This window comes from Vibrio limimangrovi (genome assembly GCF_054064025.1).
In genome coordinates, this window is the sequence record NZ_JBSUGF010000008.1 from 115,344 (window position 1) to 172,891 (window position 57,548).

Consider the following 57,548-nt stretch of genomic DNA (forward strand, 5'->3'; position numbering starts at 1 on the left):
GCGACTACGTACCCACACTTGCTTAAAGCTTACATGGATTCAGCGGGTGTACCATTCTCAACTTGTATGCTGACAGGTTCGGTAGAAGTTGCCCCTCGAGCTGGCCTGGCCGATGCGATTGCAGACTTAGTTTCAACTGGTGCGACGCTCGAAGCGAACGGACTGAAAGAAGCTGAAGTCATTTTCCAGTCAAAAGCGACACTGATTCAACGCACTGGTGAGTTTGACGCTGACAAAACTGCACTGATTGAAAGACTACTTACTCGCATGCAAGGTGTGCAGCAAGCAAAAGAGTCTAAATACATCATGTTACACGCACCTGCAGAAAAGCTTGAGCAAATTAAGTCGTTACTGCCAGGTGCAGAAGATCCAACCGTATTACCATTATCAGCAGACAAATCAAAAATGGCGGTTCACTTGGTCAGTTCTGAAAATCTGTTCTGGGAAACAATGGAACAGCTGAAAGAGCTGGGTGCAAGCTCTATTCTAGTACTACCAATTGAAAAAATGATGGAGTAAGAACGATGAGAACAGTCGTCTGGCAATCACTCAGTGAAAATCAACAAGATTCGATTTTAGAGCGCCCAGCTATCACGGAAGGTGCGAATATTACTGCTGCCGTTGCTGAAGTTATCGCGAAAGTACGTAGCGAAGGTGATGCCGCACTTATCGAGCTGACAGAGAAATTTGACCGAGTCACACCGGATTCAATTCGCGTTTCGGCAAAAGAAATTGATGCAGCTTCAGCACGTCTTTCAGAAAACATGAAAAACGCGCTTGAGCAAGCTTATGCAAACATCGCTAAGTTTCACAAAGCACAGAAGCCGCAGCCGATTAAAGTCGAGACACAGCCAGGTGTAATGTGTGAGCAAGTCACACGCCCAATCCAAAAGGTGGGTTTATACATTCCGGGTGGTAGCGCTCCATTACCATCGACTGTTCTGATGCTTGGCGTCCCTGCAAAAATCGCGGGTTGCCGCAAAGTGGTATTGTGTTCTCCGCCGCCGATTGCTGATGAAATCCTCTACGTAGCGAAACTTTGTGGTATTGATGAAGTTTATAACGTTGGTGGTGGTCAAGCTGTTGCTGCGATGGCGTACGGAACGGAGACGGTTTCTAAAGTTGATAAGATTTTTGGCCCAGGTAATGCGTACGTTACTGAAGCAAAACGTCAGGTAAGTAATGACTTCCGTGGTGCAGCAATTGACATGCCAGCTGGTCCGTCTGAAGTACTGGTGCTTGCCGATGAAACCGCTGATCCTGACTTTATTGCCGCTGATCTACTTAGCCAGGCGGAACACGGTCCTGATTCGCAAGTGGTTCTGGTCACTCCTTCACCAATCGTTGCAGATAAAGTGACGGATGCGGTACAACGTCAGTTGAAGGAACTTTCTCGTGCGGGCATTGCTGAAAAGGCACTGGCATCAAGTTTGATTATTATCGCTGAATCGTTAACACAGGCGGTTTCAATCTCTAACTTTTACGGTCCTGAACACTTAATTGTACAAACAAAGAATCCGCGCGAGCTGCTGCCACTGCTTGACAACGCAGGTTCTATTTTCTTGGGTGACTGGTCTCCTGAATCTGCTGGTGACTATGCTTCAGGTACCAACCACGTGCTTCCGACTTACGGATACACTCGTACGTATTCAAGCCTTGGCTTGGCGGACTTCTCTAAACGAATGACCGTTCAGGAGTTGTCTGCAGAAGGTCTTAAGAATCTGGCTCCAACAGTTGTAACTATGGCGGAAGCAGAAGGCTTAGACGCACACAAGCGTGCCGTTACGATTCGTGTAGAAAAATTGGCAGCGAAGTAAGAAGGAAATATTGAGATGGAAAAGCTAGCGCGTAAACAAGTCCAGGAATTAACTCCTTATTTATCTGCTCGCCGTATCGGTGGTACGGGTGACGTATGGCTAAATGCCAATGAGTCACCGTTTAACAATGAATACAAAACGGATTTTGCTCGTCTTAACCGTTACAGTGAATGTCAGCCAAAAGCGTTAATTGCAGCCTATGCCGCTTACGCAGGTGTCAAACCTGAACAAACGCTTACTTCGCGCGGTGCCGATGAAGGGATTGAGCTACTCGTGCGTGCGTTCTGCGAACCGGGTAAAGATGCCATTCTTTACTGTCCGCCAACCTACGGTATGTACGCGATCAGTGCAGAAACGTTTGGTGTTGAGCGCAAGACAGTTCCTCTGACTTCAGACTGGCAACTTGATCTGGCTGGAATTGAAGCCAACCTCGACAACGTGAAACTTGTGTTTGTGTGTTCACCAAACAACCCGACGGGTAATTTGGTCAAGCGCGAAGACATCCTTTCACTGCTTGAAATGACCAAAGATCGCGCGATTGTCGTGATGGACGAAGCCTACATTGATTTTTGTCCAGAAGCGTCAACGGTTGATTTGTTAGAGCAATATCCTAACTTAGCGATTCTTCGCACGTTATCTAAAGCATTTGCGCTGGCTGGTCTGCGTTGTGGATTTACGCTTGCGAATGAAGAGCTGATTAATGTACTTCTTAAGGTTATCGCACCATACCCAGTGCCGGTGCCAGTTGCAGAGATTGCAATTCAAGCATTATCAGAAGCAGGCTTAGCTCGTGCTAAGTATCAGGTGCTTGACCTCAATGCGAACCGTGCCTACTTACAAGTTGGATTATCAATGATTCCGGGTGTTGAGGTGAACGAAGGGTGGGGGAACTACCTGCTTGTTAAGTTCCCAGATGGTGACGCCTTGTTTAAAGGCGCATGGGATACAGGCATTATTTTACGTAACTCACCAATTGAAAACTGTGTACGAATCAGTGTCGGTAATCGCGAAGAATGCGAAAAGACACTTGGTTTCATTCGAAACTACTATTCGTAAAGCTGTAAAGCCATAAAGTTACCTTGCTCTCACGATAGAGTGGGAGCCAAACAAGATTAGCAATAAGGATGTTCTAGTGAGCAAACAACAAAAAATCCTTTTTATTGACCGTGACGGCACACTGATTGTTGAGCCGCCGATTGATTTTCAAGTAGACCGTTTAGATAAGCTGAAACTAGAGCCATACGTGATCCCAAGTCTGCTGGCTCTTCAGGATGCAGGCTACCGTTTAGTGATGGTCACCAACCAAGATGGTCTGGGTACGGATAGCTACCCACAAGAAGACTTTGATGCGCCACACAATATGATGATGGAGATTTTCGAATCTCAAGGCGTGAAGTTTGATGATGTTCTTATCTGTCCTCACTTTGACGACGAAAACTGTTCTTGCCGTAAGCCGAAATTGGGTATGGTGAAAGAGTACCTTCAGGGCGGCAAAGTGGACTTCCAAAACTCGGTTGTGATTGGTGACCGTCCAACGGATCTTCAACTTGCTGAAAATATGGCGATTCGAGGTATTCAGTACAATCCAGAGACGATGGGCTGGAAGCAAATCCTAAAAGACCTTACTGTGAAGGCACGTGTTGCACAAGTCACTCGTACTACCAAAGAAACCGACATCAAAGTAGCGGTTAATCTTGATGAGCAAGGCGGTAACGATATTTCAACGGGTCTGGGCTTCTTTGACCACATGTTGGATCAGATCGCAACCCACGGTGGTTTCCAGCTTGTGTGTAAAGTAGAAGGGGATCTTCACATCGATGATCACCACACCATTGAAGATACAGCACTGGCACTTGGTCAGGCATTGAAAGAAGCTCTGGGTGACAAGCGTGGTATTGGTCGCTTTGGTTTCAGTTTGCCAATGGATGAGTGTCTTGCACAATGTGCGCTGGATTTATCTGGTCGTCCATACCTCAAGTTCGACGCAGAATTTGGCCGTGATCAAGTAGGCGATCTCTCTACTGAAATGGTGGTGCACTTCTTCCGTTCTTTAACCGATACCTTGGCTTGTACACTACACCTTTCTTCAGCAGGTGATAACGATCACCACATCATTGAAAGCCTGTTTAAAGCGTTTGGCCGTACTTTACGTCAGGCCATCAAAGTTGAAGGTAATGAGTTACCAAGTAGTAAAGGCGTTCTTTAAGGTCATTCCTTAAAGCAGATAGGAGAAGAGTACAGTGACAGAACAGAAAGTTGTGATTATTGATACTGGCTGTGCCAACGTTTCTTCGGTGAAATTTGCCATCGAGCGTCTTGGCTACAAGGTTACCGTTTCAAAAGACCCACAAGTCGTATTGTCAGCGGATAAACTCTTCTTGCCGGGTGTGGGAACGGCAAGTGAAGCAATGAAAAACCTTGAAGAGCGTGATCTGATTGGTTTGGTTAAACAAGTAGAGAAACCGCTGCTTGGCATCTGTCTTGGCATGCAACTTCTGGGTAAAGTTTCTCAGGAAAAGGGCCAGAAAGCAGACGAGTTAGTCGAGTGTTTAGGCCTTTGTGACGGTGAAGTGAAATTGCTTCAAACCGGCGATTTGCCACTGCCTCATATGGGGTGGAATACCGTTTCAGCGAAAGCGGGTCATCCTCTGTTCAAAGGCATCGAAGAGGGCGAGTACTTCTACTTTGTACACAGCTTTGCAATGCCAGTGGGTGATTACACGATTGCAGAGTGCGATTACGGTAATCCGTTTACAGCGGCTGTACAGAGCGGTAACTACTACGGAGTGCAGTTCCACCCTGAGCGTTCTTCAAAAGCGGGCGCGAAGCTTATTCAAAACTTCTTAGAATTATAAAAGGGATTTAGTGTGATTATTCCAGCTCTTGATTTAATTGAAGGACAGGTGGTTCGTCTATACCAAGGCGATTACGGCCAGGTAACCGAATACAAAGTCGACCCGGCAGAGCAGTTCAACCTGTACCATCAGGCAGGTGCAAATTGGTTGCACTTAGTGGATTTAACTGGCGCGAAAGACACGTCAGCACGTCAGCTAGACCTGATTGCAAAACTATTAGCAAGCACGCCAGCGAATATTCAGATTGGTGGCGGCGTTCGCAGTGAGCAGGACGTTATAGATTTACTTGAAGCTGGCGCTCAGCGTGTCGTAGTCGGTTCTACAGCAGTTAAACAGCCAGAGCTAGTAAAAGGCTGGATGGAAAAATACGGCGCAGAGAAAATTGTTCTGGCGCTGGATATCAACATTGATCAGGATGGTACACGTAAAGTGGCTATTTCTGGCTGGCAGGAAGATTCAGGCGTCACGATTGAAGCTCTGATCGACGATTATCTTACGGTTGGCCTTAAGCACGTGCTTTGCACGGACATTTCCCGTGACGGAACACTAGAAGGCTCCAATGTTGAGTTGTACGTGGATCTTTGCAAACAGTACCCTCAGGTACAATTTCAATCTTCAGGTGGTATCGGCTCACTGGCCGACATTGAAGCACTAAAAGGTAGCGGTGTTGCTGGTGTGATCGTTGGCCGTGCGTTGCTAGATGGTAAATTTACAGCAGAGGAGGCGTTTGCATGTTGGCAAAGCGAATAATTCCATGTCTTGATGTCCGAGATGGTCAGGTGGTTAAAGGCGTTCAGTTTCGTAACCACGAAATCATTGGTGACATTGTTCCTCTGGCAAAGCGTTACGCGGAAGAAGGCGCAGATGAACTGGTGTTTTACGATATCACTGCATCCAGCGATGGTCGTGTGGTTGATAAAAGCTGGGTGAAGCGCGTAGCTGAAGTCATCGACATTCCTTTCTGTGTCGCTGGTGGCATTAAGTCGGCAGAAGATGCCGCACGCATTTTAGAGTTTGGTGCCGATAAAGTTTCCATTAACTCTCCGGCGCTGGCGAATCCACAACTCATTACTGACCTGGCAGATAAATTTGGTGTTCAATGTATCGTAGTGGGTATTGACTCATACTATGACAAGGACACAGGTAAATATCAGGTTTATCAGTTCACGGGTGATGAGGCTCGTACTAAAGCGACTCAATGGGAAACTCGTGATTGGGTGCAAGAAGTGCAAAAGCGTGGTGCTGGTGAAATCGTATTGAACATGATGAACCAGGATGGCGTCCGTAACGGTTATGACATCGACCAGCTCAACATGGTACGTGAAGTGTGTAAGGTACCTCTGATTGCTTCCGGTGGCGCTGGTGCGATGGAGCACTTCGCAGAGGCTTACCAAAAAGCGAATGTTGACGGCGCATTAGCCGCGTCAGTATTCCACAAGCAAGTCATCAATATTGGCGAGTTGAAACAGTATTTAAAACAGCAAGGTATAGAGGTACGAGTATGAGTTTTGCAGCCGCCGAAGTAAGTTCGCTACAAGAGCGAATCAACTGGGAGAAGGTGGACGGTCTGGTACCTGCTATCGTTCAGGATTTCCAGTCTAGCCAAGTCTTGATGATGGGGTACATGAACCAGGACGCACTGGTTAAAACAGGTGAAACCGGTCAAGTCACGTTTTTCTCTCGCACTAAAGAGCGTTTGTGGACCAAAGGGGAAACCTCTGGCAACGTTCTTCAGTTAGTGAATATCTCACTGGATTGTGACAACGATACTTTGTTGGTAAAGGTAAATCCGATTGGGCCAACGTGCCACACAGGCACCACAACATGCTGGGATGGCGATCCGCAAGAAGAGTCACAAATGGTGTGGCTTCATCAACTTGAGCAGCTACTGGCTGCCCGCAAGAACGCCGACCCAGAGTCCTCTTATACCGCTAGTCTTTATGCCCGTGGCACCAAGCGTATTTCGCAGAAAGTGGGCGAAGAGGGCGTTGAAGTCGCGCTTGCGGCAACGTCGGGTGACAAGGCGGAACTAGTGTGTGAATCGGCGGATTTGATTTATCACTTAATGGTCTTGCTGCAAGACCAAGGTCTGTCGATGAACGACGTGGTAAACAAGCTTAAAGAGCGTCATAAGTAAGAAATAGGGCCTAGGTTTATCAGACCCTAGGTCCTAGGTCCTAGGTCCTAGGTTCTAGGGGAGAATGCGGCCAGTTCAGTGATAAACGTAAGTTCTGGTGTTTGTTGTCTTGGAATACGGATTACAGAGTACTGAAAAGTAAACCTTTGTATTCGTAATACCAACAAGCTCCCTCTAGGACCTAGGATTCTAGAACCTAGGACCTGGTTGCAGTTAGAAGTGCAAGCTCAGGTGCTTGTTGTTTTGGAATACGGAACGCTTCGCTTACAGATTACGGAAGGTGTTGCGAAGTTCTGTATTCAGTAATCAGTATTCCAAAAAAGCAAATAAAGGAATCTACGTTTATCGCTTTATTCCCAGCAGACTCTTCTAGGCCCTAAAATCCTAGGACCTAGGATCTTGCTTCTACCCACAACACTTCTTAAACTTCTTACCGCTGCCACAAATACATGGGTCGTTACGGCCGACTTTCAGACTGCTTACTGGTTGGCTCAGACGTGGATCTTGAGCTGGTTCTTCTTCTGGGAATGTACCGTCAATGTAGAACCAAAGACCATTTTCTTTTACAAAGCGTGAACGCTCACTCAGGCAGTATTGTTTGCCGTCCTCCTTGAAATAGGCATTGAACTCAACGAACCCTTCATTTTCGCTGCTTCCCGCTTCCGATTTCATTACTTCTAGTTTGCACCAGTCACTATCAATAGATTGCGCAATACTTTCACGTTGCTCTTCTGCATGACAACTCGGGTGATAAGTTGCAATAACGTAGTCCACTAAACCCAGAACATGGGCACTGTAGCGTGAGCGCATTAATTGCTCGGGTGTTTTGACATCAGAGTGATTGGTATGGGCGAGCTCACAGCATTGCTTGTAAGTCTGATTAGAGCCGCAAGGGCAAGAAGAAGCCATAAAAAGAAATCTCAATTGAATTAATCGATACGAATAAAGCGATAAAATAAACGGACTCACGTAAGTGAGCTAGGGGGACATTATATACCCAAACGACGGTCACAAAACCTTGTGCATTTAACTTCTTTAGCTAAGCCGATTCATGCAGCCTGAGAAAGCAATTCCTGAGCCCAAGCGGTAGATTGATCGAATGCTTCAGCAAGTTGTTTATCAGTGAGTTTCAGAGCGGCGCAGTATTTTTCAACCCGTTCCCACTCGGCCTGCTCGTAAGAAATAGTCATTGAGAGAAGATAGCCTAAAACCCCTTTTCGGCTCGTTAGAGCGAGTTTGATATCGTCGTCTACCGGAATGTCTGCAATAACATCTGCAAGTGGCTGATCGAGCAGAGAGTCCAATAGTGAGAACATGCCAATTAGGAAAGCTTGCCCGGGATCATATTTTGTTTTCATCAGGCTCAGCAGAAGCTCACACATACGGGCTCGCTGGATAGCAAGTGTGTATAACGAATCTGGTTTATCGTCTCGTACCGAAGCGATAGCGACGAGCGATATAAAACGGCGTAAACGGTCTTCACCGAGATAAATCAGAGCTTGTCTGAAAGATTTAATTTTTGTGGTGAGGGTATAACCAGAGTTGACGTAAGTGAGCAACTTGTAGGAAAGCGTTATATCAATGGAGAGGAGTCGTTCGACTTCATCAAAGTCGATCGGTTTGTCAGCAATCTCTTTACACAATTGGATAACTGCCAAAAATGAGGGTTTGATGCTTTTTTTCTTTATCATTTCAGGTTTACTAAAAAAGTAACCCTGAAAGTAATCAAAACCAGCTTCAAGAGTTTGTTCAAACTCCTCATAGGTTTCCACTTTTTCGGCGAGAAATTCAATTTTATAATGACTAAGGGATTGAATAAAAATCGCCGCTTTTGATATTGAAATCACGCGAATATCAAACTTAATCATCGATACGTAAGGAAGAAAGCGTTTCCATTCTATAGTGGGGACGAAATCATCCAACGCAATTCGATAGCCACATTTATGGAGATGTTTTATCGCTCCCAAAAGTTCTTCCGTTGGCTCGCAATCCTCTAGTACTTCTATAACCAGAGAGTCTTTTGGAAAAAGAGTTGGAACAAGATTTATCAGGCTCTGCTGCGGAAAGTTAACAAAACCAAGTTTGTTACCCAATGTGTTGTAATGCGTCGACAAAAAGTGGTCGGACAGCAGTCGACTGGTAGCCAGCTCTGGATCTACTTCAGGGAAGGTATTTTTAGGACCGTCTCGGAAGAGAAGTTCGTAACCAATGGTACGTCTTTCTCTATCAAGAATGGGTTGGCGGGCTACGTAAGAATACTTCAATTAGGTACTTCATTTTGCTTAACTGAGTAATAAGATGATAACGATTTTTCGTAAAATATCTATGCTTTATGTCCGAATATTGTAAGCTCCCAATCGGTTTTGCGTAAATTATCGCTTGAAAGGTCTTGTTTGTAGATCAAAACCATCAAAATTTACTTGTAAAACCGAACCTTGCGTATACCAATCTCCCAAAACTATCCGTTTCTTTGGCTCGCCATTTACTTCAAAAATATGGGTGTTTGGACGGTGTGTATGACCATGAATCATAAGGTTGACGCAATATTGAGACATCACATTTTCTACTTCCGTTTGGTTCACATCCATAATTTCCATCGGTTTGGTATGTTTATCGTCTCGGATATCCGATTGGACTCTTGCGACAATTTTTTTCTTTAAAAACCATGGAATACGGTTGAACACCCATTGTAACCAAGGTTGATGAACCGTATTGCGAAACTTTTGATAATCAACATCGTCGGTGCAAAGTGTGTCGCCATGCAGGATCACCGCTTTTGTACCGTACAGGTCTATGGTGCATACATCATCAAGAAGCGTAATGCCTGTCTGTTTGCAAAAACGTTTACCCAACAGAAAATCACGGTTTCCCTGAATAAAAAATACCGGAACACCACGGTCAGTCAGGTTTTTAAATTCAGCTCGAATTTTGTTTGCGAAAGGGGTTTTGTCGTCGTCACCAACCCAAAACTCGAAAAGATCACCTAATACGTAAAGTGCATCGGCGTGCTTGGCCTCAGTACGCATAAAGGTCACAAAACATTCGGTTATGTCAGGGCGTGACGGCGTAAGGTGCAGGTCTGATATAAATAATGTTGTCATAGAAATAAGGGGAGGCGATGCCTCCCCATTCAATTAAGTGGTGGGAATAATTCGTAAGAATTACTCTTCGATTGTTGTACCAGTGATTACCACGTCTTCTAGTGGTACGTCTTGGTGCATACCGTAAGAACCAGTGCTAACGCCTTTGATTTGGTTTACCACGTCCATGCCTTCTACAACTTCGCCGAATACACAGTAACCCCAACCGTCCAGGCTTTCGCTACGAAAATCCAGGAACGTGTTGTTGTTCACGTTGATGAAGAATTGAGAGCTAGCTGAATGCGGCTCCATAGTACGTGCCATCGCAAGTGTACCCACTTTGTTGCTTAGACCGTTGTTTGCTTCGTTTTTGATAGGTGCACGTGTTGCTTTTTCACGCAGACCTGACTCCATGCCACCACCTTGGATCATGAAACCATCAATAACGCGGTGGAAAAGTGTGTTGTCGTAAAAACCGTCGCGGCAGTACTGTAGGAAATTTGCGCTTGTTTCAGGCGCTTTCTCATCGTTTAGTTGAATCTTGATGTCACCAAAATTAGTGTGAAGGGTGATCATGCTACTGTCCTTTACTGTGTTGTATTGAGCCCGAGATTCTAGCCTAAGTTGTAACGCATTAAAAACTCGGGAAGAAGAAATTAATCGTTTTGTGCTTGAAGTTTAGCCGATTATCGTTTTATCGGTTAATTGCTATTACCTAATAAGGTCGGAGTTGTTATACTCGGCCTTCTTGTATTCATTCACAATCATAGATAGAGATCATGTTAAAGATATATAACACACTCACAAGACAAAAAGAGGAATTCAAACCAATTACAGCTGGCAAAGTCGGCATGTATGTCTGTGGGGTTACCATATACGATCTCTGTCACATCGGCCACGGTCGTACGTTTGTTTCTTTTGATGTCGTGTCTCGCTACCTGCGTTACTTAGGTTATGATCTGACATTTGTCCGTAATATCACGGATATCGACGATAAAATCATCAAGCGTGCAGCAGAAAACGGTGAATCTTGTGATTCATTGACTGAGCGCCTGATCGGTGAAATGTACACTGACTTTGATGCACTGAACATGAAGCGCCCAGATGTTGAACCTCGCGCGACACAATTCATTGCAGAAATCATCGCATTGGTTGAAAAGCTGATTGAACGTGGTTTTGCATACGTTGCTGATAATGGCGACGTGATGTTTGAAGTTGGTAAGTTTGACGAGTATGGCAAACTGTCTAAGCAAGATTTGGATCAGCTACAGGCAGGTGCTCGTGTAGATATCGAAACAGCGAAACGCAGCCCGCTGGACTTCGTTCTTTGGAAAATGTCTAAGCCAGGTGAGCCTACTTGGGAATCTCCATGGGGCCCGGGCCGTCCAGGTTGGCATATTGAATGTTCTGCGATGAACTCTTCAATTCTTGGCCATCACTTTGATATCCATGGTGGCGGTTCTGATCTTCAGTTTCCTCACCACGAGAATGAGATCGCTCAGTCTTGCTGTGCACACGATACTAAGTACGTGAACACTTGGATGCACAGCGGCATGGTGATGGTCGACAAAGAGAAAATGTCGAAGTCACTGGGTAACTTCTTCACGATTCGTGATGTATTAAGTCACTACGACGCAGAGACAGTACGCTACTTCCTGATGTCTGGTCACTACCGTAGCCAACTAAACTACAGTGAAGATAACCTAAACCAAGCACGCGCATCATTAGAGCGTCTGTATACTTCTTTACGTGGTCTTGATCGAAAAGCCGCACCTGCTGGTGGTGCCGAGTACGTTGCTCGTTTCACAAATGCGATGAACGACGATTTCAACACGCCTGAGGCTTATTCAGTGCTGTTCGATATGGCTCGTGAAGTAAACCGCCTTAAAACGGAAAGCATTGAGAAGGCGAGTGCGCTTGGTGCATTAATGCGCGAGCTTGCGGACGTTATCGGTATTCTTTACCAAGACCCTGAAGCCTTCCTGAAAGGTGATGCAGGTAATGACGACGAAGTGGCAGAAATCGAAGCTCTGATCAAACTGCGTAACGACTCTCGTGCAGCCAAAGACTGGGCAAATGCCGACATGGCACGCGACAAGCTGACTGAAATGGGTATCGTATTAGAAGATGGTCCAGAAGGGACAATTTGGCGTCGTAAGTAATTGAATTTTCTTTTCTAAAGGGCTGGTAATTCAGCCCTTTTATTTTCATTTCGATAAATTAATAACTTTAACTTCAGGTAATGCTCTGTGGCTCAGATGTATTTCTATTACTCTGCGATGAATGCGGGTAAATCGACGACTCTTCTTCAATCTTCATTTAACTATCAGGAACGCGGCATGACTCCCGTCATTTTCACGGCAGCACTGGATGACCGCTATGGTGTGGGCAAAGTGAGTTCGAGAATTGGTTTACAGTCGGACGCGCATTTGTTCCGCCAGGATACCAACTTATATCAAGAGATTGCGGCACTAAACGAAGCAAAGAAACTTCACTGTATTCTTGTTGATGAATGCCAGTTCTTGTCGAAAGAGCAGGTATATCAATTGACCGAGGTGGTGGATAAGCTGCATATTCCTGTACTTTGTTATGGCCTTCGTACCGATTTTCTTGGCGAACTTTTTGAAGGCAGCAAGTATTTACTCTCATGGGCTGACAAGCTGGTTGAGCTGAAAACAATCTGTCACTGTGGTCGTAAGGCCAATATGGTGATTCGTACTGACGAGCATGGTATTGCGATTAAAGAGGGTGACCAAGTTGCGATTGGTGGCAATGATCGTTACGTATCTGTCTGCCGTCAGCATTACAAAGAAGCGTTAGGCAAGTAATTTCCTTAATTTGCAATCCAAAAACTTATCAGCCACCGAATTCGGTGGCTTTTTCATTACAAATCTTGTCGGGTTTAAGCTAAGCCAAAACCGAATCTCGCACGCAACGCCTGATAAGACAACTCGACGTTTTCTGGAATGACTTGCTCGGTTTGAAAACCTTTCTCAGGGTACGATTTGACGCGTGAAAAATCTTCCATAAGCGCTTCTAACACCATCATCAGAGGCATGTCTTCATTCATGTACTCAAAAAATGGGTGAGCAGTAGAGCTTACTTGCAGATGTGAATAGGGAGATTGCCACTGCTTTTCGAAGGTGGCGATAGCTCGACGTTCCATAAATGGCTTTTGTACCAAAATGAACGAGTCGCACTGTATACCTTTATCTTTAAACAACTGCTCAGTAAAGCGGACATTTTCACCACTATTTGTTGATTGGGTTTCCAACAATATCGCATCGCTTGGGACGCCAGCCACACGCGCTATATCAGAAAAGGTTTCGGCTTCACTCTTGTCGAACAAACCATCGGTGAACCGACCCTGACCACCAGAGAACACAATCAACGGTGCGAGCTGTTGGTGATAAAGCGCTGCGGCGTGTTCTGCAACGCGAACGTCGTTACTGCACATGACAAATAAACACTCTGCCGGCTGAAGTTTATGCTTGAGCTGCATGTAGTCCCACAGTGTTTCAATGTGTTGGTATAGCTTCATAGTGCATCCAGAGTCGAATTAAATCGGAATTGATAGCCTAGCGAAATGAGTTTGTCGGCCAAAATCCGTTTATCCGAATCTTCGGTCACTGGCGGTAAAGCGATGTCGGTACCACTTTTTATTATCGCAGCCTGATAAAACTCAGCTTTGCTGACGGTATTGGGCGTTGTCACATTGACGATTTGGTTATCCAGATTGTCGAGTGCAAATTTTGCCGCAGCAACCGCATCAGTCTGATGCAACATATTTGCCGGCGCTTTACGGCTAACTTGCTTAAGTCGCATCGCAAAGCGTGCTGGGTGTCGATCTGGACCGATTAATCCGCTGCAACGCAAGATGGCATAACTGATCCCAGAATCAATGACGGATTGCTCTGCTTTAAGCATGATTTGAGCATTCTCAGAAAAATTAGGATGGTTTTGCGCTAACGCGAGAGAGGCAGATTCTTCTCTCATGTCAGATGGAAGATTTGGGTAGACCGTGGTGGAGCTGATCATCACCAGCTTTTCGATATCGTGTTGCTTTGCCACATTTACCAGCGTTGCCCATTGTTTGGCGTACTCGTCTCCAGCGCCTTTGCGGAAACCAGGAGGGAACGCACCGACAATACGTTGTATTTTATGACGTAAAATCAATTCGGGCAGTTTTATCTCTGCGTTTGCTTGATTGAGATCGAGAAGTTCAGCGTGAGTTAATTCGGACGGTAATTCATCCAATCTTTCCTGGCTGCGGCGAGTAACAACAACATTATGCCCCTCGTTGATTAAGGATTGTGCAAGCGGAGTACCGAGCCAACCCGCACCGACGATCAATGTGTTTGCCATTTTGTGTTTCCCTAACTTAATTACAGTCGCTCTAAATAAGAGTATTGGCGTCATATTGGCTTTGCAACGAAAAGGATTAGTTTTGTCGTGCCAATGTATCAGACGTATAGGCAGTGAACTGATTGATTGGTATAGCCTAATCTCGGTTTGTCTAGAGCAGTAAATAAGATAAGTGTATACCCAAACAACCTCGAGATGCCAGATTCAGCAAGAATGACTTGGATATATACTTATTGGCTGGACATGGAAATGCCACCTTTGATGGTGGCATTTTCAATATTTGGAGTGGGTAATTAGTTCGCGATTAGAACTCGTAAGATTTTATCTGCATGCTCAGCGACTTCAATGCCTTCATCGGTTAAGTAGCCACCATCAGGCTGTGTGCACAGTTTCTTCTCATAAAGACGGCCAATCGCTGCCTGAGCTTCTTCTGACGCATCTTTGTGAACTTTAATGCCCGTCGCTGCACTGGTTAAATCAAATTGAAGAAGTAGGTTCAGTTCGGCTACGTGTTCAGCTGAATATTTCATAAATAATTCCTTTGCGCTTTTTTATCCAAGCTAGTCTTAAAAGCGTACTTGAGCAACACAAAACCATAAGAAGTGTTAACTGTATTACTATCAGACTGATAAGAAGCGGAATTTTCGTTCGAAAAAAAATATTCTTGTCATATATCAAAGACAGATATGACTTATCGTTTTTTAAGACAATAATTGGCGATGCGAATCCCACTAACACTATTTTTAGTTAACATGCCAAATAGCCCTTGAAAAAGTAAGAAAATAGAGCGATTATCGCCGCCACGTTAAATGTTTCTAAATGTGACGCTGCTATGGATATCAATCAGTTCGACTCATTATTACCGCCGCAAGCTGCTGAACGCGCTGCCGAAGTTGGTGTAGGTAAAGCGACGAAAGCGCCTGCGAAATCTTTCTTACTTGCCATCTCCGCAGGGCTTCATATTGGTATTGCCTTCATTTTCTATACCACAGTGACAACGGGGGCAGGGGATTTACCTTGGGGTATGACTCGCCTAATCGGTGGTCTCGCGTTCAGTCTCGGCCTTATTCTTGTTGTGGTTACAGGTGGCGAACTTTTCACCAGTTCAGTGTTGACTCTGGTCGCAAGAGCGAGTGGCAAAATCACATGGAAAATCTTAGTTAAAAACTGGTTTGTGGTTTACTTTGGCAATATGGCCGGAGCGATCATGCTGGTGGCTTTGATGTTGGTGAGCAAGCAATACATGTTTGATGGCGGGCAAGTTGGCCTTAATGCCATGGCGATCTCTCAGCATAAATTACACCACGGTTTCTTCCAGGCTGTCGCGCTAGGTATTATGTGTAACGTCTTAGTGTGTATTGCGGTTTGGATGACATTCAGCGGACGTACGTTAACCGATAAGATCGTAGTGATGATTCTACCAGTGGCAATGTTCGTTTCTGCTGGCTTTGAACACTGTATCGCGAATATGTTCCAAGTCCCAATGGCAATTGGTATTAAATACTTTGCCCCTGATGCGTTCTGGCAGATGACTGGAGCCGATATCGCAAACTATGCCGATTTGAACATGACGGGCTTCATCATCAATAATCTCATCCCTGTAACGTTGGGCAACATCATCGGCGGTGGCGTATTCGTTGGCATGTGGTATTGGATGATTTACTTGCGTGATGAAAACAAGCATTTGCGATAATGACTAAAAAGGCGAGCGTTGATAGCTCGCCTTTCTTTTGCCTGTTAAACCAGCTCTTCGTTGATTCCGAACTCGATTGGGATCCAATGGGAAGTCATTTCATTTGGTACTTGAACAAGCCACTCTAACGGCGCGTCAGACAATAATTCATCGTACTTTTCAGAGACCATTAATACATCCATGTTAGTTGCTCCTTTTTGCTACTCCCTGCAATGTAAAACTAGAGTATGTCAACGAGGTGATCAAAATGTGACCATTGTATGTTGGAAAAAGTTTTTTCCAGACAAGCTCTTATGTTTATGATTGCGTATGTGTTTTCCCTGTTTATCCACATTTTCTGTGGATAACCTGTCTCAAAGATAGTGTGTATCTAACAGGGCACCAAAAATAGTATAAAAATAAGCGCTTATATGCGAGTGATATGAGCTTATTTTGTTGGATTTTTTTGTTCAATTTTTACTCTGATTCGTCCTTCCTTGGTTTGTACCGAACTCAGTGTCATTTCTAATGTTATTGCGACAGAGATACTGAGCATGACGAAAATCGCTAACATGATCACCAATTGATACTTTATCGCAACTAAAGGGCTTGCGCCCCCCAAAATTTGTCCCGTCATCATCCCTGGCAGAGTGACGAGGCCCATTGCCGTCATTGAGGCTAAGACCGGAGCCATTGATTTTCTCAGTGCCTCTTGCACAAAGGGAAAGGAAGCATATTTTGGGGAAGCTCCGAGAGACAACGCTGCTTCGTATTCCATCTTTCGCTCTTCAAACGCGGTAAACAGAGTTTGCAGTGCGATTATATTACTGCTCAGGCTGTTCCCTAACAGCATGCCTGCAAGGGGAATCATGTATTGAGCATTGTAAAGAGGAGTTGGCTGAACCAGACCCACCGTCATAGCAATAAGAAGCGGAATCAGACCACAAATGAGCCCAGAGATCAGAGGCAGCATTAGTGGCTTTTTGGGTAAACGAGCTTTACCGGCAATCGTGCTTGCGCCAACCAGAAGCATGACGGCTAGCCATAACATATTGATCAGAAAGCTATTTAGGTGGAAAAGGTACTCTAAGTACATACCAATCAATATCAGTTGCACTGCCATACGAACAACACTGACCGCGGTATCTTTTGCAACCCCCAACTTATAGCGATAGTTAATCGCCAGAGGGATGAGTAAAATCAGACTAAAAATCGCAAGTTTTACCCAGCTTATATCGACCACGCTGTTCATCATTACTCCTTAAATTGCCGCCACATCCACCCTAAGAAGCTATTTTTATGGCATTTTTAAATAGAGGTCTTATACCCGTGTTTATTATCAATTTGTTTATATAAATTGGCTTTTATCCGATATAAACTCGAATGTGCCTCGAGTTATTAAATACCATGAATGAGTGATGAAAATAAAATTGAATGTGGTGAAAAACGTAATACCGGCTTTAGGTCGGGTGTTTTTTACTCAACAGGGCTTGGTTACCGTTAAATCTCAAATAAAAAGTAATATCCGTACCCAACAAAAAATGCAGGAATAGATGAATAAATAGTGGCGACAAAAGCCGCTTTAGGCGCCATCGCAATTGCAGGGAACAGCGCATCACCATCGTTTGAGATTGCATTGGCGATTTGTGCAGAAAACGGTGCAGCACCAGACAGGTATAAACTTGTCACCAAAATTTGCGGCCCACAACCAGGTAGTATGCCAATCAACAAGCCAGCCAATGGCATCCAGATCCCCCAATTAGATAGTGAAGCGGCTACGTCCACACCCGCGAAGTAGGTGGTAAATTCAAACGTAATAAACGCCATAATGACCCAAGCACTGATGAAATTAGTATCTTGCGCTGCTTTCTGGAGTGGATGCGAATCTATGATTTTCTCATCTTCTGATACGGTTGATTGGTAGCTGCCTAACTCTCTAGTCAATGCCCAAAGTGACATCGTCATTACCGAAAAAATCGCGCCAATCCATTCAATGGTATTTGTTGGTAAGTGAAGCAACTTATTGATATCCAGTTGGAAAGACATCATCAGTGCGATAATGCTGGTCGGTACAATCAGCCACTTCCAAAATGTCCCTTGCAAATTAATGGCCTGTTGTTCATGAATGCTGTACTGCTCGCTGTCTCCTTGATAGCCAGATGTTGCTGTTGTTGCCTTATGCACTGGACGCAAAAAATCTGCTTTGTGAACAGCGTTCACGACTAATCCAGAAATTGTCCCCACTACGATCCCTATTGTGATGACACCAATACCGACGACAGGTTTAGCCGCGAGCAGCAAAAACGCAGCATCACCCATCGTTGACGTCAACACCGCGACAATGGCACCAAAGCCGACTCGTCCACTAATAAACTGCGTGGTAACAACAATTGCACCGCCGCAGCCAGGCAGGGCGCCAAGCAGAGCGGCAAAAAATACCTGATAGCTTTGAGAGTGGCGGTAGAGTTCCGTAAAGCGATTGGTCTCTGACATGAATTGAGACACGTAATGATAAATCACCAGAGTCATGCAGACATAACACGAGACAGCCCAGAATGAATTGGACAACGTGGTAACGGCAACTTCACGACTGCTTTCATCAAGCAATAAAGTCAGCATGAAGATTGGAATAAGCAGCCGTTTATAAGTAAGCCGGAACTGAGCAGGCTGAAGTAGTTGCTGAGCAGAATGCAAAAATCGTGTTGCGTTCATAGTAAACTTAAATGCAAATAGGAATGGTTATCATTTTACTTGAGAGAGATTTATTCGCAACTGAGTAATGCACTTTTCTTCGTGTCAAAGCCCGACAAATCAGGTAAAGTACGGGCCTTTGTGAGCAAACAGCTTCCACGGTACTCAGTGCCACCATTCGGAAGCGTATAAAATTGACTTGAATAGGAAGAAACATGATTCTAGTTGTAGGTCATAAGAACCCAGACAGTGACAGTATTTGTAGTGCACTAGTTGCAACTGAACTTCTTAAGGCGCGTGGCGTTGAAGCAATGCCGATTCGTCAGGGTGAAATCAACCGTGAAACTCAGCACATTCTAGAAGTAGCTGGCGCAGAAGTTCCAGAACTACGCACTTCAGTAGCGGGTGAGACCGTTTGGCTAGTCGATTACTCAGATCTAGCACAAGCACCAGACGACATCGCTGAAGCTGAAATAGCGGGCATCGTTGACCACCACCGCCTAGGTGATGTGATGACAGTGAACCCAATGGAAGCATGGATCTGGCCAGTTGGCTGTACGAACACCGTTCTATTCAACATGTTCAAGATTGAAGGTCACGCAATCAAACCACAAATCGCTAAACTAATGATGTCAGCTATCCTGTCTGACACCGTAGGTTTCGCTTCGCCAACATGTACGCAAAAAGATAAAGATGCGGTTGCAGAGCTAGCGCAAATTGCTGATGTTGCTGACGTTGACGCATTCACTAAAGATCTTCTTATCGCGAAAACAAACATCGAAGGTTTGTCTGCTGCTCAACTAGTAGAAAAAGACCTGAAAGGTTACCCATTCAACGGTCGTGACGTTGTTGTTGGTCAGGTTGAGCTTGCAACTCTAGAGCAAGTTGATGGCATGATCGAAGCACTTGAGCAAGATCTAGAAGATCGCTGTGCGAACGACAATCTGGCATTTGCAGCTGTGATGCTAACAGACATTACTACTGCTCAAACTCGTCTTCTATACAAAGGTGAGTGGTCTGAGAAACTGGTTAAGCACGAGAACGACGGCATGCTAATGATGGAAAATACCCTAAGCCGCAAGAAGCAAGGTTGGCCTTGGCTGCAAACTGAACTTGCGTAATTTCCTCATTATCCGCTTATAATTTAGATGCCCGCCTTAAGGTGGGCATTTTTCTAGGGAAACAGGAGACGAATATGTCTGAGGCATTGACCCAAGAGCAGATGGATACCATCAATCGTTACAATGAAGAGCAACGATTAAAGTACTGTGTTAAAGAGATCGTCGCCAATCGCCAAGTCTGGATTCTAAAAGATGAACACGGCTGTGTAATGCTCAATACAGAAGATGACGATTGTGTCCCTGTATGGCCGAATCAAGAGTTTGCACAGCAGTGGGCGACAGGAGAATGGGAAAACTGCGAGCCAGAAGCCATTTCGCTGAATAAATGGCATAGCCGTTGGACCACTGGGTTGGAAGAGGACGAACTGTCAGTCGTGGTTTTTCCAAACCAGAAAGAAGAGGGGGTGGTTCTGTTTCCGGATGAATTTGATTTTGAGCTTCGTAAGTTCGCTGGCAAACGCTAATGCCATAAAGACGGGTTAACTCGCTCCCCAATTAACTAAGCCTGCAGTGACGCAGGCTTTTTACATACTTTCTAACACAAAGTTAGTGGTTTGGCGCCTTGTAGAAATGACTTTCTACTAAGCGCTGCGTGATAGTATGCTCTGGATGAGTGAGTACCTGATTCGTGTCACCACATTCGACGACTTCTCCCTCATGCATGACCATCACTTTATCGGTGATGTGTTTAACTACCCCGATGTGCTGAGATACGTAAACGAAAGAGAGTCCCATCTCTTCTTGTAACTCTAAGAATAAGTTAAGAATCTGAGAGCGCATCGCCATATCCAAACCGTTTAATGCTTCATCTGCCACAATGATGGACGGCTGAAGTATCAGCGCACGAGCCAGACAAACACGCTGCTTTTGACCTGCGGCGAGCATTTGCGGGTAAAAATAGGCGTGTTCAGGAAGCAGACCGACACGAAGGAGCGTCTCTTTTACACGCTTTATTCGCGCATCTGGCGGCATATTTGTGTTTCGCTTCAGCGGGCCTTCTAAAATACGACCAATTTGAATTCGAGGATTCAGAGAGGTATTTGGATCCTGAAAAATCATGCGGATCAGCTTACAGCGGGTCGCATAATCTTTATGTTCTAAACGTTCACCATTGACCCGGATTTCACCTGAACTTGGCTTAACGACACCAGCAAGCATGCGGGCGAGCGTTGATTTACCTGAACCGTTCTGACCGATAAAACCGATGGTTTGTCCTGGCTCCAGAGTAAAGCTTACGGGTTTTACAGCAACATTGACCCGACGTTTAAAAAAACTTGAGCGCGTGACAAACTGTTTCGACAGGTTATCGACTTCAAGTAACGCACTCATGATTTTTTCTCCGTATTCAATGGAAAGTGGCAGTTGAACTTATGATTTTTAATGGTTTTCGTGTGAGGGATTTCAACACATTGCTTTTGCGCGTACGGGCAACGTGGTCCCAACCGACAACCAATAGGCAAATGCTGCAATGGTGGAATCGACCCCGGTAGAGATTGGAGCTTCTGTTTGTGGGGCACCCAATCATTGAAATCAGGCATCGCTTTCAGCAGTGCATCGGTATAAGGGTGCTTAGGTTCTGCGATGATTTTGTGGGTATCCGCTGATTCTACGGATTGACCACAGTACATCACAGTAATACGGCCCGCCCACTGTGTAATCGTGGTTAAATCGTGGCCGATCAGCAATATCGTGGTGTTGTTGAGCTGATTCATTCGACTCAACAGACGCAGGATTTGTGACTGAGTTATCGGGTCGAGGTCGTTGGTTGGCTCGTCGGCAATCAGCAATTTAGGCTTGGTAGCAATCGCCATAGCGATCATGACCTTTTGACACTCACCGTCAGTTAGCTCGTAAGGATAGCTGTTCATTACGCGTTTGTGATCTTTGATACCCACTTTATGGAGCAGGGCAATGGCTTGTTTTTTACGCCATTTGAATCGTTCCCACCATTTACCATCAAATGAGCGAGAAGGAATCGACTCTATTAGTTGTCGGCCAACTTCTTCCGACGGATCCAAACAAGTCGAAGGTTCCTGAAATATCATCGCGATATCACGTGCAATCACCCGACGACGTTCTTTCGGCGTCAGTTGTAACAAATCAATGTTGCCTAAACGCATTCGGTCAGCAGTGATTCGCCAGGTATCCTTGTTAACGCCGACTATAGCTTTTGCGACAAGGCTTTTCCCCGAGCCTGACTCTCCAACCAAGCCACGTATTTCACCTTCGTTTAACGTTAGGCTCATTCTATCAACTGCTCTAACCATTCCCTGAGGCGTTTCAATTTCAATGGTTAGATGACGAATGTCTAATAATGGCATTATTCGATCCCCGCACTAAGTGCTCGTCGTATACCTTCACCTACTAAGTTTAGCGTAATGACGGTGAACATGATGGTCAGGCCAGGAAGGGTTACCGTCCAGGGTGCAATATAAATAAGTTCTACAGAGTCCCCCAATATTGCGCCCCATTCGGTACTTGGAGCTTGCGCACCTAATCCCAGGAAGCCAAGTGCAGTGATGTCTAATATCGCGGTAGACAGAGCCAGTGTAAGCTCGGCGGCGATAACGGTTAGTACGTTAGGCAGTATTGAACTCCATAATAAGTAGAAGTCATTCGCCCCATCAAGACGAGCAGCCATGATGTAATCTTTTTCTACTTCCGTGTGCACTGCAATATAGACCGAACGAATAAAGCGAGGAATCAGCGCCAAACAAATAGCGAGCAAAATATTAAATTCGCCGAAGCCAAGAAAGGCGACGAATATGATCGCCAATAGTAGCGAAGGAATAGACATCACAGTGTCGAGTAGGTGGTTCAACGTACTCGACAGCAGGCCTTTGGTCATACCTGCGAGTACACCTATCAGGCAACCGACGACAGCTGCGATCGCGGTAATGCCGACTGCGGCGCCGAAAGTTAGCTGAGATCCCGTTATCAGACGTGACAAAATATCTCGCCCCAGGTCGTCGGTTCCTAAGAAATAGTCGACAGAACCTGATGGTGACCAAGAAGGCGGAACCAGCAACTCTCCAGATTGAGCCTGGGGATCAAATGGCGCAATTAAAGGGGCAAATAAGGTGACTAATACAATAAACAACAGGCACCACAAACCGAACATGGCCAAGCCGTTTGCACGGTAGCTTCGCCAGAAGCGTTCGAACTGAGTCGGAATATGTTCTTCCTGATAAACGTTATTTGTTAGCATACCATTCCTTTCTCACCAGAGGATTAATCATGGCACCAATCAAATCCGACAGGATATTTGCAGTTAGAACCAGCGTTGCCAGCACCATCACGCCAGCTTGGATAGATACGTAATCTTGATTTGCCAAAGCGTCCAATAACCAACGGCCAATGCCAGGCCAGTTAAACACAGATTCAGTAATAATGGCTAAGGTAATCATACTTGATAGCTGTACGCCGACTTTCGGGATGATTGGAGGAATGGCATTACGTAACACATGCTGAGTCACGATCTGACTGTTAGACAGACCTTTAATTCTTGCCGCGCGAATATAGTTTTTACTCATGACATCGGCCACGGAGGAACGCATCAAACCAACAACTTGAGTGGTAGGAGCAAGAGCCAGCACCAGACATGGCAAGACCATATGATCGATAACACTTTGCAGCGCATGAGCACGATATTCACCTTCAGCCATAAACGCATCGACGATAGCAAATCCAGTGACATGGTCGATTTCATACAACAGGTCATATCGTCCTGCAACCGGGAAGAATTGATATTCGAGCGAGAACACCATAATCAGTAACAACGCGACCCAAAAAATCGGCGCAGAGTAACCTGACATGGAGATAAAAGAAATACCAGTATCGAGCCATTTACCCTGTTTCATTCCCGCTATTGTGCCGAGTGGAATACCAACCAGAAGTGAGACGAGAAACGCAAAAAAACACAACTCTAATGTCGCAGGAAATACAATCGTGAGCTCATCAAAGATCGCGTTGCCTTGCTTGCTCACCCCAAAATCGAGTTGTGATAAATTGACTAAATAGTTTTTCCAACCAGACCAGAAATCGACTTGAGCCCAGTGTGAAAGTGGGTCAAGACGAAGCAGCGAGAAGCCCACTAGCGTGAGAATCATCAAGGTAATGATAAATAAGTTAAATCGTCGAATGGTATACAAAAACATCAGTGTATTCTCTCAACTCTATCAAATGGTTGTGCGTTGAAAGGGCTTGATTTAAAGCCTGTCAGCGATTTATCGTGAACACGGAATTGCACACCATGCGCCAGTGGAATGACTGGAAACTCTTCATTCAATATGTTTTGCGCCTGACGGTATAAGTTCAGACGATATCTCTGTTCTTGTGTCTCTAAAGCGAGATCGAGCAAAAAGTTGAAGTCATCGTTACACCACATGGAAACGTTAAGGCCAACACGGTCAGATTCACACGATAAGAGCGGTCGGAAGAAGTTGTCTGGATCTCCTGTATCACCAATCCAGCCAGTTAACAGCAAATCCAGATTGTCGATGTTGTCTAAATCAACACGTTCGAATCGGTCATCGGTCAACAATCTCAATCTGACCCCGATGTCCGCGAAGTTTGCCTGAATCAGTTCGGCTGTTTTTCTCGGGCTTGGGTTGAAAGCGCGCGGTTCCAACGGTACCCACATGGTTAACTCTAAGTTATTTGCATAACCAGCTTCACGAAGCAGGGCGAGCGCGTAATTTCTGTCGTACCGAATCTTAACGATGTCTTTTTGATACGCCCAGGAGTTAGGTGGGAGCAGCGTGTAGGCTTGCGTACCTGTTCCGTAATAGACGGAATCCAGAATGTTCTGACGGTTAATTGCCAAGTTCAGAGCTTGGCGTACCCGAGAGTCGCTCAGTGCTTGGTTTGCCGTGTTGATCGCGATAAATGAGACGTTGTTTGCTGGCGTTGCAGTTAACTCAAGGTTTTCGTTTTTCTGAATGATTGGGATCTGGCTGGAAATCGGTGACGACAACACATCGCACTCATTACGCAGCAATTTCGCTAGGGTACCTGTACCTCGATGAGAGATATCAAACACCACTTGCTCCATTTTTGCCGGAAAATTCCAGTATTTCGGGTGACGTTCTAAGCGAATTAAATCGTTAACCTGAAACTCTTTTAACTGAAATGGCCCTGTGCCAACAGGAAGCTGATCAATCTGTTCTTTGTGATCTTTAGCTGCGAGTAGTTGTCCATATTCTGCCGAAAGAATGACTGCATGACTGGTTGCAATATTAGCTAAGAAAGAGAAGTTAGGTTTTGAAAGTTTAAACAACACGGTGTTATCGTCTAAAGCGATAACGTCTTGCAATAAATTTTTGAAATCCAAACCAGCAAACCATGGATACAAACCGCCACCAACTTCATGAAAAGGGTGGCTGTCATCAATGATTCGTTTGAAGCTAAACACCACATCTTTGGAATTCATTGTACGGCTGGGAGTAAACCAAGGTGTTGTCTGGAATTGAACGCCTTGTTTAAGTTTGAATGTGTACTCTGTCCCGCCTTCAGTAACAGACCAACTCTCTGCGAGACTGGCTACCGGTTGATGCGATGTAGAATCGAGCGTAAGCAGTGTGTTGTACAACTGAGGGCTTAGCGCTTCAGCAGTAATACCACTGTCGATCAATTGTGGGTTAAATGTGCTCGGCTTACCTTGGCCGCAAAAGACAAATCCGGTTTGGCGAATATCATTATGGTCGATTTCTTCGCTACAGGCAGTCAGTAAGCTAATCCCGATAAGGCTCAGTGATAATCTTATAAAAGCATTCATAATATGAAATGTTCATTGGATCTTGCTTGTTTCACTTGAAGTTACTCATCCAGAGTTAACAAGCGAGTATTATCCCGCTAATTTAACACCTTTGTGAATTCGCTCCAAACACAAAATCTTTTGCTCGCAGTGTGTTAGACAAAAAATGCACCTTAATTATCACTGTAGACCTAAATCGCGACCAATGTTGAAGTAGTGTCTCTGTTCCCGGTCATTGATTGTAAACCAAAACGCTCATTTAACTTTGCCCGACAAGACCATACTTTCTTACCATACCGCGCAGTTGGTGATAACTCAGTCCAAGCAGTTCCGCCGCCTGACGTTGATTGAATTTCGCTTCCTCTAACGCACGATTGAGCAGGTTAATGTCCTGTTCTTCCTGCCACTGTTTATAGTCGAGTGGAAACTTAATGAGTGTACGTTGTTCGGCCTCGTTCTGCTCGTGGATATTCTGATCGGAATTGTGACCTAATGCATTGTCCCAGAGTGTTTCAAAAGGGTTAAAAATCAGCTGGTCGATAGGCTCTACATTGAGGCCATGTTGATAAATTGCACGTTCGACAACGTTTTTTAGTTCACGTACGTTGCCGGGCCAAGAGTATGCCAATAGTGCTTGCTCTGCATTTGAAGTAAAGCCGACGAAATACTCAAGCTGAAGCTCCCGACACATTTTTATTGCGTAATATTCCGCTAAAGAGAGTATGTCTTCTTTTCTCTCGCGGAGCGGCGGCAGCATAATGACATCGAATGCCAGTCGGTCGAGTAAATCAGCTCGGAAATCCCCTTGTTCAGCGAGGTGCGGTAAATTGGCGTTCGTTGCACAGACTAAGCGAACATCTGCAGTAAGCGCGGTGTGTCCACCCACACGTTCATATTCCCCGTACTCAATCACACGCAGCAGTTTTTCTTGTACTAAAAGTGGGGCCGTGGCGAGTTCATCCAAGAACAGGGTGCCGCCCTCTGCACGTTCGAAACGGCCTTTATGCTTGCCTTTAGACCCCGTAAAAGAGCCAGATTCATGACCAAACAGCTCAGAGTCGATCAATCCTTCGCTCAAGGTAGCACAATTTAACGATAGAAGTGGCTTGTCCCAACGTCTTGATAAATAATGTAATCGTTGCGCTATGAGCTCTTTACCTGTACCGCGCTCTCCAATAATGAGAACCGGACGCTCAATAGGCGCAAGTTGCGATACTTTATCTAATACAGCGAGAAAAGCAGGCGATTCACCAATCAGGTTTTGCTTCATTTGATTCCTTCTTATTTAGCTGCCTAGTCGTGGATGAGTCTAGTATTGGTGAAATTCACCAACAGTTGGTGAAAAACATCATAGCATAATAGTGCATAACAACAATAATACGCATAAGATATTGATTTTACATGGATGTATAAGTTGGCACGTTACTTGTTATGTCTATAGGGAGACACAAGGCGAATCATCACCTTGTTGAGTTTTAATAGGAAAAAAGAGGAGTTCCGTCATGGGTATTTTTTCTCGTTTTGCAGATATCGTTAACTCAAACATCAGTGCATTGTTAGACAAGGCGGAAGATCCTGAAAAAATGATCCGTCTCATCATTCAAGAAATGGAAGACACACTGGTCGAAGTGCGTACTAACTCGGCTAAAGCGATTGCAGACAAAAAAGAGTTGGCTCGTAAAGTTGAAGCGCTAGAAGATCAGATAAATGAATGGGGCAAAAAAGCCAGTCTTGCGTTAGTGAAAGAGCGTGAAGATTTAGCTCGTGCCGCTCTTATTGAAAAGCAGAAGCTAGAGCAAGTGATTAAAGGTCTTCACACTGAGCAAACCTTGGTTGAAGAAACCATTAATAAACTAACCGGTGAAATTGGCAAGCTGGAAAACAAAATCGCTGAAACACGCGCGAAGCAGCAAGCGTTGGCCATTCGTAATCAAACGGCCTCTAATCGTCGTGATGTGCAAAAGCACCTGCATGCCAGCCGAACTAATGAAGCGATGGCTAAGTTCGAGCAATACTCACGTAAAGTGGATGAACTGGAAGCGGAAGCAGACCTCTATTCATCTACAGGTCATGCAAAGTCATTAGAGCAGGAGTTTGCCGAGCTTCAAGCGCAAGATGAAATTGAAAAAGAGTTGGCAAAGCTGAAAGAACAGATGTCATCTCAAGATAAATAAAAGAGAGGAGCCATTTATGTTGACATTTTTATCTATTGGATCACTGATTATTTTTCTGATCTTTGTCGCACCACTATGGCTTTTCTTACACTATCGCAGTAAGCGAGACACGGATAGTGCTCTGTCGAGCCAGGATCTAGAGCGCCTTCAGGTACTATCCGAAAAAGCAGAATCGATGCAGTCTCGAGTGGAGACCTTGGAGCGCATCCTGGACGCGGAGTCACCAACCTGGAGACGCAAGTATGAGTAATCGAGAACTGTATCGTGACCCAGTAAATGGCAAACTTGCCGGCGTTTGTGCCGGATTTGCCAACTACTTTGGTATGGAAGTCTGGTTGATTCGTATCTTAGTCATTTCTGCAGGTTTGCTTGGCGGGACGTTTCTAGTTCTCTTAGCTTACGTAGCCTTGGCATTTATGTTGGAAAAACAGCCGATAACCTATTCAGAAAGCATCAAAGCTCAGCAGGATCATACGCTAAAGAGCAAACCGTGGCAGAAGGGCCAAAATCCGGAGCAGTTCTTGAGTGTGCTTGAGCGCGATTTCGACCGTATTGATGGCAAAATACGCAATATGGAAGCGTATGTGACTTCTGATACTTTCAGAGTAAACAGAGAATTCAGCAAACTCTGAGGCTGGTAGTACTAAGTCTAAAATTCTAAAAAAGTGGGCAAGTTGCCTGCTTTTTGTTTTAAATCAATAATTTTAAAACAATATTGTTCCCTTCTGATATGCAGCTCTACCATAGTTCATCTATTTTAAATGTAGTTCCTAAATTCTAATGGATGAATGTGATGAAAAAGCTGCTAATTCCAATAGCTGCCATTTCAGCAGCTTTGTCGGGTTGTGGGAAAGAACTTCCACCTGTACCTGAACCAGAATCTAGACCCGCTAAGCTCTATACTGTCTCTGTTGGAAACGCTCAGTTTGAGCGCAATTTCCCTGCTACAACGGATTCGGGCGATAAAGCCGTATTAGCATTTCGTGTTCCTGGATTGCTTCAATCGATAGACGTCCACGAAGGCCAAGTCGTGAATAAAGGCGATGTATTGGCTACGCTAAACCCCGATGAATATTCACTTCTCGAACAACAAGCGAGGGCAAACTTTGCGCTCGCAGATGTGCAATATCAGCGTTATCAAAAGCTACGTAAAGATCAGGTAGTGTCAGAGCAAGACTTTGATCAAGCTAAAGCTAATCACAACTCCGCTAAGGCGCAGTGGGATCAGGCTAAAGCGAATTTAAGCTACACCAGGCTCGTCGCACCTTATGATGGTACGATTTCTTATCTCCCGGCGGAAAATCATGAATTCGTAGCCGCTAAAGAAGGTGTGATGAATATCCAAACTAATCAAGTGATGAAAGTGATATTCCAGTTACCCGCTCATCTGTTCAACCGCTATGCTGCGGGTGATAACGTTTCGGCGAAAATGAAATTCGATGCCTTTCCAGAACAATCCTTTGACCTGACTTTTCAAGAAATAGACACCGAAGCGGACCCTAAAACGGGCAGTTATAAAGTGACCATGGTGATGGCAAGGCCCGAAGGAGTTGGCATTCTTCCAGGGATGTCGGGTAATGTCCACGCGATTTCCATGAATGGAAGCGCGACTATTATTCCAGACACTGCGTTGTTCGAGGAAGACGGGCAAACCTACGTTTGGCGTGTGGACCAGCAAGGCCTTGTTTCAAAAGCCGCTATAAAAATGAATGAAAAGAACCAAGTTCTGCAAGGTCTGGATGATGGTGACCAGATTGTTATTTCTGGCGTAAATGTGATTGAACCGGGCATAAAAGTAAGAGCTTGGGTTAAAGAGCGAGGATTGTAGTATGAAAGGAATCATAGCCTTAACTGCGATATGCTCGTCTCTACTGCTCGTTGGCTGTGGCGACAAGGGACCCGAAAAATCCGTAGAAACACCTCGTGTCAGAGTGATCTCGCTTGAAGGAAAGAAGGTTGACGATAATCTTTATTTTCCAGCGGTGGCCAATGCGGCGGATCGTTCTCACCTTAGCTTCAGAGTTGCGGGAGAAATAAGCCGTATTCTGGTGAAAGAGGGTGATAAGGTGAAAAAAGATGACATCATTGCAACCTTAGATCCTACGGATTATCAGCTTGAAGTGGATAACGCGACCGCTCGTTTTTCCGTGATTGATAGTCAATATCGTCGTTCACGCCCATTAGTTGATAAAGGCCTACTGGCTAAATCACAGTTTGATGAAATTGCAGCACAGCGACAAATTGCATTAGCTGAGCTTAAACTGGCTGAGTTACGCTTGTCGTTTACCACCTTAAAAGCCCCTGTTGATGGCATTATCTCAAGGGTAAATGTTGATCAGTTCGAAAATATTCAGGTTGGGCAACATATTGTGAATATTCATAGTCTGGATCGTTTTGAAGTACTGATTCAGTTTCCTGATCGTTTATATGTAAAAGAGCCTCCTACCGATGAAAGGCTAACGTCAATTGAGGCAGTGGTTCGTGTACCAAGTGGCAATGAGTACACGGGAACTGTTAAAGAATTCACGACAGAACCCGATCCGACCACAGGTACATTTACCGTTACTCTTTCACTACCGATGCCAAAAGAAGAATACATCCTTGATGGTATGGCGGTTGAAGTCACCTCGAAAGATGCAAAAGTTGGGTTAGATTTGAATGTCGGTATCAACGTACCTATCGAAGCTATTTTCAATGCCGACGGTGACGATCTTGGACGAGAGAACAAGTTTGTATGGGTACTCAATGACGACAGCACCGTCTCTCGGAGACAGATTCATACAGGTAAAGCTTCTAAAGCGTCAATTCAAGTTCTTGAGGGGCTGGATCTCCATGACCAAGTGGTCGTCGCTGGGATATCAAGACTTCGAGATGGCATGATAGTAGACGTGGTTAAGCAGGAGGCTGGTTTATGAGTGAGCAAAACAAAGTGCCTCAAAGTGATGATGACACAACGGGCATTGCGGCGTATTTCATTAAAAACCGTGTGATCAGCTGGATGGTTTCACTGATCTTTCTGATTGGTGGTATTGGCGCATTTTTTGGTTTGGGACGTTTGGAAGATCCTGCATTCACCATTAAAGATGCCATGGTGATTACCTCGTATCCAGGTGCTACACCGCAGCAAGTGGAAGAAGAGGTGACATATCCGCTTGAAAAAGAGATTCAACAACTGACTTATGTCGATGAGGTCAACTCCATTTCAAACCGTGGCCTGTCTCAAATAACCGTAACTATGAAGAACAACTACGGCCCGAACGACTTACCTCAAATCTGGGATGAACTTCGTCGGAAAGTGAATGACTTAAAAGGCTCGTTGCCACCAGGCGTCAATGCGCCGCAAGTCATTGATGATTTCGGGGATGTATACGGCATTCTACTGGCGGTAACGGGGGATGGTTACAGCTACAAAGAGTTATTGGATTACGTTGATTACCTGAGACGAGAGCTCGAGCTTGTCAATGGTGTAAGCAAAGTATCGGTTTCTGGTCAGCAGCAAGAGCAGGTATTCATCGAAATTTCTATGAAAAAGTTGAGTAGCCTTGGTCTGTCGCCGAATACGGTTTTCAACCTGCTCTCGACACAAAACGTTGTTTCGGATGCAGGTGCAATTCGAATTGGGGATGAGTACATCAGAATCCAGCCAACGGGGCAGTTCCAAAATGTTGATGAGCTCGGAGATTTATTGTTAACAGAGTCAGGTGCTCAAGGGCTCATTTTCTTAAAAGATGTGGCCGGGATTAAGCGTGGTTATATCGAAGTTCCAACCAATATTGTCAATTTTAATGGCCGATTGGCGTTGAATTTGGGGGTTTCCTTTGCACAAGGTGTCAATGTTGTTGAAGTAGGAAAAGTGTTTGATCGTCGTCTCGCTGAACTGAAATACCAACAACCGGTCGGCATTGAAATATCTGAAATTTATAGCCAACCGAAAGAAGTGGATAAATCAGTAAGCGGCTTTGTTGTCAGTCTGGCGCAAGCCGTTGGAATCGTAATCATCGTATTACTTTTCTTTATGGGGCTTCGCTCTGGATTATTGATTGGCTTAATTCTGCTGCTCACTGTGTTAGGTACATTTATTTTTATGAAGTATCTGGCCATCGATTTACAGCGAATCTCTCTCGGAGCGTTGGTCATCGCTTTAGGTATGCTGGTGGATAATGCCATCGTTGTCGTGGAAGGGATACTGATAGGGACTCAAAAAGGACGTACCCGGTTACAAGCTGCAACCGACATCGTAACGCAGACAAAATGGCCACTACTGGGTGCTACTATCATCGCGGTGACGGCCTTTGCACCAATCGGTCTATCGCAAGACTCGACAGGGGAATACTGTGGGACCTTATTTACCGTACTGCTTATCTCTTTAATGCTGAGTTGGTTTACGGCTATCTCACTAACGCCATTTTTTGCAGACATTTTCTTTAAAGGTCAGAAGTTTAAACAAACCGAAGGGGAAGGTAGCGACCCGTATAACGGAATCGTTTTTGTCGTTTATAAGAATTTTCTTGAATTCTGTATGCGCCGGGCATGGTTCACAGTAGTGGTGTTGATCGTAGGCCTTGCTGCAAGTGTTTATGGATTTACGTTTGTAAAACAGTCGTTCTTCCCATCTTCAACGACGCCTATTTTCCAGTTGGATGTTTGGTTACCTGAAGGAACGGATATCAGGGCAACAAACGATAAATTAAATGAACTGGAGAGCTGGTTGTCTCAACAAGAATACGTTGAGCATATCACCACGACAGCGGGTAAAGGCTTACAACGCTTCATGCTGACTTACGCTCCGGAGAAAAGTTATGCAGCGTACGGTGAGATAATCACGCGCATGGATAACTATGAAGCGCTTGCTCCGCTGATGGAACGCTTTCGAGCACATTTAAAAGCTAATTATCCAGAAATTAACTATAAGCTGAAACAGATTGAGTTAGGCCCGGGCGGCGGTGCGAAGATTGAAGCGCGTCTTATTGGCTCTGACCCGACCGTATTGCGCACATTAGCAGCCCAAGTCATGGATATTATGTACGCAGACCCAGGAGCGACGAACATTCGTCATGACTGGCGCGAACGTACTCAGGTTCTGGAGCCTCAGTTTAATGAGAGCCAGGCACGTCGTTACGGTATCACTAAGTCAGATGTAGATGACTTCTTATCGATGTCATTTTCAGGTAGGACGATAGGCCTCTATCGAGATGGTACCACCTTGATGCCAATTGTCGCACGTTTGCCTGAAGACGAGCGTATTGATATTCGAAACATCGAGGGGATGAAGATTTGGAGCCCGGCTAAAAACGAATTTATTCCTCTTCAACAAGTTACAATGGGCTACGACATGCGTTGGGAAGACCCGATCATCGTGCGTAAAAACCGAAAACGTATACTAACTGTCATGGCTGACCCAGATATATTGGGTGAAGAAACTGCGTCAACGTTACAAAAGCGTTTGCAGCCACAAATCGAAGCGATAGAAATGCCATCAGGTTATTCGTTGGAATGGGGAGGTGAATATGAGTCTTCCGGCGATGCGCAAGCGTCGTTGTTTACCACGATGCCAATGGGCTATTTGTTTATGTTCCTGATTACGGTGTTCCTGTTCAATTCGATTAAAGAACCATTGATTGTTTGGCTCACCGTACCTTTGGCATTGATCGGGGTTACAACGGGTTTATTGGCACTCAATACACCATTTGGTTTTATGGCATTGCTTGGGTTTTTAAGCCTGTCGGGTATGGTGTTGAAAAACGGTATTGTTTTACTCGATCAAATCGAACTTGAGATGAAGTCAGGTAAAGAACCCTACGTTGCTGTTGTCGACGCGGCGGTGAGTCGCGTACGTCCCGTATGTATGGCGGCGATCACTACTATTCTAGGTTTGATTCCGTTACTACCGGATACTTTCTTCAAACCGATGGCCGTTACTATTATGTTTGGTTTGGGTTTTGCGACTGTCTTAACGTTGATCGTGGTACCAGTGTTGTATCGTCTATTCCACAAAGTGGCTGTGCCGAAATAAAAGTAGAAATAATCGTTAATGCCTCTGGCTGGTGAGTCAGGGACGTTTTTATAAGGATTAGTAATGACAGAACTCAAAGGTTGCGCATGGGCGATGAACCACCCGTTAGAGCGTGAGTATCACGATGCCGAGTGGGGCATCCCCGTGTATGACGACACGAAATTATTTGAATTCTTAACACTTGAAGGCGCGCAGGCAGGGCTGAGCTGGATTACCGTACTCAAGAAGCGAGAAGGGTACAGAGAAGCGTTTGAAAACTATGATTTGGGCGTTCTGATGCAAAGAGATGAGTCACGTACCGAATATATTGTTGAGAATTACGATGTGGTAAAGCATCGTGGAAAAATCAATTCGGTATTCAGCAATGCTAAAGCCGCTAAGCAGTTAGTTGATGAGTACGGAAGTTTGTCAGATGCCTTATGGCAGTTTGTAGATGGTAAACCCGTTATTAACCACTGGCAGGCTATGAGCGAAGTACCTGCTTCTACTGAGCAATCTAAAGCAATGAGTAAGTTTTTGAAGAAGAAAGGCTTTAAGTTTGTAGGAGAAACGATTTGTTATGCGTTTATGCAAGCGGTTGGTATGGTGGATGATCACATTGTAGGATGTCCGTGCAAAACGACGCAGTCAGGTTAGCGTTGGTTAAATAAGTAAATGCCCTCAGTTTGAGGGCATTTTGCTATTATTTATAGCGAAACTGCTTCCTCTAGCACTAAGGCATTGTAACGTGCTAAGCCAGCTTCTAAGTCTGCGATCAAATCTTCCACGTCCTCCAAGCCAATATGAAGGCGAATCAGAGTACCTTCAAAATGTGGGTGTGAGACCGTGCGCAAGCTATTAAAGCTTTTTGGCTCATTTGCAAGGATCAAACTTTCAAAACCACCCCAAGAGTAACCCATGCTGAAGTGTTTCATTCCATCAAGTAACGCAGTCGTCGCTTTTGGACATGATGTTTTAAGCACGAAAGAGAACAGACCATTCCCGCCAGTAAAATCACGTTTGAAAAGCTCATGACCAGGGCACGTTTCTAATGCTGGATGGCGTACATGGTCGACTTCTGGTCGAGTCTCTAACCATTTTGCCACTTTCAAGCTGCTTTCTGCATGCTGGCGAAGACGGACATCTAACGTACGAAGGCCGCGTAAAGCAAGGTAAACATCGTCAGGAGAAACACACTGGCCCATCAGGTAGCTTTGCTCGCGTAATTGATCCCAGTATTTCTCTGAAGCAACCGCTGTGCCCAACATTACGTCTGAATGGCCCACGATGTACTTGGTTGCGGCTTGGACAGAGATATCGACCCCGTGTTCAAACGGAGAGAAGTTAACACCTGCACCCCAGGTGTTATCGAGAATTACGATGATGTCGTGTTCATGTGCAATGCGCGCCAGCGTCGGAACATCTTGCACTTCCATGGTAATAGATCCCGGTGACTCAAGGAAAAGTACTTTGGTATTTGGCTGAATCAAGTCACGGATGTTTTCACCGATAATTGGATCGTAGTAGGTTGTCTCTACACCCATTTTCTTCATGATTTTGTCACAGAAATCACGAGTTGGCTCGTAACAAGTATCAACCATTAGAATGTGGTCACCTGTCTCGACAAAAGACAGGATGGTGTTTGCAATTGCAGCGGTACCACAAGGGTAGAGAGCGCAACCCGCGCCACCTTCAACTTCCACCATCGCATCTTGGAAAGCAAAGTGCGTGTTGGTGCCACGACGTCCGTAAAACAACGTCTTGTTAGCACGGTTAATCGCCGCATTGTTCTTTTCTGCTACGGTATCAAATACGATGGTAGAAGCGCGTTGAACGGGTGGGTTCACTACACCATTTGTCCACTTTTTATCGCGGCCTGCGGTAATCAGTTTGGTCTTTTTACCCTCTGACATAAAAATTCCCTGTCTAAACATAACGATTTGCATTATTTAAAACATGGACTACCTAGTGTTTGCAAGGGAAAACTCGATTATCGTTCAATAACCTCTTGGAACACCTAATAGCAATAGAGAATACCTAATTGGCTGAGGCTAAGTTTGTCTGAAAAATGTGCACTTATTGAGAGTTGCAAAAATGAAGAAACCGTACCCAATGTTGGGTACGGGATTGATGTTTAACGTAATGTCTACGTGCGTCAAAGCTGAGGGTACAAGTTAAAGTAATGGGTTAAATAGATAGAAAACACGTTCTAAGAAGCGGGAAAACAGGCTTCTCTCTTCCCACACTTTTTGCTTAACAGGATAAGACTGTTTGATATAACCATCTTGTAGAGATGACATTTGTTTAGTGAAGTCTTCATCATCAACAGCCAGAGTGACTTCAAAGTTTAACCATAAACTGCGCATGTCCATATTTACGGTGCCGACCAGACAAAATTGGTCATCAATCACAACGGATTTGGTATGTAAAAGGCCACCGTAGAACTCATAGATCTTCACGCCGGCAGAGAGCAACTCGCTATAAAACGCACGTGAAGCCCATTGAACCATTATTGAATCATTTTTATGTGGAATAATAAGCTCTACTTCGATGCCTCGTTGCGCTGTCATTTTCAGTGTTTCCAGCAAATCGCTGTTTGGAACAAAATACGGAGTCGTAATTCGAACTGAACGATTAGCCTGATTGATAGCTAGTGTCAGAACCTGATAAATAAGGTATTCGGGCATGCCCGGCCCCGACGGTACTACCTGAATAGGATGTTGATACGCACCATCATCGATTTTGCATTCTGGTAGTTTCGGCAGGTAACGTTCACCCGTTTCTACTTCCCAGTCCCAGCAGTGAATCGCACTTAATACATTGACGGTTGGTCCGGTAATGCGGACCATAATATCAATCCACTGACCAACACCGCTGCTTTGTTTAAAGTAAGCGGGATCGACAAGGTTCATGGAGCCTGTATAGGCAATATCATCATCAATTACGATGATTTTTCGATGCTGTCGAAGATCTAAACGGCGCAGAAAAATACGCCACATTGATACTTCTAGCGCTTGTATCACCTCGACACCAGCGTCCTTCATCATCTTGTACCAAGGACTTCTGAAGAAGCGAGGGCTGCCAGCGGAGTCGAGTAAGAGCTTTACATTTACACCGCGTTTAGAGGCTTGAATCAGCGCTGAAGCGACGGAATCTGCTAATCCTCCGGGGTGCCAAATGTAGAACACCATGCGAATACTGGTTTGTGCATTTTCGATATCTTTGATGATTGAATGCAGAATCTCATCTGGTGCTTGCTGTAATGAAAGCTCATTGCCGCTTAGCGCTGGTAATCCAAGGCGGTTGTTGCACAGTTCATCAATGCGATAGATGTGACGGCCCATGGTTTCCGGCATATGCGCATGACAATCATTGAGCAGACTGAACCAGTTAGCAAAAGGGGTAAACATCTCTTTAGCACGCTCGGCACGCTTCCTGCCCAAATTGAGTTCGCCAAAGAGGAAATAGCACGCGACACCAACGACGGGAAGAATATAAATGATCATCAGCCAGGCTAATGAAACGCTTACGGCTCGACGCTTCAAAACGACACGGATTGTGACACCAGCGACTAAAAACCAATACAGTCCGATGCTTGCAAGAGTAAGAAAATGATAGAACTTATCCATATACGCTCAAAGTAATAGGCCCATTTAGGATATTAGGCATAAAAGTGTGTTGGGGAAATAGCTTTCCTATGAAGAATTGGGGTGGATCTTATATGAGGGATGGATTTCATAACAGGTGATTCTGTCATAGTTGCAAGAAATGCAAGGCTAATCTTTAATCTTTGAACAAAAAGTCAGCATTTAAGGTTTGTGATGATGAAATTGTGCGATAGATATACTTAATGAGGGTTTTATTTTTAGCGAGGAACTGGTTTACTGGCAGCTTATAGCGTCTAACAAAAATTTTATAAGTGTATAACGTAATTTACACACACATTTTGGACGCCTATTTGCATGCAAACACAACACACTTAAATTTTTTGGAGAAAAAGCGTGGCTACAACAACTACAGCACCACGTGATACGTGGGGGTCTAAACTAGGCTTCATTATGGCAGCAGCGGGCTCCGCTGTTGGTTTAGGCAATATATGGAAATTCCCTTACACGGCAGGAGAAGGTGGCGGTGGCGCATTTGTGGCTATCTACCTCGTCTTTGTTATTTTTATCGGTTTTAGCGTTATGCTTACTGAGTTTGCCGTCGGCCGTCATACTGGTCGTGCAGCAGTAGGTGCTTTCAAATCAGCTGACCGTCGCTGGACATTTACTGGCGTCATGGGGGTGCTAAGTGGCCTGTTGATCATGGGCTTCTACCCGGTCGTTGGTGGCTGGGCGCTGGCCTACATCTTTAAAGTCGGTGGGGGACTTTTAAGTACGCCAGAAGTCATCGGTGATAGCTTTGGGGGCTTCATTTCTGACCCGATTCAGCCGTTGTTCTGGATGGCTGCATACTTATTCCTAAATATCTTCATTGTAATGAAGGGCATTTCTGGTGGTATTGAGAAGGCGGGTAAAATTCTAATGCCGCTGCTATTCCTTATTTTGATTATCGTATCAGTTAAAGGTTTGATGCTTCCGGGCGCGATGGCAGGTATCGAGTTTTTGTTCATGCCAGATTTTTCTGAGGTTGATAGCAGTGTTGTACTTGCGGCACTTGGTCAGGCGTTCTTCTCACTGAGTTTGGGTATGGGCTGTATGATCACTTACGGTTCGTACCTCAAGAAAAAAGAAAATATCGTTCAAACGACGGGCATTATTACCGCGATGGATACCGGCGTGGCTATCCTTGCGGGTATCGCTATGTTCCCGGCGATGTTCGCGTTTGGTATGGAGCCTGCAGCAGGTCCTGGGTTGGTATTCGTTGTGGTTCCACAACTGTTTGCTGAAATGGGTGGCCTGGTTGGCTTTGCACTGGCGCTGATGTTTTTTGTTGGCTTGACTGCGGCGGCGTTAACCTCATCCGTGTCGTTGCTCGAAGTTGTCGTTTCTTACCTGATTGACGAAAAAGGCATGAAGCGCTCGACTGCGGTTCTTTCCTCTAGCACGGTGATGGCAATACTTTGTGTATTTGCGTCTCTGTCTTTGGGTGGTATGGGACCAACACTGTTTGGTACTGGCGCATTCGACATTTTTGACCTGCTTACGGACAAAATCTTCATGGCTGTAGGCGGTATGCTGCTGTGTATCTTTGCAGGCTGGCGTCTCAACCGTGCTGATCTTGAAAAAGAGATCACCAACGATGGCAAAGTGTCTTTCCCAATGTTTGGCTTATGGTACAACCTGATTAAATACGTTATCCCTTTTGCAATCGCTATTGTTGCTTTTATGGGAATCAAATCGGGTTTCGATAGTGGCAAAGGTGAGATCATGCTTATCGGTATCGCCACCATTTTGGTCGCAGGTATCTTCTCGAAGAAACTGTAAACTCCAAGCAACTAAAAACTTCAAGCAATTATAAACGATTAAAACCTTGGCGAGTCAGTTTAGGCTCGCCTAATCAATCAGAATCGGTATACTTCTGGCTCCAAACGTGGAGCCAGTTTTTTTATGTTCGATATTCTACATACCCATCCAGATTTTTTGGTCATCAACAAACATCCCAACGTCTCTGTGCACAAAGACGATGGTGACACTATGCTGCTGCAAGAAGTGGCTAAAGTAAGTGGCGATGATCAGCTTTATCTTGTTCACCGACTCGATAAAATGACGTCTGGTATTCTGCTCCTCGGACGAAACGCCAAAGCGGCGAGTTCGTTGTCTCAAGCGTTTGCGAATCGTCAGGTTGAAAAGTTCTATCTGGCGATTGGCTCCAAAAAGCCGAAGAAGAAACAGGGGTTAGTCATTGGTGATATGGAGCGTTCACGTCGTTCTTCATGGAAGCTCGTTAACAGCAAAGAGAATCCGGCAGTAACGCAGTTTTTCTCCCTTACCGTAGAGCCGGGCGAGCGCCTGTTTCTCTGTAAGCCGCATACTGGTAAAACACACCAAATTCGAGTGGCGTTAAAATCCGTGGGTTCAGGTATTGTTGGCGATCCTATTTACAACTCAGGTAACGAGGCTGACCGCGGTTATCTGCACGCCTTCTCCCTATGCTTTGCTTATCAAAATGAACCGTTCCGTTTCGTTTGCGATCCGCGAGATTATCCAGAACTCGGCAGAAAATGGCATTCTGAAATGGTGTCACAGGGCATTGATACCTGGCTAAGTCCTTGGGAATTGAACTGGCCAACCATCAAATAAAAGATTAAAAAACAGATAAGAGAATTCGATGCAAGCATCACAACTTCCGCTGTTCTTTCAGCATTTAGAAACCGAACTCGCACAAGCTCCGAATGAAATCCGTCGACTGTTTCACGGCCGTGGACGTCGCTTTGAAGGCTTAGAACAAATCACATGTGACTGGTTACAAGGTCAGTTGATCATTAACTTGTTTAAAGAAGTGGATGACGCATTCTTTGTTGACTTAAAAAATGGCCTGAAATCACTGACAGAGTCGCAACTCTGGTCAGACAAACAAGGCCGTACTCTGGTTCTTCAGCACCGTTATGCGGATGGCGCGCCTTCAGAAGTATTAATTGGTGAACTAGACGCACGTCCGGTTGTGGAAGAGAGCGGCTTGAAGTACCAGTTGGATATTGGCCGTAATCAAAACTTCGGGCTGTTCCTGGATATGCGCTATGGTCGTGACTGGGTTCGAGAAAATGCCAAGCATAAAAACGTACTTAACCTATTTGCTTACACATGCGGATTCTCAGTCGCGGCTATTGCGGGTGGTGCGGATAACGTTGTTAACGTGGATATGGCGAAAGCGTCACTGTCGAAAGGACGTGAAAACCATAAGCTGAATGGACACAACATTAATCAAGTCAGCTTTATGGGCCATGACATCTTTAAGTCTTGGGGTAAAATTAAGAAATCGGGTCAATACGATTTGATCATTATTGACCCGCCATCGTTTCAGAAAGGCAGCTTTGCTCTGACCAAAGACTATAAAAAGATCCTGCGTCGCTTGCCGGATTTGTTGGCTGACGGTGGTCAGGTAATGGCATGTGTGAACTCTCCATCAGTGACCAGTGATTTTCTGATTGAAAGTATGAAAGAAGAAGCGCCGGCGCTTACTTTCCGTGAACGTTTGGATAACCCGCCAGAGTTTACGGATGTGGACAGCGAAGCTGCTTTGAAAGTTCTGCTGTTCAGCTAGAAGAAATTCTGTCGCAACAAATTTTGTCCTTATCTGTATTGCCAGTCGTTTGAGTGCGACTGGCATCTCCACCAGGCTCGTCGGAATGACGGTAAATGAAAAAATGAATACCAGTGCTTCACTGCTAGTGGTATTAACCAATCTGCACTTCAAGCTCGGAGTCGATCGTGGAAGAGCACGCCAGTACATAGCCTTGTTCAATTTCTTCAGGGGTCAGAGTTTCTTGGCTGGTAGACGACACATTGCCTTTACGCACCTTACACTTACAAGAACCACAAATACCACTGCGGCATGCCACGATGAGAGGCAACCCCGCGCCTTCAAGCACGTCAGCTAAAACCTGACCTTTTTTGGCCTCAATCGTTTGAGCAAAATCTGGAACGGAGACGCTGGTGGTTTCATCAGAGACTTCCAACGTTTGATTTTCTGCAGGTGTAAAGCTTTCTTGATAGAAGTTGGTCAAATCGAATTCAAGTTCATCCAAGTAGCGTCGTACATCTTGCATAAACTGATTCGGACCACAAAGATAGACTGTGCGTTGGTTAAAATCCGGGACGAGTTCCTGTAACCACTCAGCGTTCAAACGACCTTGTGGATATAAGCTATTGCCTCGATGTTTTAAGAGTAACTTTAAGTGAAAGTCTGGATAAACGGCGTGATAGGTTTCCAGTAAATCCAGATAGATCGTTTCTTGCTGAGATCGGGCTATGTGCAGGAACTCAATGTCGACACTCTCTTCTAAATTCAGCAAATGCTTCGCCATCGCGAATACTGGCGTAACACCACAACCGGCACTGATTAGAAGCGCTTTCTTTTGTCCCTGATGTTCAACAGGCGGAGAGTCAATACAGTTAAACTCACCCGTTGGCGGCAGAGCTTGCACGGTATCACCAATCAATAATTTATCGATAATGAAGTTCGAAACCTTACCACCATCGACCCGTTTAATGGTGAGTTGAAGACAATCATCGCCTGATAATGAACTAAGGGAATAGGCACGAAACTCCAGCTTTCCATCAATTTCAATACCAAGGTTAATGAACTGACCCGCTTTAAATTCGAATAGAAGTGACTCTGATAAATCTGTCAGTTTCAGGCTCACTGTATCAGCTGTTTCGAAGTATTTGTCGACACAGAGGAGTGTGACAGGTTGGTTGCCTTGCCATTCAAAAAACATAGTATTCTCTTTGGATTATTGTGAAGCCGCCCCCTCAATAAGGAGGCGGATTGAGAGACGTGGAATTAAGCGGCCAGAATCGCTTTTAGATCATCCTGAACGTTGCCAATGCTGCGCATATCGAATTTTTCCTGGATGATTGCAATCAGGTTTGGCGTCAGGAAGGCAGGCGCTGTAGGGCCTGTATAGATGCCTTTCACACCCAGAGCGAACAGGGTCAGCAAAATCACGATTGCTTTTTGCTCGAACCAAGAAAGCACAAGGGTCAGCGGCAGTTCATTGATGCCGCAGTCGAACTCCTTCGCCAGTGCAAGCGCAAGCTGGATAGCAGAGTAAGCATCGTTACATTGACCTACATCCAAAAGGCGAGGGATGCCGTTGATATCGCCGAAGGTGTTTTTGTTAAAGCGGAACTTACCACAGGCTAGTGTCAGAATGAGCGTGTCTTCAGGCGCTTGAGCAGTAAAATCGGTGTAGTAGCTACGCTCAGATTTATCACCGTCACAACCACCAACGAGGAAAAAGTGCTTGATGTTGCCTTGTTTTACCTGGTCGATAACCGCTGGAGCTGCGTTCATCAATGCGTTACGACCAAACCCAACCGTGATGTGGTGCTCGATTTCATCGTGTTTGAAACCTTCTTGTGCCAGCGCGCATTCAATTACTTGACTGAAGTCATCGCCTTCCAAGTGAGCCACACCCGGCCAGCCAACGATGCTACGTGTGAATAGGCGGTCTGCGTATTGGCCAACATTTGGGTTCAACAGGCAGTTAGATGTCATCACAATCGCGCCCGGGAAGTTGGCAAATTCTTTCTGTTGGTTTTGCCATGCGCTGCCGTAGTTGCCCACCAGGTGAGGGTATTTATTCAGTTCAGGGTAGCCGTGTGCAGGCAGCATTTCACCGTTGGTGTAAACGTTGATGCCTTTACCTTCGGTCTGTTGCAGGATTTTCTCCAGGTCATGCAAATCGTGGCCTGAAACCAGAATACATCTACCTTTCACTGGCTTCACGTTGACCGTGGTTGGCTCTGGGTGACCAAAGGTTGAGGTTTCACCCTGATCCAGCATCTCCATGACTTTGTAGTTCATCAGACCGATGCGCATTGAGCAATTAAGCAGCTCGCCAAGATCTTCTGGATCCGTACCTAACCACGCCATGATTTCGTGGTATTCCGCATAGATGTCGTTGTTGGTTTGCTCAAGGACGCGCGCGTGCTCCATGTATGCCGCCGCACCTTTTAGGCCGTAAAGACAAAGCAGGCGTAAGCCAATGACGTCTTCGTGTACTTGGTCTTTACCACGGTTGACGGCGACTTGAGGAGCAAAAGCCAAGAGCGCTTGTGCATCGTCTGGCAGCTCAAAGTTTGCGACATCAGGAATGTTCGTTACTTCCGTGTCTGACAATGTAGCTGCTGTCATCACTTGCTCTTTCAGCAGCGCTTTGTACGCTGCAGCTTGAGAAGTGAGTTCGAGGATACGTTCTGGGTCGAAGTTTACGTTAGTCAACGTAGAGAAGAATGCCTTCGGGGCCCATTGGTTGATTTCATCGTTAATGATGTTAAATTCAAGTGCTTTTGATGCCCAAAAAGAAACCCCTTGTAGGGTATAAACCAGTACGTCTTGCAGATCGGATACTTCAGAGGTTTTGCCACACATACCTTGTGCAAAAGAGCAACCTTTGACGGCAGGGGTTTGAATTGTCTGCTCGCATTGAATACAGAACATATTGGGTTCTCCAGTGATTGTTTTAATAGTCGTGATGTTGATATCTGGAGAGCAGAATGCGTGCCAAGTTTTATCTTGTTGAATTTTATAGAATTTATTGATATCTCCGAATGTCATTGATGTAATTAAGACAACGAATGTGATGTCTTAATTACATCGTGTTTTTCATACTGATTAATTAGTGATCCCGAACTTTTTCCCCATTCGATATAAATTTCCGCGATCCATTTGCAAAAACTCCGCTGCTTTTGCCCAAACACCACCTGTTTGGCTTAGTGCATGTTCAATTAAATCACATTGATAGCTTTCAACCAGTTCGCGCATTGGCTGACTCTGTTTTGGTAGATAGTTTGATGTGTTTTTTACATCCCCCAAAGAAAGGGAAGTGTCAAAGTGACTCAGCATAATGGTGCTTGCACTCTGCTGGATGGCGTGCAGAGCGGCGCGGGTCAGTGTGTGCTCAAGTTCGCGAACGTTTCCGTACCAAGGCGAAGATTCAAGTTGTACCAACACCTTAGGGTGAACGTGCAGATTGGGCGCGTTGAACTGCTGACGTACTTTTTCCAGTAAATAACCAGCGAGTACCGGGATATCACCCTCACGGGCTCGCAGTGGTGGCACTTGAATTGGGAATACATTTAAACGGTGGAAGAGATCGGCGCGGAATGTTCCCGCCTCCACCTCTTTTTCTAGCTGTCGATTCGTCGCCGCAATTATGCGTACGTTAACCATTAAATGCTGGTCGTTACCGACGCGTTGTAGCTCGCCTTGTTGGATAACACGAAGCAGTTTTGCCTGCAAAATCAATGGCAGTTCGCCGACTTCATCAAGGAAGATTGTGCCGCCGTCTGCGAGTTCAAACTTACCAGCACGGTGGCTGTTTGCACCAGTAAAGGCGCCTTTTACGTGACCGAATAGCTCGCTCTCTGCGAGACCTTCTGGCAGCGCTGCACAGTTCACGTAAATCATCGGTTTGTCACTGCGATGCGATTGGGCGTGGACAGCGTGTGCCACTAACTCTTTACCTGTACCTGTTTCACCCGTAATCAACACGGCATAATCCGATTGTGCAACGGTCGCGATGTTGTTTCGTAGCTGATTGATTTGCGGGCTTAATCCGACCATCTCGCCATGTTGTGAACGAGCTTGCTGGATAAGGGTTTGAGTCACATTTTTCTGCTTTTGGTTTTGCGCTTTTAGTGCTTTGAGCTGAGCAATATTACGCAGCGTTGCGGCCGTCAGTGCAGCAAAGGTTTCGATAGCCACTGGATCTATATGATCAAACGCGCCCACTGTGAGTGCGTCCATCGTTAGCGCACCAACAAGCTGACCTTCGACATATAAGCTAAAGCCCATACAGTCATGGACATCAATGCACTGATTTTCAGTCAGTAGAGTGCCGTCAAAAGGGTCGGGTAATGGGCAGTGTGCATCGAATCGAACGGGCTCACGGCTTTGAATTATGGCGTCCAGTCGTGGATGTGCTTTGGGAAAGTAGCGACGTCCCAGCACCGAGCTAGATAGCCCTCTTACTGCTACAGGTGTGAGAAAACCATCTTCGTCAAAGATAAACAAGCAGGTTGCGTCACAGGGAAACACCTGTGCAACGCCCTCGATAAGACTTTGGTACTGCTGCTCGTGGGAACGATTAGAACTGAGGTTTAATGCAATATTAAGTAAAACGTGATCGACAGTCAGCGACATAACAAGCCCAGAAACATGATGAATGAGGAGATGTTAGCAATCTGATGTCATTTATACATCGGAAATGGCAAGAGATTGATGTTCTATTGACCACGATCAATCTTGATTACAAAAGAGACGCACAAGCAAAAACAATATTATGTCTTTGCTTGCGCTGACTCAGCACTCTAGCGGTTTGAGCTTAAGAAATAACGAGGCAAAGTTTGCTCAGATTATCGAGGTACAACCCTTGCGTCGCTGCCATACATGTTGATTTGAACTTGTTGGCCAGGTTGGAAGATCATCTCTGGGTTCGCTTCTTGAACGATAGAAACGACTTTGCCGTCTTCCATACGAATCGTCAGGTTAACACCGTTGCGCTTCGCGGTTGCCTCTGCGGTTTTACTACCTGCGTAACCACCCAACAGGCCACCACCTATGGCAGCAATATCAGAGCCAGAACCGCCACCGACTTTCGAACCCAATATGCCACCAATGGCCGCACCGGCAATGGTCCCGATAGCGTTGGATTGAGTGGAGGCATCGATCGTGACTGGCTCAACTTTTTCCACAGTTCCGTAGTAAACCTGTTGAACTTTACGAGTGTCTGCGGAGCCATATGCGTCGCCGTATGGATTAGGAGATGTACACCCTCCTAAGGTGATGACAGAAAATGCGAGCAACATGCCTAGCTTGACGTAATTTTTCATAGAACCTCCAAATGGTTTCGATACCCAAACAGTATAGAACTACGTTTTAGCCTTTGCAGAGATATTCTACAAAACAGAGACTTAACGAAATTTTCCTATCAAGTGTTTTGATTTTGCAAGGCTAATCTATTTGGTATTAAGAGTATGAAAACCAGAATAGATACGCGTGAAGGTGGTAAACCAGCAGGCGGCACCAAACAGATAAGCAATAGTGGAGAAATGTTGGGGAAAAATACAAAATGCAACAAAAGCCCCAATGGTTTCGGTACCCTCAGTTAAGCCACTCATATAGTAAAGCGATTTGTGTTGATACACTGGATTCTCAATGCCTTGTTTGCTGGCCATAATGGCGAAGGCTAAAAAGCTACTTCCTGTTCCAACAAAAGAAAAAATCAAAAAAGCCCCAGCAACGGCGTTTTGTTCCGGATTGGCTAGAACAAAACCAAACGGAATCAATGAATAAAACAGGAAGTCTAAGCTGATATCGAGGAAGCCACCCGCGTCAGTAATGCCCTGAATCCTGGCTAATGCACCATCTAAACCGTCACAGAATCTATTCAACAGGATAAGTATCAGGGCAATCAAATAGTGCTCGGTGATTAAGGCCGGCAGAGCACAACAACCGAGAACAAAACCAAATAATGTCGTTTGGTTTGCTGTGATTCCGAGTTTATCGGCGAATTTTGCACTTTGAGCTAGTGGCCATTGGATGGCTTTGATACTAAAGCGATCAAGCATGCTCCGTCTCCCATGGCCAGTTTATGCAGCGACTGCCTTGTGGAATGTCATCTTTATCATGAGTGACCATTAGAGTCGGGATATTGGCCTGTTGAAGTTGCTCTACTACCCAGTTTCGAAATTGGACACGCAGATCTTTATCTAATTTGCTGTAGGGCTCGTCTAACAGTGCGGCTTTGGGCTCGGCGAGCAACATTCGTGTAAGTGCAATACGGGCGCGCTGACCTCCCGAAATCTGGTCAGGAAACGAATTCGCCACATTGGTTAACGAAATATTTTTCAATGCCAGCATTGCACGAGCTTTCCTCTCGGCACCTTTAACAGAATCTGGTAACGCAAAAGCTAGATTTTCCCAAACTGTAAGGTGAGGGAAGAGCAAGTCATCCTGAAACAGAATCCCGACCTCACGCTTATGTGCAGGTAAGTTATCCAGAGCGATATCATCGAGTGTTATGGAACCAGAATAATTGAATTCACCGTTCAGATGTCCGGCAATCGTATCTAACAAGGTCGATTTGCCGCACCCGCTAGGTCCCATGAGAGTAACAATTTCGCCATTCTCTATGTTGATATCAAACGCAGAGAAAAGGGTGTCGCCATTTGTCTTACGGATGGCGAGGTTTTTGAGACAAAGACTCATTGGTTAGTAAACCTTTAATAGACAGCCTGCGATACTTACTGTTTATACGGCTAAGTAAGATCGCAAAAGAGAAAAATAAGAGCGGTAACAGCACCTGGCTAATAGCGTAAATAGCGGTAACACGTCGATCAAAGCCGCTTGAGAGCGCAACTGCTTCTGTGGTTATCGTACTGATACGGCCAGCCCCGAGGACAAGCGTTGGGAGGTATTGCGCTAAGCTCACACTAATGCCGACTGCCCAGGCAAAGGCGATCGCAGGTAACACAATCGGCAGTTTTACTTTTAGCCAAGCTTGCAGTGGCGATTTTCCTAAACTCAGTGCAACACGTGTGAAACCGTTATCGTAGCTGCGCCAAGGACCGTCCAGCGATAAATAAACAAACGGGAATGCAAAGAATACATGCGCCCAGCAGACCCAAAAAAAGTAGGCATCGCTATTGAGGTACAGGGTCACAACCTGCATTCCGAATAATACCGACAACTGAGGGATTAGCATAGGGACAGCGATGATGTAGCCCGGAACTTGCCAGCGATACCGCAGACGATATTCGTGAGCAACCAAAGCCAAAATTAAAGCAATGGAGGCACTAACTAGCGCGATAATCAAACTTTGATCGATAGTGCTTAGTATGCTCAGCCATTCGTATTCCCAAAAGCGCAGACTATAACGGCTGGGCAGGAGATCCGGGAAACGCCATCGTTGCGCGAAACTCCACAGTACCAATAACGGCACCATTAAAAGAGTAAGCAATGTAATGATGGAAAAGAGGGTTTTTCCTGGTAGAGGAAGTCCACTTCGGCCTGAGTATTGCCAACGTTTAAAGCCTTTAGTCACCGTCCATTCTACAAGACGTGCAAAGCCAATTAATAGCGAAGCAATGAAAAATAGCATCAATGCGCCCGCTGCGGCTCTGGGTAATAGCGAGAGATCTGGATCGTTAAACCATTGCCATACCAATACAGCAAAAGTTGGAGGGTTAGTCGGCCCTAAGATAAGTGCGACATCCACGACCGATAAGCTATAGGCCATCACGGCTAACATAGGAAAACGCATTTTCGCCAGCCATTGTGGGAATATCACTTTCCACCAGGTTTGAGCCGAATTGTATCCCATTGAATGGCTGATCTTTTCAATTTTCTCTACATTGAGCTGTTGTAAAATCGGAATGCTCATCAGCAGCAGGAAAGGCGTTTCCTTTATTGCCAATAAGATGGTTAGTCCAAGTGCACTTGAGTCTTTAATCAGCAGCGCCATATCATCTACTGTTTGTGTGTTTGGGTCATAACCAAAAAGTTGGCTGGTAAGGCGAACGCCCATGCCAGTAGGAGCAAATAAAAAAGCAAATCCGATGGCGAAGGCGACATGCGGCATAGCAAGTAGAGGAGAAAGGCATGCTTCAACTTTACGCCAGAACTGAGTATGCCAAGTAGTTTGCACGATTGCGAAGGCCAACAGGCAAGCCAGGTAACTACTAACAATCGCAGAATAAACAGTTAATCCGATTGAGGTCCAAACGCCTTGCCAGCCCAATACAGCATAAAAGCCGCTTAACGAAAACTGGTTGAGACCGACAGGGGGAACATAACCGAGCGCAGAGAGTACCACCCCAAGTAACCCTGGGATGGTTGGCAGTACACACACTGCGGTAGTCACTAAATACAGCGCTCTTAACATTTGCTTGTACTAATTCCCGTAATGTTTTAACCACTCTTTCTCCAGCGCGTTTTGCCAGCTTGGATGTGGTTCGTCGATAGACTTAAACTGTTGAGTATTCTTTGCTGTCCCCGTCAGATGTTGACGACTTAACACAGACGGGTCCCCCCAGATATTGATATCACCTTTTCGAGATTGTGCTTCTGTGCTTAGTAAGAAGTTTATAGCAACTTGTGCACCTGCACTGGCATTTGCGTTCCAGGGAATCGCCAGGAAGTGGATATTAGAAAGCGCGCCTGCGTCCATAGCATATGCTTTGGTGGTCTCAGCAAGAGTTCCGCTCGACTGCGCAGAGAACACTGCGTTGGGGTTAAATGTTATGGCTAAATCAATTTGTCCGTCATCAAGCAATTGCAGCGTTTCTGCGGTGCCTGCCGGGAATTGTTTGCCACCGCGCCATGCGACTTTATGGAACTCATCTAAGTAATTCCAAAGAGGTTGTGTCACTCGTTCAAACGACTCTGGTGTCACCGCTTGCTTTAAGGCAGGGTCATTATTGGTCAGTTCAATGAGTAAAGCTTTGAGAAAACTTGTACCGTGAAATTCCGGTGGGCGAGGGTAAGTCAGGCGATTTGGAAACGCTTTAGCGTAACTCAGCATTTCTGCAAACGAGTGAGGTGGGTTGTTGAGGTTTTCCGTATCATGAATGAAGACTAACTGACCCACTCCCCATGGTGCTTCGAGCCCGTCAGTTGGTTCAGAGAAATCCGCATCAACAGGTAACGTTTTATCTACGTATTGCCAATTTGGTAAACCTTCAACAAATGGACCAAACAGAAGCTGGTGATCTTTCATCGATTTGAAGTTTTCACCGTTAATCCAAACCATATCGACACTACCTCCGGTGTTTTTTCCTGCTGCTTTTTCGGCAATGAGGCGAGTAGTCGTTTCAGAAATATCGGTGACTTTGACGTGGTTGAGCGTCACGTTATAGCGCGCTTTAAGCTCTTGACCGGCCCACTGAATGTAGCGGTTGATTTCCTGACTACCACCCCAGGCATGAAAGTAGACGGATTGACCGTCCGCCTGTTTCTCGATGGTTTGCCAATCTTCGGCAAACGTATTGGCAGCGAAGGTCGTGGCTAAAATGCCGATGGTGCTAAGTAGCTTGTTCATACATTATCCGCTTTACGTTAATTTATTCTTACTACTAATTCTTACGACTAAGAGGTCAATAAGACTCATAAAATTCAATCTCTTACATGGATAGTAAGCTATCTGGCATTATTATCAACGTGAATACCCATGGGGTGGATGCATTGACACATAGAATTATCATCAATGTGAAGTCACATAGAGAAAATATAAGTTGAACACTTGCTTACTCTTTCTGCATAAGTGTTAGTTCAAGATAAGAGTGACCGTACAGAGCAATAAATACTTTTAGAATAAGGAGAAACGTCTGGAACATCCTGTGAGAGGAAAGGCTGTTTAGAATGGCTGAAAGCAAGAAAGCAGCCATAGTCGGCTGCTTTCTGAACTTTACTTGTTTTACTGAATTAGTTTACCCAATCACGCAAAACGAATGTTAACTCATGCTCTGAGTTTTTAAGAACTAAACCATCTTTAGTTAGCGTGATGTCACTCCACTCCGTCAGTGTCGCTGACATCGCTTTTTCGATGTTCATTAGATCACCGATACACATTCTCATGGTCATGCCCATTTTATCAATGCGTAACTGGTTATCTTTTAGTTCAGCTTGACCAAAAAAACTGTTACAGCCAGCGTTGCCGTTTGCGGTGAGGTTCTCACCAATTTCTAGGCGAGGCGCCTGTTGATGTTCGGTAAGCTCGATGTTTTTGCCATCGATTTGAACCAGCTCCCAGTTGTGGTGCTGTAAGTCTTGAGCCGTAACTTCTTTCATATTATCACCGTTGCTTGCACATGCAGTCATAAGGACAGGTAGGGAAATTGCAGCAAGTAAGGTTTTTAGACTAAGCTTCATTGAATAGACTCCGTTATAAAAAACGCGAATAAATATAAGTAATAAAACACTGTTTTTGTCAGTATACGGTCATGGTTTCGTATGGTTTTGACATAACACAGTCTATCGCAAATTTTGCTGTTGCGTCATGACGATGTTTTGTCTCGGTTGAATCTAATTTCTAATTAAAGAACGGTTTTAGCATGGAGCAATTGGAGTTTTTTACTGTCCCCAGTCCTTGCGTTGGAATATGTAGTGCCGATGAAAAAGGGTATTGCAAAGGATGTATGCGTAACAGAGAAGAGCGGTTTAACTGGCAAAAATATACGCCCGCGCAGCAGCTTTATGTGATTAAGCTTTGCCGTCAGCGGTATAGAAGAAAAATCTTAGCGGGGAAGGGGGAAAAGGAGCAGCCTGCAGAGGATATTTCACCACAACAGGACTTGTTTTAAATTGAGTGATTTTATTTTTCCCGGCTCAGTATGTTACTGCTTGTGAACCGGGAATCTCCTATCCATTTCATATCCTGTAAAATAGGTGCTTAGCGTCATTTCATTGACCAAGTATCGCTAATCCAGCCTCCCGCTTGTTCGTCGAAGTGGTTCCCTGAAAATCGATGGTTGAGTTCAACATCTAATTTTCTTGTCGGGCGCTCATCCATGAGCTGATGGATGTAGTTCGCCATTGGATCAGTACATGCTTCTCGCTCTCTACGTGTAACCACGTCTTTTATCATTTGGAGTCTGTAGCTACTGCTTGCTCGTTTCATTTTTGACCTCCAGAACTTGATGGCAGCATTTGACAAATGTTGGCGTAGATAGCGCTGCTCATTAGTGCACGCGTTGAAGCGAGTCACCTTAGTTTGGAGTCCGGAGACAAATTGTGTGAGAGCAGTGTTTGCGACGCCATTCGCATCTTTCACACAGCCGCTCTCAACACCGTTCAATATGTCCGGAAAAGTTAATTAACGAGTCTGTATATTCGAAAGACCTTATCAAACATAGAAGCCCAGCACAGAGGCGTCAACAATACAAATGAACAATTTTTGAACAGATTGTGAAGGTGGATAATTTTCAGTAATTTATAGAAAATAAAAAAACCGAAGCGAATGTCGCTCCGGTCTTTTGACAAGAAACAATGACCTTCAATTACGGCGAGTTTCTTACTAATTCTTATGAAATTAGGTAATTAGCCACTTGTTGCTGGACAACCTGTTACTGATTGACCGCCACTAAAGTACTGGATGTTCCCCAGGTTCTTTTCGTAATCAGCCGCAGAGATTTGAGGGTGATTAACGAAGAATTCGCGTAACACAGATGCATCTGTCATTTGAGTCGACTCAACGTTAATGACAGGATAGTTATCACCACCAGCGGCACTGAAGCTGATCACCGAGAAGGTGTAAGTTGCATCTAACTCGAAGCCTTTGCCATTGATGTCAGTGATCGATACCGAGCCAGCATCACAATCGACATCCAGAGTAATGTTATCCAGTTGTGCATAAGCGCCAGAACCCGCAGACATTGTCGCAACAACATCCAGGTAATCTTGCACTTCCTGACCTGTCATGGTCGCTTTAGTAACGAAGTTACCAAATGGTTGCACTGTCAGTACGTCACGGTAAGTAATGTCTCCCGCCTGAATCGAGTCACGTACGCCACCCGAGTTCATTACACCAAAGTCAGCATTGACCAGATCGTAAGTACGGTACGCCTCACCCAGAAGGTGACCCAGGTTTGTTTGCTGTGAACGAACAATACTGCGATCGCCTTCCAGCTTGCCGTCGGTGTTAGAGACAACAACATCGAGCAGTTCTTGTCCCTGTTCCTGGTAAGGTAGAAGCGTGTCTCTTACCGTTGCATCTTGCTCAATGTATTCACCAATCAATTGGTCATTTTCATCCAGCAAGTTCACTGGAATTAGTGCGTAGTTGGCCAGGTGCAGTTTGCCGTCATAATATTCGAAGTCTGCTCGGCCAACATATTTGCCCCATTCATGTGCTTGCATGATGTAAGTGCCGTTCTGTTGATCCGGTGTACAGTCATCACCTGGATTGAAATCAGCGTACTCGTTAGTGCCTGGCTCCATACAGACAGGGTTTTGCGAGTGACCACCGATGATGGCATCTAACTGACCTTCCTCAAGTGAGCGTGCTAGCAGAACATCCCCAGGTGCTTCGCTGCCGTGATTTCCGTCTTGATAATGCCCCATATGAGTCGTCGCGAAGACAAGATCAACGTTTTCGTTCTCTTCAATCTCTTTTAAGACTTTCTGAATCTCAACCTGAGGATCTTCGAAGTAGATATCGGCTACATTGTCTGGGTTTACCAGCTTAGCGGTATCTTTTGTGGTAAGACCAACAACAGCTACATTTAGACCGTTAATAGTGAAAACTTTGTACGGAGCAAAGTAACGCTCATCGGTGACGTTGCCGTCAGAATCTTTCTTATAGATGTTTGCCGCCAGCATCGGGAAATTGGCCAGCTCAGCTTGCATGTCCAAGATATCTAACTCGTTGTCAAATTCGTGGTTTCCAACAGCCATCGCGTCGTAGCCCAGCATGTTCATCCCTACGAAGTCTGGTACCGCGTTTTGCATGTCTGATTCTGGAACGCCGGTGTTGATGTCACCGCCAGAAAGGAGAATCGATTCACCACCGTCTGCTTCAACTTCTGCACGAATAGATTGGATTAAAGTGTGACGTGCAGCCATGCCGTATTCGCCAGCATCGTTGTGCCAGAAACGACCATGGTTATCGTTAGTATGGAGAACGGTGAATTTAGTACATGAATCCGCCGTTTCACAAGTAATTGAGACGCTGTCACTGTCTGAACCACATCCTGCTAACACCGCGCCTACTGAAAGTACCAATAGAGATTTGGAGAATTGCATAAGTAGAACCTTTGTTTGTGATTTTGATATTGTTACTGCGTGCAATATACGGAATAAATGTGAAAGTTTAGTGATCAAGCTCTTATTTATACCTGTGTCAAATCAATAAGTTAGTCAGCCTGCAAGCGTCGTCTACAAATAAACAGAAACGGTTTTTAGCGATCAATCGGTGTTTGCTTTAGGCCATTTTTGTGATGCAGTTAATAGAAGTGCGCTCTATTTGAGTGGGATGGGATGCATATTCTGCGATATTGAGCAGGTAAAGAGTGATATTTTACTTTTCACTATCATGTTCTCAATCAAGAAATAGACAGTCAGTGAAATTTATGCGTAGAAGGGCAGTGGATAAGATTATTATGAGGCGGGTTCAAAGGGCTAAAATAGTAAAACCCCGGAGGTGGTAAGTCTCCGGGGCTTTGAAATTTTTTAGATATTTCGGTTGGTAAGTCCGATTATCTTTATGCAAAAGGTTTGGATTTAATCCGAGTAATTCCTTGGTAGGGAATTAGATACGGATGAAGTCCATGTGCTCAACTTTTGGCTTGAACGCGTGACGTTGAACGTCTTGTGGCTTAACGTTAACTTCTTTGCCATCGATAACTAGAACTAGCGCTTCGTAGAACTCAGGCTTGTCCATTTGGTTAACGATTTCGTCGTGGTTAAGAACGATAGCTACTGCTGCTTCTTCACCGCCGTATACAACTGCAGGGAATTTGCCAGCGTGACGTAGGCGGCGGCTCGCACCTTTACCTAGTTCAGTACGTACTACTGCTTCGAATTTCATACTTTTTACTCTCAAATTAGTAAAATAAAATTTTCACTACAACAATGCGACCTTGTTGTTTGTGGTAAGGCTTGAAACAGGAACTGTTCAAGCGAGCGCGGATACTATCATTCCGCTTGGAGTTCAGCAACCCAATTTGCATCTAAATCAACAAAAACAACCTAATAACGTGTTTTGAAGAGAGGCATTTCTAATCGATAGGACAAAACATGCGCCGCTTGCGTTTATTTTCACCGTTTTACAAGGCTTGCTCCAATCGAAAATAGCCACTGACTGAGGCCATTATGTACGGCTTCTCTGTAAGACCAATGTCGCTTTCAATCCGCCCATATTACTCGCTTCGAGCGCCAACTGCCCACGGTAACTATGCGCCATTTCACTGACAATGTTTAACCCTAGTCCAGAACCGGGTGTCGCCTCATCCAGCCTGAATCCGCGTTGAATTACTTTGGCTAATTGCTCCTCAGGAATGCCGGGCCCATCGTCTTCAATCATAATGCGGATGTTGTCTTTATCCTGAGTGGAGTGGACGCGAATCATGTGCTTGGCCCACTTATATCCATTCTCAAGCAAGTTACCTATCATTTCGTCGAGATCGGTTTTCTCCACGGCTACGTTTAACTCTGAATCGAGCTCATTAACCAGCGTGATATCTCGTTGCGCGTACACCTTGTCAAACGCCATGGCGATGGCATCGACGCGCTCGGCTGGATTCGCTTTTACCGACAGGATGTTCATCGAGCCGGCCATTCGAGCTCGGCCCAGATGGTAATCAATATGATCTTGAATTTGAACGAGAGGCTCCTCTAACCGCGTTTGAACTATTGGTTCTAATGTCCGTACTTCGTTTTTGAGTACCGACAATGGAGTCTTTAACGCATGTGATAGATTTCCAGCATGATTACGAGCCCGTTCTAAAAGTTCCTGGTAATGAAAGAGCAGGGCATTCAAGTCCGAAATTAAGGGCGAAATCTCTTTAGGATAGGTCTCTTCTAAGCGTTTTTTTTTCCCCGATTTCAGCTCCGCGAGCTCTTTTTGCAATTTGGTCAGAGGACTTAGAGACCAGGAAATTTGCACCAAAATCACCGTAAGTACACCAGCAAACAGTAACCCTAAGATTAACCATAATTGTCCGATTAAGGTCTGAAGCGTGTTCTTGATTGGAGCTTCATCAATGCCGACTACGATGTGAATCGGACCGTTAAAATCTGGCAGGTACAATACCTTATCTATGGTAATCAGTTTTTCATCTCTCGCCCCATAAGCATCATTAGTGAGCTCTTTATATTCGATTCTTTTATCCCACAAAGAACGTGATCGCTCGAGGTTGGTCTTTGTCGATGCACTCCAATACAGGCCACTGTATGGGCGACTAAAGCGGGGGTCGGAAAGTTGCGCCGCAAGAGACAAGCGCCCCGTTTGGTCTACTTCTAACTGCGCGGCAATTTCGTCCATGAAGACACTCAATTGTGAGCGAGTATCGTCCACCATGTAGTTGTAAACCTGAGTCGGGATGGTGACGCCAGCAGCAAGAATCATCGCCGTCAACCAAACAACGGCCGCCAATACCAGGCGGCTTTTGATACTTAGCCGTTTCAGGGTATACAGCGGCAGTTGGTGTCTATTCGGCATTTAATCGGTACCCTAGGCCACGGACGGTTTTGATGATTTTCGGCGCGATTTTTTTGCGGATACGACCAATAAACACTTCAATGGTGTTTGAGTCGCGGTCAAAGTCTTGTTTGTAAATGTGCTCGACGAGTTCTGTTCGGGAGATCACCTTTTCCGGATTGTGCATAAAGTAGGCCACCACTTTATATTCCAGTGCAGTCAAACTTACCACATCACCTTTCCAGAGAACCTGAGAAGTGCGCGTATCCAGACTTAATTCACCGATTTGCATGACTGGAGAAGCGTTGCCAGATGCTCTTCTTAGTTGGGCACGAATACGAGCAATTAGCTCAACCATTTCGAATGGTTTGGTCAGGTAGTCATCCGCACCCGCATTCAGGCCTTCGACACGCTCAGTTAATGCGTCTCGAGCACTGAGAATGACGACTGGCGTATTAATATTCTCGTCTCGAATGCCTTGCAGTACGGACAAGCCATCCAGTTTAGGCAGGCCCAGATCCAGTACGATGGCATCCCACTCTTCTGTTTTTGCGCGATACAACGCATCTATTCCATCTTGAGAGAGTTCAGGTACCCAGCCGGTGCTTTCCAACGTTTCAATGATTTGCTCACCGATACGTGGGTCATCTTCGACGACAAGTATTTTCATAGCAGTGTTTCTTATTATGTGGTTAGTGTTGCTGTGGTTTTAACGCTCTATTGAAGTTGCGCCCTTTCACTTCAAGCATTTCTAATGTTGCCGCATCGTATTCGACTTTAAGTACGATATTGTCAAAGAGGATTTTCAGTTCATAAACCCATTCGTTATCGTCCTCTTCGAGTTCTACTTTAATAATACGGCCATAGAGATCTTTTTCTACCGTAGCGTAGAGTTCTGAAAATGGTCGGATATAACCATTCTGTACTGCACGATAGACCTCGTCCTGGTCTTCATCGAACTCGATTTGGGTACCCGGTTTTACGACATCTTGTACAATGGCATGACCGTCTTGTGCTGCAACCATAACATTTTGCTGTGCGAATGTCGGTGATGAAAGCAGCATTGGAATAAAACCGAATAG

The 57,548-nt window shown here is 45.2% G+C and carries 57 protein-coding genes (2 of these 57 cut by a window edge); 24 read left to right on the forward strand and 33 right to left on the reverse strand.

What is annotated here, in order from left to right; translation table 11 throughout:
* The 8 genes from hisG to hisIE all read left to right on the forward strand — a co-directional run.
* On the forward strand, positions 1–519 hold the 3' portion of the coding sequence (gene hisG / locus ACWYU8_RS11275; RefSeq protein WP_457519662.1) for an ATP phosphoribosyltransferase. The gene continues 378 nt to the left of window position 1, outside the view; only the last 519 of its 897 coding nucleotides appear in the window; the start codon falls outside the window, past its left edge; it ends in the stop codon at positions 517–519.
* A 5-nt stretch (positions 520–524) separates the two neighbouring features.
* Complete coding sequence (gene hisD / locus ACWYU8_RS11280) at positions 525–1,817, forward strand: histidinol dehydrogenase (RefSeq protein ID WP_457519663.1); 1,293 nt, start codon at positions 525–527, stop codon at positions 1,815–1,817.
* Between the two features lie 15 nt (positions 1,818–1,832).
* Positions 1,833–2,873: a histidinol-phosphate transaminase gene (hisC, locus tag ACWYU8_RS11285; protein WP_457519664.1), complete on the forward strand. Its 1,041-nt coding sequence runs from the start codon at positions 1,833–1,835 to the stop codon at positions 2,871–2,873.
* Positions 2,874–2,949: 76 nt separating this feature from the next.
* Positions 2,950–4,023, forward strand: coding sequence for a bifunctional histidinol-phosphatase/imidazoleglycerol-phosphate dehydratase HisB (gene hisB / locus ACWYU8_RS11290; RefSeq protein WP_457519665.1), 1,074 nt, complete (start codon positions 2,950–2,952; stop codon positions 4,021–4,023).
* 34 nt (positions 4,024–4,057) lie between these two features.
* A complete protein-coding gene (gene hisH, locus ACWYU8_RS11295) occupies positions 4,058–4,672 on the forward strand; it encodes an imidazole glycerol phosphate synthase subunit HisH (protein WP_457519666.1) in 615 nt (204 codons plus the stop codon).
* A 12-nt stretch (positions 4,673–4,684) separates the two neighbouring features.
* Positions 4,685–5,422, forward strand: coding sequence for a 1-(5-phosphoribosyl)-5-[(5-phosphoribosylamino)methylideneamino]imidazole-4-carboxamide isomerase (gene hisA, locus ACWYU8_RS11300; protein ID WP_457519667.1), 738 nt, complete (start codon positions 4,685–4,687; stop codon positions 5,420–5,422).
* Positions 5,404–6,177 (forward strand): imidazole glycerol phosphate synthase subunit HisF, encoded by a 774-nt coding sequence (gene hisF, locus ACWYU8_RS11305; RefSeq protein ID WP_457519668.1) that lies wholly within the window; start codon positions 5,404–5,406, stop codon positions 6,175–6,177. Before hisA ends, hisF begins: the two co-directional genes overlap by 19 nt.
* Positions 6,174–6,809, forward strand: a complete 636-nt coding sequence (gene hisIE, locus ACWYU8_RS11310; protein WP_457519669.1) for a bifunctional phosphoribosyl-AMP cyclohydrolase/phosphoribosyl-ATP diphosphatase HisIE — start codon at positions 6,174–6,176, stop codon at positions 6,807–6,809. Before hisF ends, hisIE begins: the two co-directional genes overlap by 4 nt.
* Positions 6,810–7,214: 405 nt before the next feature.
* Here hisIE and ACWYU8_RS11315 read toward each other — a convergent pair whose 3' ends face one another.
* The 4 genes from ACWYU8_RS11315 to ACWYU8_RS11330 all read right to left on the reverse strand — a co-directional run bounded on the left by ACWYU8_RS11315 (position 7,215) and on the right by ACWYU8_RS11330 (position 10,465).
* Positions 7,215–7,718 (reverse strand): YchJ family protein, encoded by a 504-nt coding sequence (locus ACWYU8_RS11315; RefSeq protein ID WP_457519670.1) that lies wholly within the window; start codon positions 7,716–7,718, stop codon positions 7,215–7,217.
* 140 nt (positions 7,719–7,858) lie between these two features.
* The gene (locus tag ACWYU8_RS11320) at positions 7,859–9,073 is read right to left on the reverse strand and encodes an EAL and HDOD domain-containing protein (RefSeq protein WP_457519671.1); all 1,215 of its coding nucleotides are present in this window, start codon (positions 9,071–9,073) and stop codon (positions 7,859–7,861) included.
* A 108-nt stretch (positions 9,074–9,181) separates the two neighbouring features.
* Complete coding sequence (gene lpxH / locus ACWYU8_RS11325) at positions 9,182–9,910, reverse strand: UDP-2,3-diacylglucosamine diphosphatase (protein ID WP_457519672.1); 729 nt, start codon at positions 9,908–9,910, stop codon at positions 9,182–9,184.
* 60 nt (positions 9,911–9,970) lie between these two features.
* On the reverse strand, positions 9,971–10,465 hold the full coding sequence (locus tag ACWYU8_RS11330; protein WP_457519673.1) for a peptidylprolyl isomerase: 495 nt from the start codon (positions 10,463–10,465) through the stop codon (positions 9,971–9,973).
* A 203-nt stretch (positions 10,466–10,668) separates the two neighbouring features.
* Between ACWYU8_RS11330 and cysS the strand changes: the two genes are divergently transcribed.
* Positions 10,669–12,051 carry a cysteine--tRNA ligase gene (cysS, locus tag ACWYU8_RS11335; RefSeq protein WP_457519674.1) on the forward strand — a complete coding sequence of 461 codons (1,383 nt, stop codon included), beginning with the start codon at positions 10,669–10,671 and terminating at the stop codon, positions 12,049–12,051.
* Between the two features lie 87 nt (positions 12,052–12,138).
* Positions 12,139–12,717 (forward strand): thymidine kinase, encoded by a 579-nt coding sequence (locus ACWYU8_RS11340; RefSeq protein WP_457519675.1) that lies wholly within the window; start codon positions 12,139–12,141, stop codon positions 12,715–12,717.
* A gap of 74 nt (positions 12,718–12,791) precedes the next feature.
* On the opposite strand, the gene ACWYU8_RS11345 is transcribed toward ACWYU8_RS11340, so the two are convergent.
* The 3 genes from ACWYU8_RS11345 to ACWYU8_RS11355 form a co-directional block, all read right to left on the reverse strand.
* A complete protein-coding gene (locus ACWYU8_RS11345) occupies positions 12,792–13,430 on the reverse strand; it encodes a YdcF family protein (protein WP_457519676.1) in 639 nt (212 codons plus the stop codon).
* Positions 13,427–14,308 (reverse strand): NAD(P)H-binding protein, encoded by an 882-nt coding sequence (locus ACWYU8_RS11350; RefSeq protein ID WP_457519677.1) that lies wholly within the window; start codon positions 14,306–14,308, stop codon positions 13,427–13,429. Before ACWYU8_RS11350 ends, ACWYU8_RS11345 begins: the two co-directional genes overlap by 4 nt.
* Before the next feature lie 239 nt (positions 14,309–14,547).
* Positions 14,548–14,784 carry a TIGR02647 family protein gene (locus tag ACWYU8_RS11355; protein ID WP_457519678.1) on the reverse strand — a complete coding sequence of 79 codons (237 nt, stop codon included), beginning with the start codon at positions 14,782–14,784 and terminating at the stop codon, positions 14,548–14,550.
* Between the two features lie 302 nt (positions 14,785–15,086).
* On the opposite strand from ACWYU8_RS11355, the gene focA reads away from it, so the two are divergent.
* Positions 15,087–15,947: a formate transporter FocA gene (focA, locus tag ACWYU8_RS11360; protein WP_457519679.1), complete on the forward strand. Its 861-nt coding sequence runs from the start codon at positions 15,087–15,089 to the stop codon at positions 15,945–15,947.
* Between the two features lie 44 nt (positions 15,948–15,991).
* On the opposite strand, the gene ACWYU8_RS11365 is transcribed toward focA, so the two are convergent.
* The 3 genes from ACWYU8_RS11365 to ACWYU8_RS11375 form a co-directional block, all read right to left on the reverse strand.
* Positions 15,992–16,129: a hypothetical protein gene (locus tag ACWYU8_RS11365; protein WP_457519680.1), complete on the reverse strand. Its 138-nt coding sequence runs from the start codon at positions 16,127–16,129 to the stop codon at positions 15,992–15,994.
* A gap of 245 nt (positions 16,130–16,374) precedes the next feature.
* Positions 16,375–17,178, reverse strand: coding sequence for an ABC transporter permease (locus ACWYU8_RS11370; protein WP_457519681.1), 804 nt, complete (start codon positions 17,176–17,178; stop codon positions 16,375–16,377).
* A 248-nt stretch (positions 17,179–17,426) separates the two neighbouring features.
* Positions 17,427–18,638, reverse strand: a complete 1,212-nt coding sequence (locus ACWYU8_RS11375; protein WP_457519682.1) for a putative manganese transporter — start codon at positions 18,636–18,638, stop codon at positions 17,427–17,429.
* Between the two features lie 194 nt (positions 18,639–18,832).
* Between ACWYU8_RS11375 and ACWYU8_RS11380 the strand changes: the two genes are divergently transcribed.
* Positions 18,833–19,738, forward strand: coding sequence for a manganese-dependent inorganic pyrophosphatase (locus tag ACWYU8_RS11380; RefSeq protein ID WP_457519683.1), 906 nt, complete (start codon positions 18,833–18,835; stop codon positions 19,736–19,738).
* Between the two features lie 74 nt (positions 19,739–19,812).
* Entirely contained in the window at positions 19,813–20,202 is a 390-nt protein-coding gene (locus tag ACWYU8_RS11385) for a DUF2750 domain-containing protein (RefSeq protein ID WP_457519684.1), read from the forward strand.
* A gap of 82 nt (positions 20,203–20,284) precedes the next feature.
* On the opposite strand, the gene ACWYU8_RS11390 is transcribed toward ACWYU8_RS11385, so the two are convergent.
* The 6 genes from ACWYU8_RS11390 to pspF form a co-directional block, all read right to left on the reverse strand.
* The gene (locus ACWYU8_RS11390; protein ID WP_457519685.1) at positions 20,285–21,067 is read right to left on the reverse strand and encodes a peptide ABC transporter ATP-binding protein; all 783 of its coding nucleotides are present in this window, start codon (positions 21,065–21,067) and stop codon (positions 20,285–20,287) included.
* Complete coding sequence (locus tag ACWYU8_RS11395) at positions 21,064–22,059, reverse strand: peptide ABC transporter ATP-binding protein (RefSeq protein ID WP_457519686.1); 996 nt, start codon at positions 22,057–22,059, stop codon at positions 21,064–21,066. The genes ACWYU8_RS11390 and ACWYU8_RS11395 overlap by 4 nt, the downstream gene beginning before the upstream one ends.
* A complete protein-coding gene (locus tag ACWYU8_RS11400; RefSeq protein ID WP_457519687.1) occupies positions 22,059–22,946 on the reverse strand; it encodes an ABC transporter permease subunit in 888 nt (295 codons plus the stop codon). The genes ACWYU8_RS11395 and ACWYU8_RS11400 overlap by 1 nt, the downstream gene beginning before the upstream one ends.
* Positions 22,933–23,895, reverse strand: a complete 963-nt coding sequence (locus tag ACWYU8_RS11405) for an ABC transporter permease (protein ID WP_457519688.1) — start codon at positions 23,893–23,895, stop codon at positions 22,933–22,935. Before ACWYU8_RS11405 ends, ACWYU8_RS11400 begins: the two co-directional genes overlap by 14 nt.
* Positions 23,895–25,514 (reverse strand): ABC transporter substrate-binding protein, encoded by a 1,620-nt coding sequence (locus ACWYU8_RS11410; RefSeq protein ID WP_457519689.1) that lies wholly within the window; start codon positions 25,512–25,514, stop codon positions 23,895–23,897. Before ACWYU8_RS11410 ends, ACWYU8_RS11405 begins: the two co-directional genes overlap by 1 nt.
* 238 nt (positions 25,515–25,752) lie before the next feature.
* The gene (gene pspF / locus ACWYU8_RS11415; protein WP_457519690.1) at positions 25,753–26,763 is read right to left on the reverse strand and encodes a phage shock protein operon transcriptional activator; all 1,011 of its coding nucleotides are present in this window, start codon (positions 26,761–26,763) and stop codon (positions 25,753–25,755) included.
* Between the two features lie 232 nt (positions 26,764–26,995).
* On the opposite strand from pspF, the gene pspA reads away from it, so the two are divergent.
* From pspA to ACWYU8_RS11450, 7 genes are all read left to right on the forward strand, one after another.
* Complete coding sequence (gene pspA, locus ACWYU8_RS11420; RefSeq protein WP_457519691.1) at positions 26,996–27,667, forward strand: phage shock protein PspA; 672 nt, start codon at positions 26,996–26,998, stop codon at positions 27,665–27,667.
* 16 nt (positions 27,668–27,683) lie between these two features.
* Positions 27,684–27,917: an envelope stress response membrane protein PspB gene (pspB, locus tag ACWYU8_RS11425; protein ID WP_457519692.1), complete on the forward strand. Its 234-nt coding sequence runs from the start codon at positions 27,684–27,686 to the stop codon at positions 27,915–27,917.
* Positions 27,910–28,299 (forward strand): envelope stress response membrane protein PspC, encoded by a 390-nt coding sequence (gene pspC, locus ACWYU8_RS11430; protein WP_457519693.1) that lies wholly within the window; start codon positions 27,910–27,912, stop codon positions 28,297–28,299. The genes pspB and pspC overlap by 8 nt, the downstream gene beginning before the upstream one ends.
* A gap of 161 nt (positions 28,300–28,460) precedes the next feature.
* Positions 28,461–29,495: an efflux RND transporter periplasmic adaptor subunit gene (locus tag ACWYU8_RS11435; RefSeq protein ID WP_457519694.1), complete on the forward strand. Its 1,035-nt coding sequence runs from the start codon at positions 28,461–28,463 to the stop codon at positions 29,493–29,495.
* 1 nt (position 29,496) lies between these two features.
* Positions 29,497–30,582, forward strand: a complete 1,086-nt coding sequence (locus ACWYU8_RS11440; protein ID WP_457519695.1) for an efflux RND transporter periplasmic adaptor subunit — start codon at positions 29,497–29,499, stop codon at positions 30,580–30,582.
* Positions 30,579–33,680 (forward strand): efflux RND transporter permease subunit VmeI, encoded by a 3,102-nt coding sequence (gene vmeI / locus ACWYU8_RS11445; protein ID WP_457519696.1) that lies wholly within the window; start codon positions 30,579–30,581, stop codon positions 33,678–33,680. Before ACWYU8_RS11440 ends, vmeI begins: the two co-directional genes overlap by 4 nt.
* Before the next feature lie 63 nt (positions 33,681–33,743).
* Entirely contained in the window at positions 33,744–34,316 is a 573-nt protein-coding gene (locus tag ACWYU8_RS11450; protein ID WP_457519697.1) for a DNA-3-methyladenine glycosylase I, read from the forward strand.
* 50 nt (positions 34,317–34,366) lie between these two features.
* On the opposite strand, the gene ACWYU8_RS11455 is transcribed toward ACWYU8_RS11450, so the two are convergent.
* Both ACWYU8_RS11455 and cls read right to left on the reverse strand, forming a co-directional pair.
* Positions 34,367–35,572 carry a cystathionine beta-lyase gene (locus ACWYU8_RS11455; RefSeq protein ID WP_457519698.1) on the reverse strand — a complete coding sequence of 402 codons (1,206 nt, stop codon included), beginning with the start codon at positions 35,570–35,572 and terminating at the stop codon, positions 34,367–34,369.
* Positions 35,573–35,833: 261 nt separating this feature from the next.
* Positions 35,834–37,288, reverse strand: a complete 1,455-nt coding sequence (cls, locus tag ACWYU8_RS11460; RefSeq protein ID WP_457519699.1) for a cardiolipin synthase — start codon at positions 37,286–37,288, stop codon at positions 35,834–35,836.
* A 429-nt stretch (positions 37,289–37,717) separates the two neighbouring features.
* On the opposite strand from cls, the gene ACWYU8_RS11465 reads away from it, so the two are divergent.
* The 3 genes from ACWYU8_RS11465 (at position 37,718) to ACWYU8_RS11475 (ending at position 40,865) form a co-directional block, all read left to right on the forward strand.
* On the forward strand, positions 37,718–39,088 hold the full coding sequence (locus tag ACWYU8_RS11465) for a sodium-dependent transporter (RefSeq protein WP_457520186.1): 1,371 nt from the start codon (positions 37,718–37,720) through the stop codon (positions 39,086–39,088).
* A 123-nt stretch (positions 39,089–39,211) separates the two neighbouring features.
* Entirely contained in the window at positions 39,212–39,904 is a 693-nt protein-coding gene (locus ACWYU8_RS11470; protein ID WP_457519700.1) for a TIGR01621 family pseudouridine synthase, read from the forward strand.
* A 28-nt stretch (positions 39,905–39,932) separates the two neighbouring features.
* A complete protein-coding gene (locus ACWYU8_RS11475; RefSeq protein ID WP_457519701.1) occupies positions 39,933–40,865 on the forward strand; it encodes a class I SAM-dependent methyltransferase in 933 nt (310 codons plus the stop codon).
* A gap of 133 nt (positions 40,866–40,998) precedes the next feature.
* Here ACWYU8_RS11475 and ACWYU8_RS11480 read toward each other — a convergent pair whose 3' ends face one another.
* From ACWYU8_RS11480 to ACWYU8_RS11520, 9 genes are all read right to left on the reverse strand, one after another.
* The gene (locus tag ACWYU8_RS11480; protein WP_457519702.1) at positions 40,999–42,042 is read right to left on the reverse strand and encodes a 2Fe-2S iron-sulfur cluster-binding protein; all 1,044 of its coding nucleotides are present in this window, start codon (positions 42,040–42,042) and stop codon (positions 40,999–41,001) included.
* 65 nt (positions 42,043–42,107) lie between these two features.
* Entirely contained in the window at positions 42,108–43,769 is a 1,662-nt protein-coding gene (gene hcp / locus ACWYU8_RS11485) for a hydroxylamine reductase (RefSeq protein WP_457519703.1), read from the reverse strand.
* A gap of 174 nt (positions 43,770–43,943) precedes the next feature.
* The gene (norR, locus tag ACWYU8_RS11490) at positions 43,944–45,473 is read right to left on the reverse strand and encodes a nitric oxide reductase transcriptional regulator NorR (protein ID WP_457519704.1); all 1,530 of its coding nucleotides are present in this window, start codon (positions 45,471–45,473) and stop codon (positions 43,944–43,946) included.
* 212 nt (positions 45,474–45,685) lie between these two features.
* Complete coding sequence (locus ACWYU8_RS11495) at positions 45,686–46,162, reverse strand: glycine zipper 2TM domain-containing protein (protein WP_457519705.1); 477 nt, start codon at positions 46,160–46,162, stop codon at positions 45,686–45,688.
* Between the two features lie 126 nt (positions 46,163–46,288).
* Positions 46,289–46,900, reverse strand: a complete 612-nt coding sequence (locus ACWYU8_RS11500) for a CDP-alcohol phosphatidyltransferase family protein (RefSeq protein ID WP_457519706.1) — start codon at positions 46,898–46,900, stop codon at positions 46,289–46,291.
* The gene (locus ACWYU8_RS11505; protein WP_457519707.1) at positions 46,893–47,540 is read right to left on the reverse strand and encodes an ATP-binding cassette domain-containing protein; all 648 of its coding nucleotides are present in this window, start codon (positions 47,538–47,540) and stop codon (positions 46,893–46,895) included. The genes ACWYU8_RS11500 and ACWYU8_RS11505 overlap by 8 nt, the downstream gene beginning before the upstream one ends.
* On the reverse strand, positions 47,506–49,215 hold the full coding sequence (locus ACWYU8_RS11510; RefSeq protein WP_457519708.1) for an ABC transporter permease: 1,710 nt from the start codon (positions 49,213–49,215) through the stop codon (positions 47,506–47,508). The genes ACWYU8_RS11505 and ACWYU8_RS11510 overlap by 35 nt, the downstream gene beginning before the upstream one ends.
* A 9-nt stretch (positions 49,216–49,224) precedes the next feature.
* Entirely contained in the window at positions 49,225–50,370 is a 1,146-nt protein-coding gene (locus ACWYU8_RS11515) for an ABC transporter substrate-binding protein (protein ID WP_457519709.1), read from the reverse strand.
* Positions 50,371–50,753: 383 nt separating this feature from the next.
* Positions 50,754–51,200, reverse strand: coding sequence for an META domain-containing protein (locus ACWYU8_RS11520; RefSeq protein WP_457519710.1), 447 nt, complete (start codon positions 51,198–51,200; stop codon positions 50,754–50,756).
* A gap of 182 nt (positions 51,201–51,382) precedes the next feature.
* Here ACWYU8_RS11520 and ACWYU8_RS11525 point away from each other — a divergent pair, with 182 nt between their 5' ends.
* Positions 51,383–51,631 (forward strand): DUF1289 domain-containing protein, encoded by a 249-nt coding sequence (locus ACWYU8_RS11525; protein WP_457519711.1) that lies wholly within the window; start codon positions 51,383–51,385, stop codon positions 51,629–51,631.
* Between the two features lie 95 nt (positions 51,632–51,726).
* Here the strand turns inward: ACWYU8_RS11525 and ACWYU8_RS11530 are convergent, their stop codons facing one another.
* The 6 genes from ACWYU8_RS11530 to ACWYU8_RS11555 form a co-directional block, all read right to left on the reverse strand.
* Positions 51,727–51,948, reverse strand: a complete 222-nt coding sequence (locus ACWYU8_RS11530; protein WP_457519712.1) for a hypothetical protein — start codon at positions 51,946–51,948, stop codon at positions 51,727–51,729.
* A gap of 419 nt (positions 51,949–52,367) precedes the next feature.
* Positions 52,368–54,071, reverse strand: coding sequence for a bifunctional UDP-sugar hydrolase/5'-nucleotidase UshA (ushA, locus tag ACWYU8_RS11535; RefSeq protein WP_457519713.1), 1,704 nt, complete (start codon positions 54,069–54,071; stop codon positions 52,368–52,370).
* Between the two features lie 505 nt (positions 54,072–54,576).
* The gene (rplY, locus tag ACWYU8_RS11540) at positions 54,577–54,855 is read right to left on the reverse strand and encodes a 50S ribosomal protein L25 (protein WP_264901949.1); all 279 of its coding nucleotides are present in this window, start codon (positions 54,853–54,855) and stop codon (positions 54,577–54,579) included.
* A gap of 282 nt (positions 54,856–55,137) precedes the next feature.
* Entirely contained in the window at positions 55,138–56,487 is a 1,350-nt protein-coding gene (locus ACWYU8_RS11545; protein ID WP_457519714.1) for an ATP-binding protein, read from the reverse strand.
* Complete coding sequence (locus ACWYU8_RS11550; protein ID WP_457519715.1) at positions 56,477–57,136, reverse strand: response regulator transcription factor; 660 nt, start codon at positions 57,134–57,136, stop codon at positions 56,477–56,479. The genes ACWYU8_RS11545 and ACWYU8_RS11550 overlap by 11 nt, the downstream gene beginning before the upstream one ends.
* A 22-nt stretch (positions 57,137–57,158) precedes the next feature.
* Positions 57,159–57,548 carry the 3' portion of a PepSY domain-containing protein gene (locus ACWYU8_RS11555; RefSeq protein WP_457519716.1) on the reverse strand. 36 nt of this gene lie beyond the right edge of the window, so 390 of the gene's 426 nt are visible here — the last part of the coding sequence; the start codon falls outside the window, past its right edge — the gene reads right to left on this strand; the stop codon is at positions 57,159–57,161.

Coding starts and splice junctions, on each gene's coding strand:
- hisD (WP_457519663.1), top strand. CDS start 525: ATGAGAACAGTCGTCTGGCAATCACTCAGTGAAAATCAACAAGATTCG.
- hisC (WP_457519664.1), top strand. CDS start 1,833: ATGGAAAAGCTAGCGCGTAAACAAGTCCAGGAATTAACTCCTTATTTA.
- hisF (WP_457519668.1), top strand. CDS start 5,404: ATGTTGGCAAAGCGAATAATTCCATGTCTTGATGTCCGAGATGGTCAG.
- hisIE (WP_457519669.1), top strand. CDS start 6,174: ATGAGTTTTGCAGCCGCCGAAGTAAGTTCGCTACAAGAGCGAATCAAC.
- ACWYU8_RS11315 (WP_457519670.1), bottom strand. CDS start 7,718: ATGGCTTCTTCTTGCCCTTGCGGCTCTAATCAGACTTACAAGCAATGC.
- lpxH (WP_457519672.1), bottom strand. CDS start 9,910: ATGACAACATTATTTATATCAGACCTGCACCTTACGCCGTCACGCCCT.
- ACWYU8_RS11330 (WP_457519673.1), bottom strand. CDS start 10,465: ATGATCACCCTTCACACTAATTTTGGTGACATCAAGATTCAACTAAAC.
- cysS (WP_457519674.1), top strand. CDS start 10,669: ATGTTAAAGATATATAACACACTCACAAGACAAAAAGAGGAATTCAAA.
- ACWYU8_RS11345 (WP_457519676.1), bottom strand. CDS start 13,430: ATGAAGCTATACCAACACATTGAAACACTGTGGGACTACATGCAGCTC.
- ACWYU8_RS11350 (WP_457519677.1), bottom strand. CDS start 14,308: ATGACGCCAATACTCTTATTTAGAGCGACTGTAATTAAGTTAGGGAAA.
- ACWYU8_RS11355 (WP_457519678.1), bottom strand. CDS start 14,784: ATGAAATATTCAGCTGAACACGTAGCCGAACTGAACCTACTTCTTCAA.
- focA (WP_457519679.1), top strand. CDS start 15,087: ATGGATATCAATCAGTTCGACTCATTATTACCGCCGCAAGCTGCTGAA.
- ACWYU8_RS11365 (WP_457519680.1), bottom strand. CDS start 16,129: ATGGATGTATTAATGGTCTCTGAAAAGTACGATGAATTATTGTCTGAC.
- ACWYU8_RS11370 (WP_457519681.1), bottom strand. CDS start 17,178: ATGAACAGCGTGGTCGATATAAGCTGGGTAAAACTTGCGATTTTTAGT.
- ACWYU8_RS11375 (WP_457519682.1), bottom strand. CDS start 18,638: ATGAACGCAACACGATTTTTGCATTCTGCTCAGCAACTACTTCAGCCT.
- ACWYU8_RS11380 (WP_457519683.1), top strand. CDS start 18,833: ATGATTCTAGTTGTAGGTCATAAGAACCCAGACAGTGACAGTATTTGT.
- ACWYU8_RS11385 (WP_457519684.1), top strand. CDS start 19,813: ATGTCTGAGGCATTGACCCAAGAGCAGATGGATACCATCAATCGTTAC.
- ACWYU8_RS11390 (WP_457519685.1), bottom strand. CDS start 21,067: ATGAGTGCGTTACTTGAAGTCGATAACCTGTCGAAACAGTTTGTCACG.
- ACWYU8_RS11395 (WP_457519686.1), bottom strand. CDS start 22,059: ATGCCATTATTAGACATTCGTCATCTAACCATTGAAATTGAAACGCCT.
- ACWYU8_RS11400 (WP_457519687.1), bottom strand. CDS start 22,946: ATGCTAACAAATAACGTTTATCAGGAAGAACATATTCCGACTCAGTTC.
- ACWYU8_RS11405 (WP_457519688.1), bottom strand. CDS start 23,895: ATGTTTTTGTATACCATTCGACGATTTAACTTATTTATCATTACCTTG.
- ACWYU8_RS11410 (WP_457519689.1), bottom strand. CDS start 25,514: ATGAATGCTTTTATAAGATTATCACTGAGCCTTATCGGGATTAGCTTA.
- pspF (WP_457519690.1), bottom strand. CDS start 26,763: ATGAAGCAAAACCTGATTGGTGAATCGCCTGCTTTTCTCGCTGTATTA.
- pspA (WP_457519691.1), top strand. CDS start 26,996: ATGGGTATTTTTTCTCGTTTTGCAGATATCGTTAACTCAAACATCAGT.
- pspB (WP_457519692.1), top strand. CDS start 27,684: ATGTTGACATTTTTATCTATTGGATCACTGATTATTTTTCTGATCTTT.
- pspC (WP_457519693.1), top strand. CDS start 27,910: ATGAGTAATCGAGAACTGTATCGTGACCCAGTAAATGGCAAACTTGCC.
- ACWYU8_RS11435 (WP_457519694.1), top strand. CDS start 28,461: ATGAAAAAGCTGCTAATTCCAATAGCTGCCATTTCAGCAGCTTTGTCG.
- ACWYU8_RS11440 (WP_457519695.1), top strand. CDS start 29,497: ATGAAAGGAATCATAGCCTTAACTGCGATATGCTCGTCTCTACTGCTC.
- vmeI (WP_457519696.1), top strand. CDS start 30,579: ATGAGTGAGCAAAACAAAGTGCCTCAAAGTGATGATGACACAACGGGC.
- ACWYU8_RS11450 (WP_457519697.1), top strand. CDS start 33,744: ATGACAGAACTCAAAGGTTGCGCATGGGCGATGAACCACCCGTTAGAG.
- ACWYU8_RS11455 (WP_457519698.1), bottom strand. CDS start 35,572: ATGTCAGAGGGTAAAAAGACCAAACTGATTACCGCAGGCCGCGATAAA.
- cls (WP_457519699.1), bottom strand. CDS start 37,288: ATGGATAAGTTCTATCATTTTCTTACTCTTGCAAGCATCGGACTGTAT.
- ACWYU8_RS11465 (WP_457520186.1), top strand. CDS start 37,718: ATGGCAGCAGCGGGCTCCGCTGTTGGTTTAGGCAATATATGGAAATTC.
- ACWYU8_RS11470 (WP_457519700.1), top strand. CDS start 39,212: ATGTTCGATATTCTACATACCCATCCAGATTTTTTGGTCATCAACAAA.
- ACWYU8_RS11475 (WP_457519701.1), top strand. CDS start 39,933: ATGCAAGCATCACAACTTCCGCTGTTCTTTCAGCATTTAGAAACCGAA.
- ACWYU8_RS11480 (WP_457519702.1), bottom strand. CDS start 42,042: ATGTTTTTTGAATGGCAAGGCAACCAACCTGTCACACTCCTCTGTGTC.
- hcp (WP_457519703.1), bottom strand. CDS start 43,769: ATGTTCTGTATTCAATGCGAGCAGACAATTCAAACCCCTGCCGTCAAA.
- norR (WP_457519704.1), bottom strand. CDS start 45,473: ATGTCGCTGACTGTCGATCACGTTTTACTTAATATTGCATTAAACCTC.
- ACWYU8_RS11495 (WP_457519705.1), bottom strand. CDS start 46,162: ATGAAAAATTACGTCAAGCTAGGCATGTTGCTCGCATTTTCTGTCATC.
- ACWYU8_RS11500 (WP_457519706.1), bottom strand. CDS start 46,900: ATGCTTGATCGCTTTAGTATCAAAGCCATCCAATGGCCACTAGCTCAA.
- ACWYU8_RS11505 (WP_457519707.1), bottom strand. CDS start 47,540: ATGAGTCTTTGTCTCAAAAACCTCGCCATCCGTAAGACAAATGGCGAC.
- ACWYU8_RS11510 (WP_457519708.1), bottom strand. CDS start 49,215: ATGTTAAGAGCGCTGTATTTAGTGACTACCGCAGTGTGTGTACTGCCA.
- ACWYU8_RS11515 (WP_457519709.1), bottom strand. CDS start 50,370: ATGAACAAGCTACTTAGCACCATCGGCATTTTAGCCACGACCTTCGCT.
- ACWYU8_RS11520 (WP_457519710.1), bottom strand. CDS start 51,200: ATGAAGCTTAGTCTAAAAACCTTACTTGCTGCAATTTCCCTACCTGTC.
- ACWYU8_RS11525 (WP_457519711.1), top strand. CDS start 51,383: ATGGAGCAATTGGAGTTTTTTACTGTCCCCAGTCCTTGCGTTGGAATA.
- ACWYU8_RS11530 (WP_457519712.1), bottom strand. CDS start 51,948: ATGAAACGAGCAAGCAGTAGCTACAGACTCCAAATGATAAAAGACGTG.
- ushA (WP_457519713.1), bottom strand. CDS start 54,071: ATGCAATTCTCCAAATCTCTATTGGTACTTTCAGTAGGCGCGGTGTTA.
- rplY (WP_264901949.1), bottom strand. CDS start 54,855: ATGAAATTCGAAGCAGTAGTACGTACTGAACTAGGTAAAGGTGCGAGC.
- ACWYU8_RS11545 (WP_457519714.1), bottom strand. CDS start 56,487: ATGCCGAATAGACACCAACTGCCGCTGTATACCCTGAAACGGCTAAGT.
- ACWYU8_RS11550 (WP_457519715.1), bottom strand. CDS start 57,136: ATGAAAATACTTGTCGTCGAAGATGACCCACGTATCGGTGAGCAAATC.